This window comes from Pseudomonas sp. F-14 TE3482, from assembly GCF_053629455.1.
Map to the genome: position 1 here is coordinate 145172 of NZ_JBRJII010000001.1, position 57198 is coordinate 202369.

General features: G+C 58.9%; 52 protein-coding genes and 2 pseudogenes (2 of these 54 only partly in view). 29 read left to right on the forward strand and 25 right to left on the reverse strand.

Annotation, left to right across the window (positions count from 1 at the left end; genetic code table 11):
- Positions 1-409: the start of a DMT family transporter gene (locus tag AB7M26_RS00660; protein WP_429387538.1), read on the reverse strand. The gene continues 494 nt to the left of window position 1, outside the view; only the first 409 of its 903 coding nucleotides appear in the window; its start codon is at positions 407-409; the stop codon falls past the left edge of the window.
- A gap of 283 nt (positions 410-692) precedes the next feature.
- On the opposite strand from AB7M26_RS00660, the gene AB7M26_RS00665 reads away from it, so the two are divergent.
- The 4 genes and pseudogenes from AB7M26_RS00665 (at position 693) to fecA (ending at position 5770) form a co-directional block, all read left to right on the forward strand.
- Complete coding sequence (locus AB7M26_RS00665) at positions 693-1568, forward strand: helix-turn-helix transcriptional regulator (protein WP_123500996.1); 876 nt, start codon at positions 693-695, stop codon at positions 1566-1568.
- A gap of 173 nt (positions 1569-1741) precedes the next feature.
- Positions 1742-2230 (forward strand): sigma-70 family RNA polymerase sigma factor, encoded by a 489-nt coding sequence (locus AB7M26_RS00670; RefSeq protein ID WP_123496715.1) that lies wholly within the window; start codon positions 1742-1744, stop codon positions 2228-2230.
- A complete protein-coding gene (locus tag AB7M26_RS00675; protein ID WP_429387542.1) occupies positions 2227-3165 on the forward strand; it encodes a FecR domain-containing protein in 939 nt (312 codons plus the stop codon). Before AB7M26_RS00670 ends, AB7M26_RS00675 begins: the two co-directional genes overlap by 4 nt.
- Positions 3166-3436: 271 nt before the next feature.
- Positions 3437-5770 (forward strand): annotated as a pseudogene (gene fecA / locus AB7M26_RS00680) (TonB-dependent Fe(3+) dicitrate receptor FecA).
- A 275-nt stretch (positions 5771-6045) separates the two neighbouring features.
- Here fecA and AB7M26_RS00685 read toward each other — a convergent pair.
- Complete coding sequence (locus AB7M26_RS00685) at positions 6046-6453, reverse strand: HPF/RaiA family ribosome-associated protein (RefSeq protein WP_008070486.1); 408 nt, start codon at positions 6451-6453, stop codon at positions 6046-6048.
- 216 nt (positions 6454-6669) lie between these two features.
- Positions 6670-7617: a LysR substrate-binding domain-containing protein gene (locus AB7M26_RS00690; RefSeq protein WP_123496709.1), complete on the reverse strand. Its 948-nt coding sequence runs from the start codon at positions 7615-7617 to the stop codon at positions 6670-6672.
- 135 nt (positions 7618-7752) lie between these two features.
- On the opposite strand from AB7M26_RS00690, the gene AB7M26_RS00695 reads away from it, so the two are divergent.
- From AB7M26_RS00695 to AB7M26_RS00705, 3 genes are all read left to right on the forward strand, one after another.
- Positions 7753-9129, forward strand: coding sequence for an L-serine ammonia-lyase (locus AB7M26_RS00695; protein ID WP_429387546.1), 1377 nt, complete (start codon positions 7753-7755; stop codon positions 9127-9129).
- Between the two features lie 78 nt (positions 9130-9207).
- Complete coding sequence (locus AB7M26_RS00700) at positions 9208-10509, forward strand: serine/threonine transporter (protein WP_123496707.1); 1302 nt, start codon at positions 9208-9210, stop codon at positions 10507-10509.
- A gap of 210 nt (positions 10510-10719) precedes the next feature.
- Complete coding sequence (locus tag AB7M26_RS00705; protein ID WP_123496706.1) at positions 10720-11037, forward strand: DUF3509 domain-containing protein; 318 nt, start codon at positions 10720-10722, stop codon at positions 11035-11037.
- Here the strand turns inward: AB7M26_RS00705 and AB7M26_RS00710 are convergent.
- Positions 11034-11534 (reverse strand): phosphate-starvation-inducible protein PsiE, encoded by a 501-nt coding sequence (locus AB7M26_RS00710; RefSeq protein ID WP_007903272.1) that lies wholly within the window; start codon positions 11532-11534, stop codon positions 11034-11036. The genes AB7M26_RS00705 and AB7M26_RS00710 overlap by 4 nt on opposite strands.
- A 360-nt stretch (positions 11535-11894) precedes the next feature.
- Here AB7M26_RS00710 and AB7M26_RS00715 point away from each other — a divergent pair.
- A pseudogene (locus tag AB7M26_RS00715) lies at positions 11895-12149 on the forward strand (YebG family protein); the annotation flags it as partial.
- 177 nt (positions 12150-12326) lie between these two features.
- On the opposite strand, the gene AB7M26_RS00720 reads toward AB7M26_RS00715, so the two are convergent.
- The 4 genes from AB7M26_RS00720 to AB7M26_RS00735 form a co-directional block, all read right to left on the reverse strand.
- Positions 12327-13436 (reverse strand): dihydrolipoamide acetyltransferase family protein, encoded by a 1110-nt coding sequence (locus AB7M26_RS00720; RefSeq protein WP_429387550.1) that lies wholly within the window; start codon positions 13434-13436, stop codon positions 12327-12329.
- Between the two features lie 28 nt (positions 13437-13464).
- Positions 13465-14454 carry an alpha-ketoacid dehydrogenase subunit beta gene (locus AB7M26_RS00725; RefSeq protein ID WP_123496700.1) on the reverse strand — a complete coding sequence of 330 codons (990 nt, stop codon included), beginning with the start codon at positions 14452-14454 and terminating at the stop codon, positions 13465-13467.
- On the reverse strand, positions 14447-15541 hold the full coding sequence (gene pdhA, locus AB7M26_RS00730) for a pyruvate dehydrogenase (acetyl-transferring) E1 component subunit alpha (RefSeq protein WP_123496698.1): 1095 nt from the start codon (positions 15539-15541) through the stop codon (positions 14447-14449). Before pdhA ends, AB7M26_RS00725 begins: the two co-directional genes overlap by 8 nt.
- Before the next feature lie 109 nt (positions 15542-15650).
- Positions 15651-16670, reverse strand: coding sequence for a Glu/Leu/Phe/Val dehydrogenase family protein (locus AB7M26_RS00735; protein WP_123496697.1), 1020 nt, complete (start codon positions 16668-16670; stop codon positions 15651-15653).
- Positions 16671-16853: 183 nt separating this feature from the next.
- Between AB7M26_RS00735 and AB7M26_RS00740 the strand changes: the two genes are divergently transcribed.
- Positions 16854-17657, forward strand: coding sequence for a SirB1 family protein (locus AB7M26_RS00740; RefSeq protein ID WP_123496695.1), 804 nt, complete (start codon positions 16854-16856; stop codon positions 17655-17657).
- Between the two features lie 30 nt (positions 17658-17687).
- On the opposite strand, the gene maiA is transcribed toward AB7M26_RS00740, so the two are convergent.
- From maiA to hmgA, 3 genes are read right to left on the reverse strand one after another with little or no spacing between them, the layout of a single operon-like run.
- Entirely contained in the window at positions 17688-18323 is a 636-nt protein-coding gene (maiA, locus tag AB7M26_RS00745) for a maleylacetoacetate isomerase (protein WP_218398719.1), read from the reverse strand.
- Positions 18324-18335: 12 nt separating this feature from the next.
- On the reverse strand, positions 18336-19640 hold the full coding sequence (gene fahA / locus AB7M26_RS00750) for a fumarylacetoacetase (RefSeq protein WP_429378114.1): 1305 nt from the start codon (positions 19638-19640) through the stop codon (positions 18336-18338).
- 2 nt (positions 19641-19642) lie between these two features.
- Positions 19643-20947 carry a homogentisate 1,2-dioxygenase gene (gene hmgA, locus AB7M26_RS00755; protein WP_429378116.1) on the reverse strand — a complete coding sequence of 435 codons (1305 nt, stop codon included), beginning with the start codon at positions 20945-20947 and terminating at the stop codon, positions 19643-19645.
- Between the two features lie 163 nt (positions 20948-21110).
- Here hmgA and AB7M26_RS00760 point away from each other — a divergent pair, with 163 nt between their 5' ends.
- Positions 21111-21890, forward strand: coding sequence for an IclR family transcriptional regulator (locus AB7M26_RS00760; protein WP_192346167.1), 780 nt, complete (start codon positions 21111-21113; stop codon positions 21888-21890).
- A 17-nt stretch (positions 21891-21907) separates the two neighbouring features.
- Here AB7M26_RS00760 and AB7M26_RS00765 read toward each other — a convergent pair whose 3' ends face one another.
- From AB7M26_RS00765 to AB7M26_RS00780, 4 genes are all read right to left on the reverse strand, one after another.
- The gene (locus tag AB7M26_RS00765) at positions 21908-25348 is read right to left on the reverse strand and encodes a dermonecrotic toxin domain-containing protein (RefSeq protein WP_429387558.1); all 3441 of its coding nucleotides are present in this window, start codon (positions 25346-25348) and stop codon (positions 21908-21910) included.
- Positions 25349-25512: 164 nt separating this feature from the next.
- Entirely contained in the window at positions 25513-28068 is a 2556-nt protein-coding gene (locus AB7M26_RS00770; RefSeq protein WP_429387561.1) for a LuxR C-terminal-related transcriptional regulator, read from the reverse strand.
- A 140-nt stretch (positions 28069-28208) separates the two neighbouring features.
- Complete coding sequence (locus tag AB7M26_RS00775) at positions 28209-29576, reverse strand: DUF1329 domain-containing protein (protein WP_192346173.1); 1368 nt, start codon at positions 29574-29576, stop codon at positions 28209-28211.
- Between the two features lie 23 nt (positions 29577-29599).
- Complete coding sequence (locus tag AB7M26_RS00780) at positions 29600-31393, reverse strand: DUF1302 domain-containing protein (RefSeq protein WP_123496681.1); 1794 nt, start codon at positions 31391-31393, stop codon at positions 29600-29602.
- Between the two features lie 347 nt (positions 31394-31740).
- Here AB7M26_RS00780 and AB7M26_RS00785 point away from each other — a divergent pair, with 347 nt between their 5' ends.
- From AB7M26_RS00785 to AB7M26_RS00805, 5 genes are all read left to right on the forward strand, one after another.
- Positions 31741-31950 carry a hypothetical protein gene (locus AB7M26_RS00785; RefSeq protein ID WP_148050134.1) on the forward strand — a complete coding sequence of 70 codons (210 nt, stop codon included), beginning with the start codon at positions 31741-31743 and terminating at the stop codon, positions 31948-31950.
- Between the two features lie 253 nt (positions 31951-32203).
- Positions 32204-34225, forward strand: a complete 2022-nt coding sequence (locus tag AB7M26_RS00790) for an S-type pyocin domain-containing protein (RefSeq protein WP_429387566.1) — start codon at positions 32204-32206, stop codon at positions 34223-34225.
- Complete coding sequence (locus tag AB7M26_RS00795) at positions 34222-34479, forward strand: hypothetical protein (protein ID WP_038979005.1); 258 nt, start codon at positions 34222-34224, stop codon at positions 34477-34479. Before AB7M26_RS00790 ends, AB7M26_RS00795 begins: the two co-directional genes overlap by 4 nt.
- Positions 34480-34566: 87 nt before the next feature.
- Entirely contained in the window at positions 34567-35544 is a 978-nt protein-coding gene (locus AB7M26_RS00800) for an IS5 family transposase (RefSeq protein WP_123501377.1), read from the forward strand.
- A gap of 238 nt (positions 35545-35782) precedes the next feature.
- Positions 35783-36043, forward strand: a complete 261-nt coding sequence (locus AB7M26_RS00805) for a hypothetical protein (protein WP_123501378.1) — start codon at positions 35783-35785, stop codon at positions 36041-36043.
- Positions 36044-36093: 50 nt separating this feature from the next.
- Here AB7M26_RS00805 and AB7M26_RS00810 read toward each other — a convergent pair whose 3' ends face one another.
- From AB7M26_RS00810 to AB7M26_RS00825, 4 genes are all read right to left on the reverse strand, one after another.
- Positions 36094-37005: an SDR family oxidoreductase gene (locus AB7M26_RS00810; RefSeq protein ID WP_429387570.1), complete on the reverse strand. Its 912-nt coding sequence runs from the start codon at positions 37003-37005 to the stop codon at positions 36094-36096.
- 111 nt (positions 37006-37116) lie between these two features.
- Positions 37117-38019 (reverse strand): alpha/beta fold hydrolase, encoded by a 903-nt coding sequence (locus AB7M26_RS00815; RefSeq protein ID WP_123501380.1) that lies wholly within the window; start codon positions 38017-38019, stop codon positions 37117-37119.
- A complete protein-coding gene (locus AB7M26_RS00820) occupies positions 38020-38802 on the reverse strand; it encodes a class II aldolase/adducin family protein (RefSeq protein ID WP_123501381.1) in 783 nt (260 codons plus the stop codon).
- Positions 38803-38969: 167 nt separating this feature from the next.
- Entirely contained in the window at positions 38970-39425 is a 456-nt protein-coding gene (locus AB7M26_RS00825) for a flavodoxin (RefSeq protein ID WP_123501382.1), read from the reverse strand.
- Positions 39426-39528: 103 nt separating this feature from the next.
- Here AB7M26_RS00825 and AB7M26_RS00830 point away from each other — a divergent pair, with 103 nt between their 5' ends.
- Positions 39529-40005 carry a PAS domain-containing protein gene (locus AB7M26_RS00830; protein ID WP_123501384.1) on the forward strand — a complete coding sequence of 159 codons (477 nt, stop codon included), beginning with the start codon at positions 39529-39531 and terminating at the stop codon, positions 40003-40005.
- A 54-nt stretch (positions 40006-40059) separates the two neighbouring features.
- On the forward strand, positions 40060-40665 hold the full coding sequence (locus AB7M26_RS00835; RefSeq protein ID WP_007901651.1) for a hypothetical protein: 606 nt from the start codon (positions 40060-40062) through the stop codon (positions 40663-40665).
- A 19-nt stretch (positions 40666-40684) separates the two neighbouring features.
- Here AB7M26_RS00835 and AB7M26_RS00840 read toward each other — a convergent pair whose 3' ends face one another.
- Positions 40685-41662 carry a MerR family transcriptional regulator gene (locus tag AB7M26_RS00840; RefSeq protein WP_429387576.1) on the reverse strand — a complete coding sequence of 326 codons (978 nt, stop codon included), beginning with the start codon at positions 41660-41662 and terminating at the stop codon, positions 40685-40687.
- Positions 41663-41853: 191 nt separating this feature from the next.
- On the opposite strand from AB7M26_RS00840, the gene AB7M26_RS00845 reads away from it, so the two are divergent.
- The 7 genes from AB7M26_RS00845 (at position 41854) to AB7M26_RS00875 (ending at position 46477) form a co-directional block, all read left to right on the forward strand.
- Entirely contained in the window at positions 41854-42423 is a 570-nt protein-coding gene (locus AB7M26_RS00845) for an antibiotic biosynthesis monooxygenase (protein ID WP_123501386.1), read from the forward strand.
- A gap of 156 nt (positions 42424-42579) precedes the next feature.
- Positions 42580-43290, forward strand: coding sequence for a dihydromonapterin reductase (folM, locus tag AB7M26_RS00850; RefSeq protein ID WP_123501387.1), 711 nt, complete (start codon positions 42580-42582; stop codon positions 43288-43290).
- A gap of 22 nt (positions 43291-43312) precedes the next feature.
- Entirely contained in the window at positions 43313-43888 is a 576-nt protein-coding gene (gene folE / locus AB7M26_RS00855; protein WP_123501388.1) for a GTP cyclohydrolase I FolE, read from the forward strand.
- A 2-nt stretch (positions 43889-43890) separates the two neighbouring features.
- Entirely contained in the window at positions 43891-44262 is a 372-nt protein-coding gene (gene folX, locus AB7M26_RS00860) for a dihydroneopterin triphosphate 2'-epimerase (protein ID WP_007901645.1), read from the forward strand.
- Positions 44263-44330: 68 nt separating this feature from the next.
- On the forward strand, positions 44331-44627 hold the full coding sequence (locus AB7M26_RS00865; protein WP_018927179.1) for a DUF1244 domain-containing protein: 297 nt from the start codon (positions 44331-44333) through the stop codon (positions 44625-44627).
- Positions 44620-44958, forward strand: coding sequence for a HopJ type III effector protein (locus AB7M26_RS00870; RefSeq protein WP_123501389.1), 339 nt, complete (start codon positions 44620-44622; stop codon positions 44956-44958). Before AB7M26_RS00865 ends, AB7M26_RS00870 begins: the two co-directional genes overlap by 8 nt.
- 268 nt (positions 44959-45226) lie before the next feature.
- On the forward strand, positions 45227-46477 hold the full coding sequence (locus tag AB7M26_RS00875) for a 2-aminoadipate transaminase (RefSeq protein WP_123501390.1): 1251 nt from the start codon (positions 45227-45229) through the stop codon (positions 46475-46477).
- A gap of 180 nt (positions 46478-46657) precedes the next feature.
- On the opposite strand, the gene trxB is transcribed toward AB7M26_RS00875, so the two are convergent.
- On the reverse strand, positions 46658-47614 hold the full coding sequence (gene trxB, locus AB7M26_RS00880) for a thioredoxin-disulfide reductase (RefSeq protein ID WP_008070552.1): 957 nt from the start codon (positions 47612-47614) through the stop codon (positions 46658-46660).
- A 315-nt stretch (positions 47615-47929) separates the two neighbouring features.
- On the opposite strand from trxB, the gene cysZ reads away from it, so the two are divergent.
- Both cysZ and AB7M26_RS00890 read left to right on the forward strand, forming a co-directional pair.
- Positions 47930-48685, forward strand: a complete 756-nt coding sequence (gene cysZ / locus AB7M26_RS00885; RefSeq protein WP_008070554.1) for a sulfate transporter CysZ — start codon at positions 47930-47932, stop codon at positions 48683-48685.
- Between the two features lie 40 nt (positions 48686-48725).
- The gene (locus tag AB7M26_RS00890) at positions 48726-49925 is read left to right on the forward strand and encodes a glycosyltransferase family 4 protein (protein WP_429378141.1); all 1200 of its coding nucleotides are present in this window, start codon (positions 48726-48728) and stop codon (positions 49923-49925) included.
- Between the two features lie 117 nt (positions 49926-50042).
- On the opposite strand, the gene AB7M26_RS00895 is transcribed toward AB7M26_RS00890, so the two are convergent.
- From AB7M26_RS00895 to AB7M26_RS00905, 3 genes are all read right to left on the reverse strand, one after another.
- Positions 50043-51146, reverse strand: coding sequence for an NADH:flavin oxidoreductase (locus tag AB7M26_RS00895; RefSeq protein ID WP_123499027.1), 1104 nt, complete (start codon positions 51144-51146; stop codon positions 50043-50045).
- Positions 51147-51332: 186 nt separating this feature from the next.
- Positions 51333-51815 carry a glutathione peroxidase gene (locus AB7M26_RS00900; RefSeq protein ID WP_429387584.1) on the reverse strand — a complete coding sequence of 161 codons (483 nt, stop codon included), beginning with the start codon at positions 51813-51815 and terminating at the stop codon, positions 51333-51335.
- A gap of 123 nt (positions 51816-51938) precedes the next feature.
- The gene (locus tag AB7M26_RS00905; protein WP_007901600.1) at positions 51939-52424 is read right to left on the reverse strand and encodes an FKBP-type peptidyl-prolyl cis-trans isomerase; all 486 of its coding nucleotides are present in this window, start codon (positions 52422-52424) and stop codon (positions 51939-51941) included.
- Between AB7M26_RS00905 and AB7M26_RS00910 the strand changes: the two genes are divergently transcribed.
- The 3 genes from AB7M26_RS00910 to AB7M26_RS00920 are packed head-to-tail and all read left to right on the forward strand — an operon-like array spanning position 52393 to position 55800.
- Positions 52393-52731: a DUF3565 domain-containing protein gene (locus tag AB7M26_RS00910; RefSeq protein ID WP_123499035.1), complete on the forward strand. Its 339-nt coding sequence runs from the start codon at positions 52393-52395 to the stop codon at positions 52729-52731. The two genes, AB7M26_RS00905 and AB7M26_RS00910, sit on opposite strands and share 32 nt — an antisense overlap.
- 60 nt (positions 52732-52791) lie before the next feature.
- Positions 52792-54891 carry a phosphate acetyltransferase gene (gene pta, locus AB7M26_RS00915; protein WP_123499023.1) on the forward strand — a complete coding sequence of 700 codons (2100 nt, stop codon included), beginning with the start codon at positions 52792-52794 and terminating at the stop codon, positions 54889-54891.
- A complete protein-coding gene (locus AB7M26_RS00920; RefSeq protein ID WP_123499021.1) occupies positions 54892-55800 on the forward strand; it encodes an acyltransferase in 909 nt (302 codons plus the stop codon).
- A 168-nt stretch (positions 55801-55968) separates the two neighbouring features.
- Here the strand turns inward: AB7M26_RS00920 and cysN are convergent, their stop codons facing one another.
- Positions 55969-57198, reverse strand: partial view of a sulfate adenylyltransferase subunit CysN gene (cysN, locus tag AB7M26_RS00925; protein WP_123499019.1) — the 3' portion only. The gene runs 669 nt beyond the window's last position; 1230 of the gene's 1899 nt are visible here — the last part of the coding sequence; its start codon lies off the right edge, out of view; it ends in the stop codon at positions 55969-55971.

Sequence of the window (57198 nt, forward strand, 5' to 3'; positions counted from 1 at the left end):
CTGGCCAGAACAACAGGCCCAACCCGAGCAAACCCAGTGCACCACCCATCAGTACATTGCGAGCGATTTTCTGACCGAAAAACACCCGTGCGTTGAAGGCATTCCAGAGGGTCGCGGTGGAAAACACCACGGCGACCAGACCGCTGGGAATCCATTGGCTGGCGGTAAGAAAGCACATGAAATTGATGCAGAACAGGCACAAGCCCTGCGCCAGGCAGATCAGATGTCCGCGACGGTTCATCACTTGCAGACGGCGGCTGAGCAGCAACATCACGAACAACACCAATGCGGCAAGGCCGAAGCGATAAACGATCGACACTGGAATCGCCACCACGCCCAGTTGCCATTTCAAGGCAATCCAGGTGGTGCCCCAGATCAGCACGGTCAGTAGATACAACGAAATGTTCATGGCGACAGCTCCGGGATGGGCAATGCTGTTCACTTTGTGGCGAGCGAGCTTGCTCGCGCTGGGCTGCGTAGCGGCCCCAAGTCCTGGCAAATTTCGCCAGTTTTGTGAGCGCTGCGCACTCAAGCGGGAGCAAGCTCCCTCGCCACAGTGCATTGCCTGATTAGGGGTCCAGTGTGCTGCGCCAATCGTGGGCGCACTTGCATAAACTTGCGCTTTTGTCGGCCGGCGGGCTGGCAGGCCAACCTCTACGGAGTAGGATGCAAGGCGTTGGAGAGAACCGATCATGGCCGCACTGGAATCCTTGCAAGTCTTTCAAGCGCTTAACCGCTCGCCCAATGCTCGCCTGGAGCACAGCGCCGAGCTCGGTGACGGCATGGCCGCAGCTTTGTGGAACAACCACCACGATGCCCAGGATTACGAAGCGCCGAGCCATCACACCTTGTCTTGCTACATCGCTGGCGGTACCGGTACTTTTCGCCGCGACCAGCCCGGCACCAAGGGCGGCCCGGACAAGCTGTGCATTCTGCCGGCCGACCATCAGTCCGGCTGGGTGATCAACGGCGATATTCGCCTGGCCCACCTGTATTTCAGCCCCGAACAATTTGCCCTTGGTTGCGTCACGCTGCTGGATCGCGAACCTCGGGAATTGCAGTTGCGCGAGCGCACGTTCCTTGAAGACCCGCAGCAAGCCCGGCGCTTTCGGCAGTTGATCGCCCTCAACTGGGATGAGCCGGGCGAACGCCTGCTCACCAGCAGCCTGGCCCACGAAATGCTCAGCCATGCCCTGCTCAGCCAGGTCGGTGTGCGTGAGGGCTTGCGCCTCAAGGGTGGGTTGGCGGCGCATCAGCGGCGGCAGTTGGTGGAGTTCATCGACCATCAAATGGCCGAAGCCATCAGCCTTGGGCAATTGGCGGGGTTATGTGCGCTGTCCGAATATCACTTTGCGCGAATGTTTCGAGTGAGCTTCGGTTTGCCGCCGCATCAGTATGTGTTGGCTCGGCGACTGAGCCGCGCGCGGGAATTGTTGCGCACAACGTCGCAGCCGTTGGGGGATATTGCGTTGGCCTGTGGGTTTGCCAGTGCGAGCCATTTCACCAATCGTTTTCGCCAGGCACTGGGTGGTACGCCTGGGGAGTATCGGCAGGCGTTTTTGCGGTAAAGCAAGATCAAAAGATCGCAGCCTTCGGCAGCTCCTACACTGGATGCTGCAATCTTTTTAACGAGTCTGAAGAGATAGCAGCCTGGAGCCGATTGCCGGATGCAGGCCCCGCCCCCTACAATGCGAACAATTCTTGTTCTCTAACGTATCGAAATACGTCCGGAGCGGTTCCGTTGTCGTCAGCCACTACCGTCGAAGTCCTTTATCACGCCCATCACAACTGGCTCACCGGTTGGCTACGGCGCAAACTCGGCTGCCCTGACAGCGCCGCGGATCTGGCCCAGGACACGTTCATTCGAGTGCTGACGGCACGGGAAACGCCCCAAATCATCGAACCGCGGGCGTTCCTCACCACCATCGCCAAGCGTGTGCTGTTCAATCATTACCGCCGTCAGGATCTGGAACGCGCCTACCTCGACACGCTGGCGCAAATGCCGGAAATCGTCGCGCCGTCGGAGGAGGATCGGGCGATCATCCTGCAAACGCTGATGGAACTCGACCAGTTGCTCGACGGTTTGCCGCGTCTGGTCAAACGCGCCTTTCTGCTGGCTCAGCTCGATGGTTTGACTTATCCACAGATCGCCGCCGAACTGGGCATTTCCATTGCCACGGTCAAACGGCACCTGAACAAAGCAGCGATGCGCTGCTACTTCGCACTATGAATAGCCCTGCGGATTTTTCCTCTCAAGTGGCCGAGCAGGCCGTGCACTGGTGGATGGAAGTCCAGCAAGGGCCGTTGAACCCCCGTCAGCAAATTGCCTGGCAGCAATGGCTCGATGCGCACGGCGAACATCGACGGGCCTGGGAGCATATTCAGCGGGTCAATCAACGTTTGCGCGGTTTGTCTTCACCGCTGGCCCATGCCGCCCTCAACGCACCGAAATCCGCCGGGCGCCGTCAGGCATTGAAGCTATTGCTGATTCTCGGCGCGGGTTCGGCGGTCACTTGGGGCATGCGCGAGCATACTCCGCTGATGCCGTTGCTGGCCGACTACCGCAGCCCGATCGGCCAGCGACGTAAAGTTTCGCTCGGCGATGGCAGCCAAATGCAGCTCAATACCGCCAGTTCGGTCGATGTGCGAGTCGACGGCCAGCAACGGCTGATCCGCTTGCTCGAAGGCGAGATGCTGCTGACCGCCGCCCAAGCGTTTCAAGTACAGACCGCACAAGGCCTGTTGAAAACCCAAGGTGGGCGGCTGAATGTGCGGCAGTTTGCCGATCACACTCAGGTGGCGGTGTTCGAAGGCAGCGTCGAATTGACGCCCGATGGCGGCGCACCGCTGATACTGCAAACCGCCCGGCAGTTGAGCTTCGGCGCACGCGGCATCGGCGCTCCCCTGCCACTGGACGCCAACAGCGGCGCCTGGGCCGACGGCATGCTGGTGGCCGCACACATGCGCCTGGGGGATTTCCTCGATGAACTCGGTCGCTATCGCCGGGGGCAACTCAAGTGCGCGGCGAATGTTGCCGACCTGCTGATCTCCGGGACTTATCCACTGGACGACAGCGAGCGGATTCTTGATCTGCTGGAAATCAGTTTGCCGGTGAAGGTGAGACGTTTTACCCGGTATTGGGTGACCGTTGAGGCGCGCACCTGAATCTTGATCAACACATATAACCTGTGGCGAGGGAGCTTGCTCCCGCTCGGCTGCGAAGCAGTCGTAAAACTCGCTAACCTGATTTGCCTGACACACCGCACTGGATGGTTTCGGGGCCGCTTCGCACCCCAGCGGGAGCAAGCTCCCTCGCCACAAAAGCCAACCTGCGTCCCCCCCAGAAAAAATATTCATCCAGCGTGAGCCGTTTTTCAGATCTGGCGTGACAGAGAAGGAAAGCCCCCTTGATTCAACCTTCTCAGGATCGCCTTTCATGCAACCCATCCGCGTCACACCGCTAACCCGCACCTTGCGCCAACTCTTGCTGGGCGCCAGCCTGAGCTTCGGCGCACTGCCTCTGGTGCATGCCGCCGACACCAAGCCGTACCACATCGCGCCGTCTTCGCTGGAGAACGCCCTCAACCAGTTTGGCCGTGAAGCCGGCGTGCTGATCTCCTTTGGCTCACAAGTCACCAGCGGTGTGCAAAGTCGCGGCCTGGAGGGCAACTACACCCCTTCCCAGGGTTTGAATGCGTTGCTCGAAGGCACCGGCCTGCAAGCCCGCGCCGAGGGCAACAATGCCTTCAGCCTGCAACCGGCGGGTGATGCGGCGCTGGAGCTGGACACCTCGAAAGTGGTCGGCGACTGGCTCGGCGATGCGGCGCAAACCAACGTTTTCGAACATCCCGGCGCTCGCGATGTAATCCGTCGCGAAGAGTTCGAGCGCTAGGGCGCGACTCAGGCCAGGGACGTGCTCAACCGCATTCCGGGGGTCAACGCGCCGGACAACAACGGCACCGGCAGCCATGACATGGCACTGAACTTCGGCATTCGCGGGCTCAACCCTCGGCTGGCTTCGCGCTCCACGGTATTGATGGACGGCATTCCGGTGCCCTTCGCACCTTATGGTCAACCGCAGCTCTCGTTTGCGCCGATCAGCATGGGCAACATGGACGCGGTCGACGTGGTGCGCGGCGGCGGTGCAGTGCGCTACGGGCCGCAGAACGTCGGCGGTGTGGTCAACTTCGTAACTCGCGCCATTCCCGATGAGCCGACGGTCAAGGGCGGCTTCCAGACCGAAACCAGTCCATCATCCAGCCACGATGGCTTCAAAACCACCGGCAATTTGCTGGCCGGCGGCACGGCCGATAACGGTCTGGGCGGCGCGATTCTGTACTCGGGCACCCGCGGCGGTGACTGGCGCGAACACAGCGACACCGAAATCGACGACCTGATCCTCAAGGGCAAATACCAGCTCGACGAGGCCAACAGCTTCAACGCCATGGCCCAATACTACGAAGGCAAGGCGGACATGCCCGGCGGGCTGAACGTCGCCGATTACGACGCTGACCCGTACCAGTCGACCCGCCCGAAAGACCAGTTCTGGGGCCGTCGCACGATGTTCAATTTCGGCTATCGCTATCAGGAAGATCGCCGCGAGTTCACCGCCAATACCTTCTTTACCAAAACCCTGCGTAGCGGTTATCTGGACCAAGGCACGTTCCTCTCGCTGTCGCCACGCGAGTATTGGGTACGAGGCCTGGAAACCCGTTTCGCCCAAGGCTTCGACCTCGGCCAAACCAGCCATGAAGTCGGCGTCGGCTATCGCTACATCAACGAGGCCGGCCACGAACTGCGCTACCGCACGCCGATCGCCAGCAACGAACTCCCGACCACCAACAGCCGCAACGACCGCGATACCCGGGGTGGCACCGAGGCCAATGCGTTCTTCGTCGATGACCGGATCGACATCGGTAAGTGGACGATTACGCCGGGCATCCGCTACGAGATGATCGAGTCGCAGCAGACCAACAACCTGACCCATGTGAAATACAAAGGCGACTACAACACCGCCCTGCCGGCGTTGAACGTGCTCTATCACCTGACCGACAGCTGGAACCTCTACGCCAATACCGAAGGTTCATTTGGCAGCGTGCAGTACAGCCAGATGCCTAACCGGGTGACCAGCGGCGAAGTCAAACCGGAGAAGGCGCGCACCTGGGAGCTGGGTACCCGCTACGACAATGGCGCGTTGCGTGCCGAGATTGGCGCATTCCTGATCAATTTCGACAATCAGTATGAAAGCAATCAAACCAATGACTCGGTGATCGCCCGTGGCGAAACCCGCCATCAAGGCATCGAAACCAGCATCAACTACGCCCTCGACGATTTGAGCCCGGCGCTGGCCGGTTTCGATGTGTACGCGACTTACGCCTATGTCGACGCGACCATCCGCGAAGACGGGCCGAACAAGGGCAATCGCGTGCCGTTCTCTTCGAAACACAAAGGTACGGTCGGCGTCGGTTATACCGAAGGCGCGTGGAAACTGAACCTGGACAGCAGCTATCAGAGTGACCAGTTTGCTGACAACGCCAACACCTCGGCCGAAAGCGCCGATGGCAGCACCGGCAAGATTCCGGGGTACATGTTGTTCAGCAGCCGTGCGGCGTATGACTTTGGGCCGAAACTATCCGATCTTAATGTGGCGGTGGGGGTGAAGAACATCTTCAACCACCAGTACTTCACCCGCTCGTTCGATGACAACAACAAGGGCAAGTACGTGGGAGAACCGCGGACGGTGTATGTGCAGACGTCGGTGGCGTTTTGATTACTACCCCGGTCTGAGGTAAGACACTTTGTGGCGAGGGAGCTTGCTCCCGCTCGGCTGCGAAGCAGTCGTAAAACCTGCTAACGAGATTTGCCTGACACACTGCACTGGATGGTTTTGGGGCTGCTTCGCCCCCCAGCGGGAGCAAGCTCCCTCGCCACAGGTTTCCATGGAACCACAGGAGCCGGCGAATACCATAAACAAGAACGGGCCTGCATAAGCAGGCCCGTTTTTCAGGTGGAGAGAAAGTGGGAAGGTAAAAAGTAAATCAGGCCTCAGCCGTTTTGTGCAGCCTGTTCGTTCTCGAGAAACTCGTCTTCCAGCAGCGCATCGGCCGTAGGCCTTTCGAACGGCACCACAGCGGCACGTGGTTTGCCCCGCAGTTTGCCGAACAGATGTTCAAGCGCATGTTCGAGTTTTTCAGCCGCACCGTCGATCGCCAGTTCCAGGTTAGCGGCTTTATGGGTAACAGAAATCGGTTGATGGCCTTTTGGCCGCGCTTCCAGCTGACAGCGCATATCGTGGGGACCGGGCTTGTCGCCGTTCTCGTCCCGCAGGTGGACCTCGACGCGGGTCAGGTCCTCTTCATAACGTTCGAGCGTGCTCTCAATGGTAGTACGTACCCACTCCTCCAGTCGGATGCTGCTTTGAATATGGTTATCGCTATTGACTTGGATTTGCATAGTTCATCCCTTATTTCAGCTAGCTCGCGAGAGGCCCTTCGGCTGGCCCTTGGGCTTCATCACCGTGACCTCTTGGTTACACAATCGGTGTGTGCGCAGAACATTTCAACCCCTAAAAAAAGATAAATATTCATTCGCAAAAAAAGCCGGACAACGGGTAAAAGCGCTGTTAATGTCGGGAGTTGGGTCGCCCCTGGCTGATGTTCCAGGCTGCTGTCACATCTGCTGCTCCGCCAGCGGATGCAGGCTACGAAATATCCCCGCTTCTTCCACCAGCCAGTCATGCACCGCGCGCACGCCCGGATGGCTCAGCGCGCCCGGCGCATAAAGCAGCACGTAACGCTTGTGATTGGGCACCGCCAGGCCAAACGGCACGATCAACGTCCCGCGCTCGAGTTCATCGTTGAGCAGCGTTCGCCGCGCAATCGCCACACCCATCCCGGCAATCGCCGCTTCGATGGTCAGGTGATTGCGATTGAAGGTATGCCCGCGCCGCACATCCGCGCCCTCGAAGCCGATGGCGTTGAGGTAGAACTCCCATTCCGCGTATTCGTAACTGCCGCGCCAGGCGGTGATGTCATGCAGCAACGGAAAATGCACCAGGTCTGCCGGGCCGTGCAGTGGCGGCCTTGCGCGCAAAAGGCTCGGGGCGCACACCGGAAAGATCTGCTCATCCAACAAGGTTGTGGATAACAATCCCGGATAACTGCCGTCATTGAGGTCGATGGCCAAATCGAAGTCGCCCTCATGCAATGGCACGCTGCTGTCTTCTGCTACCAGCCGCAATTGAATGTCCGGAAAACGCTGCTGCAAACGCGGCAACCTGGGGGTCAACCACTTGCTCAGGAACGATGGAATCGAGCGCAATCGCAAAATCCCGCTGATCATTCCCGCGTCCAGTCGTCGCAATTCCGCATCGATGCTGCCGTAGGCTTCGTTGACGGTGATAGCCAATCGCTGGCCTTCAGCGCTCAACTCCACACCCCGGGCGCGACGATGAAACAGGCGAAAACCTAGCCGCTCTTCCAGTTGGCGAATTTGCTGACTGACCGCACCCGGCGTGATGTGCAGTTCTTCGGCGCAACGGGTGAAGGACAAGTGCCGCGCGGCACACGAAAACACGTGCAGCCAGACGTAGGTCTGGGCGTGCAATTGGCGACTCATTGTTTAGTCCTGCTAAAGGCTGTCTTAGGAAGTTTCGTTGGTCACGTAGGACCGAGGTTGGCAGTATCGCCCACCTTGCGCTTGGCCTACAAAAATGGCGGCGATTTCTCTTCCATTGCTTGTATAGGCTTTAGCATGGCTATCAGTGTTTTCGATCTCTTCAAAGTCGGCATCGGTCCGTCCAGCTCCCACACCGTCGGCCCGATGCGCGCCGCCGCGACCTTCGCCCAGGCACTGATTGACCAGCATTTACTGGTCGACGTACGGCGGGTAGAAATCCGCCTCTATGGCTCCCTTTCGGCCACTGGCGTCGGTCACGCCACCGACCGTGCCTGCGTCATGGGCCTGATGGGCGAATGGCCAGACAGCATTGATCCGAACTCAATCGACAGCCGAATCCAAACCTTGCGTGAAACCGGCGAACTGAGTCTTGCCGGCAAGTCGACTATTGCCTTCAACTGGCAGCGCGATCTCCTGCTGCTGGACGAGAGCTTGCCCTACCACCCCAACGCGATGTCTCTGACAGCCTTCGGCGAAACCGGTGAGCTGTTCGAGCAGACGTACTACTCGGTGGGTGGTGGTTTCATCATCGAAGCAGCAGAAGCCGAGTCCGGCATTGCGCCGGCCAGCGATGTGGTGCTGCCCTACGATTTTTCCAGTGCCGCCGAGTTGCTCAAGCTCTGCAACCAGCACGGTCTGCGGGTTTCCGAGCTGATGATGGCCAACGAACGGGCCTGGCGCAGCGACGCCGAGATCCGTCAGGGCTTGCTGCATATCTGGTCGGTGATGCGCGAGTGCGTCGAGCAAGGTTTGCGTCACGAAGGCATCCTGCCCGGCGGTCTGAATGTTCCGCGCCGCGCCGCGAAATTGCACCGCAGCCTGTTGGAAATCGGCAAACCGAATGTCATCAGTTCCACCCTGTCAGCCATGGAGTGGGTCAACCTGTTCGCCCTCGCCGTGAACGAAGAGAACGCGGCTGGCGGACGCATGGTGACCGCGCCTACAAATGGGGCGGCGGGGATCATTCCCGCCGTGCTGCACTACTACATGAAATTCAACCCGGACGCGTCGGACGATGACGTCGTGGCGTTCTTTTTGGGCGCTGCCGCCGTAGGCATTCTCTGCAAGAAAAACGCCTCGATCTCTGGCGCCGAAGTCGGCTGCCAGGGTGAAGTCGGCTCCGCCTGCGCCATGGCCGCCGCCGGCCTGGCCGACATACTCGGAGCGACTCCCGAGCAACTGGAAAACGCCGCCGAAATCGGCCTGGAACACAACCTCGGCCTGACCTGCGACCCCGTCGGCGGTCTGGTGCAGGTGCCGTGCATCGAGCGCAACGCAATTGCTGCCGTGAAGGCGATCAACGCCACGCAAATGGCCCTGCGCGGTGACGGCAAACACTTCATTTCCCTGGACCGGGTGATCCGCACCATGCGCGATACCGGCGCCGACATGCACGACAAATACAAAGAAACTTCACGGGGCGGCCTGGCGGTGAGCTGGGTGGAGTGCTGAGGAGCACTCCGAAGCAGGTGCCTGCCTGACCGTCCGCAACACGTGAGCCCGAGCAAGAATAATAACGAGGCGAAAACGATGACCGAAATACGTACACCTGCTGCCGATAATCCTGCTGTAGATCTGACACGCAGTAGCGAAACAACCCACAAAGGCTGGAGCAAACACGACACCACCTGGATGCTTGGCCTCTATGGCACGGCGATTGGTGCCGGCACATTGTTCCTGCCGATCAACGCGGGTGTCGGTGGTTTCTGGCCGCTGCTGCTCCTGGCGGTACTGGCCTTTCCGATGACCTTCTTCGCCCACCGCGGCCTGACGCGCTTCGTGTTGTCCGGGCGTTCCGGGGACATTACCGAAGTGGTGGAAGAACACTTCGGCATCGGCGCCGGCAAGCTGATCACGCTGCTGTATTTCTTCGCGATCTTCCCGATTCTGCTGGTGTACAGCGTGGCGCTGACCAACACCCTGAGCAGCCTCATGGAGCATCAGTTGCACATGACGCCGCCCCCTCGGGCGATTCTGTCGCTGGGGCTGATTCTCGGCTTGATGGCGATCGTGCGTTGCGGTCAGGGCGTCATCGTCAAATGCATGAGCGTGCTGGTTTACCCGTTCGTCGCGGCATTGCTGCTGCTCGGCGTCAGCCTGATTCCAAACTGGAACGGCGCGTTCTTCGCCACCGCCAGTGAAGGCATGCCGCTGCCGTTGTTCTTCAAGACTTTGTGGCTGGCGATTCCGGTGATGGTGTTCTCGTTCAACCATTCGCCGATCATCTCGGCCTTCGCCGTCGATCAGAAACAGCGTTACGGCGAACAAGCCGAACGCAAAAGCAGCGGCATTCTCGCGATCGCTCACGCCATGATGGTCGTCACGGTGATGTTCTTTTGCTTCAGCTGCGTGCTGGCGTTGTCCCCGGCTGATTTGGCCGCTGCGAAGGCGCAGAACATTTCGATCCTGTCGTACCTGGCCAACCACTTCCAGACACCGGTCATCGCTTATGCCGCGCCGTTGATTGCGTTGGTGGCGATCACCAAATCCTTCCTCGGCCATTACATCGGCGCCAGCGAAGGCTTTCAGGGCCTGATCGTGAAAAGCCTGCGTGGCCGTGGTCGCGTCATGTCCGCCAGTTGGCTGAACCGCATTACTGCGCTGTTCATGATCCTCAGCTGCTGGGCCGTGGCAACCTTCAATCCGAGCATCCTGGGCATGATCGAAACCCTCGGCGGACCGATCATCGCGTGCCTGTTGTTCCTGATGCCGATGTACGCCATCCGCCGCGTGCCGGCCTTGCGCCAGTACTCGAATCAGGCCTCGAACGTGTTTGTGGTGTTGATCGGTTTGATTGCACTGTCTGCGATCATCTATTCGTTCATGCCCTGAAACGGGCAGGCAAAAAGAAGGCGGGCCAGAGTGCCCGCCACTTTTTTGCCGTGTTCATTGTCCGACAGTTTTTCCGGCATGCACCTTGCTATATCCCTTACGCGGCACGGATGAAAGCACATGAACATGGAAGGCCGGTGGTCTGGTGTTGCGAACTAATCCCGATCACGGCCGTCAACAACTGCACGTTCAATCAGGCGGTGACGCATTATGGACAATCCTTTTCAGCTCATTACCGATGCCTTTGCACCGGATTATCAAGTCAACCTGAGCATTCAGGGGCTGGACGGCAGCATCATGCTGACCCTCTCCAAAAGTGGTCGCGTGGTGGCCAAACGGATGATCAGCGCCGAACAACGCAATGATCCCAAGCGCCTCAAACGCCTGGTGCAAAGCATTCAATTCGGCATCGCCATCGAACAAGGCCACAGCGCCGTGGCCATCCTCGAAGCCATGACCGACGGCGACAATCGTAACCCGCCGCCGCCCTTGGTCAAATCCCGGCCCCGACCTTCAATGGGGCTTTAAATCTCGCCCTTCTCCACTTCGGGATGCTCACCGGAACCCGCACCGATCTTGCGCTGCGGGTGTTCGATCTTCACCGAAGGGAACTGCGACGAGGCGTAACGCACCACCAGAATCGCAAACGCCAGCAGCAGAATCCCGCCGCACAGGTAGATGATCCCCAGGTCCGGCGGATTGTGGTGCGAGACGTTGGAGATCAGCAGCCGGGTCAGCGCGGTGATCGCCACATAGATCAGGAAACGCACCGGCATGTGGTTGGTCTTGAAGTAAATCCCGACCATCGCCCCCAGTTCCAGGTAGATGAACAGCAGCAAGATGTCATCGATCTTGATGTGCCCCTGTTCGAGCATTCCGAGGAATTCCATCACCGCCGCCCACGCGGTCACCGCACCGATGGCGAACAGCGCCAGGTAGTGGAAGGTCTCGACGAACAGGTTGCCCAGGGACTCGGCCAGTTGGTGCACGTTCTGCCGCAGGTTCTCGGCCCAGTTGATTTTCACTTTGATTGTTCCTTAGCTCGGTTCGAGCGGATGATGCGGGATGGACGTGACGGTTGTTCTGCATGCAGAAAAAAGGCCATATTCTGTTGGGTGAGATGATGGCTGCGTGATATGAGACACGTTGGCGGTGATAGCACGGACGCCATCGCGGGCAAGCCCGCTCCCACAGGGTTCAGCGGTGATCCTTGTGGGAGCCGGGCTTGCCCGCGAATGGAGCGACACGGTTCACCTGACAAACGCCGATTACGGTCTACATTAAAAAGCCACTACCCAAAGCGCAGGGATTCGCTTATCCTTTTAGCTGTATATAAATACAGTAGTCGAAACAGACAACTAATGTGAAGGCATGTGAGGTGGTGAATGGCCGTCGAAGTGGTATACCGCAGCAGCCGAGATCTGGAGCGCTTGTTCATGGATAAAGCCGAAGCTGACCGTCATGACAAAATGCTCGAACTGGCCGAATTGCTGGCTGAAGTGTTGCAAAAAGCCGTTCCGTCCCTGACCGAACAGCAAGTGGAAGAAGCCGGGATCTACATGGCGAAGAACCGTGATGTATTCGCCAAGGCATTCAAGAGCCAGCCGGACGCACTGTCCGAACTGTTGAATGCACCCGCCGAAGCCATTGAACCTGTTAAAGCCACTGAACCTGTTGAAACAGCTGCACCTGTTGAAGTAGCGGGCGCTGAGCCGACCAAGCCAGCCAAAGCTGCCAAGACACCCAAGTAAGCAATGCCCGAATTGAATAGGCCCTGAGTCAAATGGCTCAGGGCCTTTTTCATGCCTGCGGGAAATCTAGACCTCGGGTTGTTCCAGCGCCTCGACCAACGCTTTGAAGAACCGCGCCGCCTCGCCGCCGGTGACCACACGGTGATCGAAAGTCAGGGACAGCGGCAGGATCGGATGCACCACCACCGCGCCCTCGACCGCCACCGGTTCATCGCGGATCGCCCCGGCGGCGAGGATCGCCACTTGCGGCGGCACCACCACCGGGTTGGCGTAGCGGCCGAACAAGGTGCCGAAGTTCGACAGGGTCAGGGTCGCACCCATCATTTCCTGGGGCGGGATCGAGCGCGCCTGCACGTCGGCCCGCAGACGCATCACACCTTCTTTCAAATCCGCCGCCGTGCGCTGACCGACATCGCGCAGCACCGGCACGAACAAGCCGTCCGGCGTATCCACGGCAATGCCCAGATCGAGCCGTTCGTGTTGCTTGAGCGCCTGGGTTTTGCCATCGAAGGCGCTGTTGAGCACGGGTTCTACGGCGCAGGCGGCCGCCATCGCTTTGGCTAGACGAATCAGCGGTTCTCGCGCCTGCCCCCAGCGATGCAGATCGGCATCACCGAAAATCGTCACCGGCACCACTTCGGCATGGGACCTGGCCATGTTCAGCGCCATGCTGCGTCGTACACCGCGCAGCTTCTCGCCGCCGAAGCGTTCGCGTTCCGTCTGGGCCGCGTTTTCTACGTCGCTGCGGGTGATCTGGCCGTCCTGACCGGAGCCGGCCAAGGCGCTCAGTTCAACACCGAGTTGCCGAGCCAGTTGACGCACCGCCGGCGTGGCACGGTTCGCCAGGTGCTCACGAGTCGAAGGCGCAGCGCCGATGAAAAATGCATCCTCCTGATTCGTGCCGCCGCCCTCAAGCCGTCCCACCACGGTTCCTGCATCCGCGTCGCCTTCGTAACCGAGCAGAGGTTCGCCAACGTGAAGGATGTCGCCCTCGCCACCAAAGGTTTTTGCCACCACACCGTCGTAGGGCGCGGGAATGTCCACCAGCGCCTTGGCGGTTTCCACCGACACCAGCAGTTGGTCGGCTTTGACGGTATCGCCGACCTTGACGTGCCAACGGACGATTTCCGCTTCCTGCAAGCCTTCGCCCAGATCCGGCAGTTTGAAATATTTCATCGCAACCTCCTCGGCCTCAGGCGTCTGTTCAGGGGTAGTGCTGCATGACGGTGTCGCAGGCATGAAGAATGTCTTCGATGCCGGGCATGTACAGCGATTCCAGTCGATACAGCGGCGGCGGAATGTCTGGCGCGGTGACTCGCTGGATCGGTGCCTGCAACTCCAGAAACACCCGTTCGTAGAGACTGGCGGCGATTTCCGCGCCGACTCCGCAGGAGCGCGGCGCTTCATGCACGATCACGCAACGACCGGTCTTGCGCACCGAGGCTTCCATCGTGTCGAGGTCCAGCGGTTTGATACTGGCGACATCGATCACTTCCGCCGAGACGCCCTGCTCGGCCAGTTGCGTGGCGGCTTGCAGGGTTTCCATCACGCTGGCGCCCCAACTGATCAAGGTAATGTCACTGCCTTCACGCAGGGTGAAACAGCTGTCCAGCGGCAGGCGCTTGCCGTCATCCAGCAGCGGTTGCGGGTTCATTCGATAGAGTCGGGTCGGTTCGAGAAATATCACTGGATCCGGGTCGTCGATGGCTGCGAGCAACAAGCCATAGGCCCGGGCCGGCGAGGACGGGATCACCACCCGCAGCCCCGGAATGTGCGCGAACAGCGCTTCAGTGCTTTCGCTGTGATGTTCCGGCGCGCGAATCCCTGCGCCCATGGGCGAGCGCATCACCATCGGGCAGGTGATCCGCCCGCGCGTGCGATTGCGCATGCGGCTGGCGTGGGACACCAGGTGCTCCATGGTGGCGTAAATAAACCCCATGAACTGGATTTCCACCACCGGTTTCAGGCCTTGGGCCGCCATGCCCACCACCAGCCCGCCGAGCATGGTTTCGGCCAGCGGCGAGTCGATCACCCGCTTGAAACCGAAGGTGTCGCGCAGGCCCAGCGTGGCGCGGAACACGCCTCCGTTTACCCCGACGTCTTCACCGAGGACGATGACGTTCTCGTCCTCGCTCATGGCCCGATGCAACGCAAGATTCACCGCTTCCAGCAGCGTCACTTTGCCGTTACTCATGGCCCGAACCTCTCGTCCGTCGCGCCACCCGCTCCAGAAATTCTTCGCGCTGTTCGGCCAGGGCTTGCGGCCATTGGGCGTAGACATGATCCATCACCGATTCCGGCGCCTGCAGGCCCGCCGCTTCGAAGTTATCCACAGCACGCTGCACCAAACCCTGGCATTCGCTGATTAGCGCCTGTTCGCGGCCTTCGTCCCACACACCCTGCCCGGCCATAAACCGTTGCAGGCGTTTGATCGGTTCTTCGAGCCAGGCCTGCTTGACCTCGTCCGCCGACCGGTAGCGCGTAGCATCGTCGGCGGTGGTGTGATCGCCGAGCCGATAGCTCAGGCATTCGAGCAGCACCGGACCTTTACCGTGACGCGCCCGTTCGAGGGCGGCTTGCACGCGGTCGTAAACGGCGAGCATGTCATTGCCGTCGACTTGCTCCCCGTGGAACCCGGCGCCAATGGCTTTCTGCGCCAGCGTCGGAGCGCCGCACTGGATTCGTCGCGGCACCGAGATCGCCCATTGGTTGTTGTTGACCATGAACACCACCGGCAACTGCCAGGCGCCAGCAACGTTGAGGGCTTCGAGGAAATCACCTTTGCTGGTTCCGCCGTCGCCGCAAGTGGTGACCGCGACCCGATGCTCGCCGCGGATCTTGAAGGCGCTGGCGACGCCACAGGCATGCAGGGCCTGGGTGGCGATCGGCACGCAGATCGGGAAATCCTGGGCCACCGCCGGGTCGGCAAAGTCGCTGCCACGCTCGTCGCCGCCCCAATACAGCAGGATTTCTTCCATGCGTACACCGCGCATCAATTGCACAGCGGTGTCGCGGTAATACGGGATCAGCACATCTTCGGCGTGCATCAGGCTACCGACCGCGACACCAATGGCTTCCTGGCCCAAGGTCGGCGCGTAGGTGCCGATGCGCCCGGTGCGTTGCAAGGCGACAGCTTTCTGATCGAAAAGGCGGGTCAGGACCATCTGCCGATACAGGCGCGTCAACAGATTGAAATCGTCGGCCCAGGCGGGAAGATCGCCGAGTGGCAGGCCATCAGGGGATAAAAATCGGGTGTAAGGCAGCTCAACCTTGTGAAGCATCACAGGGCTCCTGGCACGCGGGAGTCGGCGTGCATTTGTCAGGCCCGGCGCTTGTGACGCAGGGCTTGGGGAGCAACGGCCGGATAGGCTCTCACTCCTTTCAAACTTTTCACCGGTACAACACTTTCTCCGCCAACTCATCTGCCACCCGGGCCGGAGAGCGCTTTTCCGCCTGGGCATGGGCGAAGACTTCGGTCAGCCGTGAACTGATTTTCGACAGGTGCGCGGTGATGGTCGTCAGCTCTTCCCCGCGGTGTTTGAGCGACACGTAGATCAGCCCACCGGCATTGATCACGTAATCGGGCGCATACAAAATGCCCCGGCGTTCCAGTTGATCGGCGATCTCGAGATGGATCAGTTGATTGTTTGCCGAACCGGCGACCGCCGAGCAGCGCAGTTGCGACACACTGTTGGTGTTTAGCACACCGCCCAGGCCGCAAGGCGCGAGTATGTCGCACGGTGTGCTGAGCAGTGCATCGTTGGCGATTGGATGAGCACCCAATTGCTCCATGGCCAGCTGCACCTTGCCATGATCGATGTCGCTGACCAGCAGCTCGGCACCGGCGGCGTGTAGCTGTTCGGCCAAGGCATAACCGACATTGCCCAGGCCTTGAATGGCTATGCGCAAGCCTTCGAGATTATCGCTGCCCAAGCGGGCCATGGCGGTGCTGCGAATACCAGCGAATACGCCCATGGCGGCATGCGGTGCAGGGTCGCCCGCGGCGGTGGTGCTGGTAACGAACTGCGTCTGTTGGGCGATGCAATCCATGTCCGCCACCGAAGTGCCGGCGTCGATGGCGGTGATGTAGCGACCGTCGAACTGATTGATCCAGCGCCCGAACGCTTCGAATACTGCGGCGCGGTTTTCCACATGGGCCGGGCGAACAATCACCGCTACGCCACCGCCCTGAGCCAGGCCGGCCAGGGCCGCCTTGTAACTCATGCCTTGGGCAAGGCGCACAGCATCCTCGATCGCGGATTCATCGCTGGGGTAAGCAAGGTAACGACACCCGCCCAGGGCAGGTCCCAGACGGCTGTTGTGGATGGCAATCACCGCCTTCAACCCGGTGACCGGATCGACGCTCAGGTGCAGCGATTCAAGGCGAGTGCTTTGCATGAGAGCGAACATCGTAGGGCTCCCGAATCACTTCTTGTAGTCGCCAGTATAAGCTTGTGCACAAAAATTGCAGAAACGCCCCGGAATAAGCGGCGTCGCTTTAGAGGCTTTCGGACATAACCTGCTAGCGCCTGTGCCCGACACTGGACGAAAGCCTGAGACGGGGCTAAAACGAGGCATTCCCCGGAGATTTTGATGACCCCGCGCCAACGTTTTTTCGACTGTCTGCAACGATCACCGCCCGCGCTGTTCGAGGCGGCACTGTGGATGGCCGTCGAACACGATAAGGAACTGAATCCCGAGACGGTGCTGGCGGATTTCAAGGACCTGCAACAGCGGGTCAGCTACGGGTTGCCGATGCTGCCGGTGAGTGAATTGGCCCAACCGTTGTTGCGCCGAATGAATGACCTGGGGTTCGCTCAGGACGACTCCACGCCCTTGCGTCCGCAAGTGGCGTTACTCAATAAGGTGCTGGAACGTCGACGGGGCCAACCGCTGGTGCTGGGCCTGATTGCGCTGGAACTGGCCAGAAGGCTGGAGATTCCCCTGGTCGGGGTCAACTTCCCCGGGCATTTCCTGCTGCGGGTGCAAGGCGCCGATCATCTGCTTGACCCTTGCGGCGGGCGACGGCTATACCCCAACGACTGCCGGGAGTTACTGCAACGCCAGTACGGCCCGAACATGCAGCTCGGCGCCGAGCATTTACTGACAGCCGAACCGGTGCAGATGCTGCAGCGGCTGTCGCGCAACCTGCGCCAGTTGTACCTCACGAATGATGACTACATCGACGCCCTGATCGACGCCGAGCGCGTGCTTGAATTGGGCAACGCCAGCGCCTCCGACTATCTGGCCCGGGCCAGTCTCTACCAACGGCTGGACTGCCCGAATGCCGAGCGTTTTGACCTGGAGCACGCGCTGCTGCTCTGTGACGACCCGATCCAGCGGATTCGCCTCACCGAACGGCTCGGGCATTTGCCGCCCAACTCGGTCGTGCATTAAAAGCAAAAGATCTTGTTTCTGAAAACCTTGTTACGGGGTGTCGGGCTGATTTGCCGGATGGGCCAGGAAGAAGGCGGGGTGTGTCGCCGCCAGCGCCGCCACTCGACGAATTCGCGGGTAGGCCTCAAGGGAAATATTGAAGCGCTCGGCCGCATACAGCTGCGGGATCAAATAGACGTCCGCCAGCCCCGGCTGATCGCCAAAGCAGTAACCAGTGTCACCGATCAACTGCTCCACCGTCGCCAACCCTTGCCTGATCCAGTGACCGATCCACTCAACCACCTGCGGCTCATCGTGCCCCAACTGCCGAAGCTGATTGAGCACGCTGACGTTGTGCAGGGGGTGAACATCGCAGCCGATCACCGCCGCCACGCCACGCTCATGGGCACGGGCGACGAGATCCTTGGACAGCAATGGCACCTGTGGATAACGTTCCTCCAGGTACTCGATGATCGCTGGTGACTGGATCAGCAACTCGCCCTCATCAGTGCGCAAGGCCGGCACCCGACCTTGGGGGTTGATGCCCAGATAGGTCGGCTGCCGATGTTCGCCACCTTGCGGCGCGATCAGGTTGACCGGTAGCGCCTGGTAATCCAGCCCCTTGAGCGCCAACGCAATGCGCACCCGGTAGGACGAAGTCGAACGATAGTAGGTATAGAGTTCCATGACCCGATCCTCTTAGCGTGCTGGCAGCACTTTGCCGCGGCATTCGCCGAAACCGATGGAAGCAAAACCCTCGCGGTTGCAACGGGCGCGCAGAATGATTTCGTCGCCGTCCTCAAGGAATTTACGCACCTCGCCCGACGCCAGCTCGATCGGCTTCTTACCGCCCTCGGTGATTTCCAGCAGGCTACCGAACTGACCGCTTTCAGGACCGGACAGCGTGCCCGAACCGAACAGATCACCGGCCTGCAACTGGCAGCCGTTGACGCTGTGGTGCGCAACCAGTTGTGCGACGGTCCAGTACATGTGTTGGGTGTTGCTGAGGGTCAGGCGATGGGCTGGGATATTTTGCTCGCGCATCGATTCGGTCAGCAGCAGCACTTCGAGTTCGATGTCGAAGGCACCGGCGGCCTGATCACGTTTGTCGAACAGGTACGGCAACGGCTGCGGATCGCCTTCCGGGCGTGCAGGCTGCGCACGACGGAACGGCTCCAGCGCTTCGGCCGTCACCACCCACGGCGAAATACTGGTGATGAAACTCTTGGACAGGAACGGACCCAACGGCTGGTATTCCCAGGCCTGGATGTCTCGCGCCGACCAGTCGTTGAGCAGGCAAAAACCGGCGATGTGGTCGGCGGCGTCACCGATGGCGATGGAGTCGCCGATCTCGTTGCCCTGACCGATCCAGATACCCAGCTCCAATTCATAGTCCAGACGTGCGCACGGACCAAACGTCGGCTCGGTCTGGCCGGCCGGCAGGGTCTGGCCTTTCGGCCGACGCACGTCAGTGCCGGACGGGCGAATGGTCGAGGCACGGCCGTGGTAACCAATCGGCACGTACTTGTAGTTCGGCAGCAACGGGTTGTCCGGGCGGAACAGTTTGCCGACATTCTGCGCGTGCTCGATGCCGACGTAGAAGTCGGTGTAATCGTTGATCTTCGCCGGCAAGTGCATTTCGCAATCCGCCGCCAGCGGCAGCAGTTTGGCGCCTTGGGCCTCGATCTTGCCGTGAAGGGTGCTGCCTTCCTTGAACAACTCGATCAAGCGTTCACGCAAGGCCACGCGTGCCTCGCGACCCAGTTCGAAAAACGCATTCAGCTGACCACCACGGGTGGCTTCGGCTGCTTTCTTCGCAATGCCATCGAACAGCCCGGCATCCAGTGCCGCTTCCAGATCAAAGATGTGGTCGCCGATCGCCACGCCACTGCGCGGCGCGGAGCCCTTCACGCTGAACACGCCCAACGGCAGGTTCTGCAGCGGAAAATCCGCGTGGCCGTTGGCGGAGGCAACCCAGCTACGAGTGATGGAAGTCTGAGTCATGGTTATCTCCGGGTCGGGTCGAAAGTCGCGGGCAGCGTGGCCCAGCAGGCGTCGTAATTGTTTTGCAATTGTGGGCAATCCAGGGCAAATCGGCTCGGGCGCAACACTTGGCTGGTCTCGAACATGAAGGCCATGGTGTTATCGATTTTAGTCGGCGCCAGTTCCGCGTTGATCGCTTTGGTGCACGTCTCGCCGTCGGGGCCGTGGGCGCTCATGCAACTGTGCAACGACGCGCCGCCAGGCACAAAGCCTTCGGCCTTGGCATCGTATTCGCCCTGGATCAGGCCCATGAATTCGTTCATCAGGTTGCGGTGGAACCACGGCGGACGGAATGTCTTCTCGGCGACCATCCAGCGTGGCGGGAAGATCACGAAATCCAGGTTAGCCAGACCGTGCACGCTGGTCGGCGAAGTCAGAACGGTGAAAATCGATGGGTCCGGATGATCGAAACTGACCGTGCCAATGGTATTGAAACGGCGCAGGTCATATTTATAAGGCACGTTATTGCCGTGCCAGGCGACCACGTTCAGCGGCGAATGATCGAGTTCACAACCCCACAACTGGCCGAGGAATTTCTGCACCAGGGTGGTCGGTTGCTTGAGGTTTTCGTAATGGGCCACCGGCGTCAGGAAGTCTCGCGGGTTAGCCAGGCCGTTACTGCCGATCGGCCCCAGGTCCGGCAGGCGCAGAGGGGCGCCATGGTTTTCGGCGATGTAGCCGCGGGCTTGCGGATCGAGCAGTTCAACGCGGAATTTCAGCCCGCGAGGCAGGACGGCGATTTCCAGCGGTTCCAGCTCCAGCACGCCCAGTTCGGTGGCGATGCGCAGGCGACCCAGTTGCGGCACCAGCAGCAGTTCGCCGTCGGCGTTGAAGAACACGCGTTCCATGGAACGGTTGGCGCGGTAGTTATAAATACTGATCCCGGACGGTTTTTCTGCGCCCGAGTTGGCGACCATGTTCACCAGCCCGTCGATGAAATCGGTGGGCTCGGTCGGCATGTCCAACGGGTTCCAACGCAGGCGATTGGGGGTTACTTCACCCAACGGACCACCGGCCAGTTGCCGATCCAGTTTGACGAATGCCGGGTGATTGGCCGACGGCTGGATGCGGTACATCCAGGTCCGCCGCGCTTCGCTGCGAGCCATGGTGAATGCAGTGCCGGAGAACAGTTCGGTGTACAGACCGTAAGGGGCTTTTTGCGGGGAGTTCTGGCCGACGGGCAATGCGCCCGGCAACGCTTCGCTACTGAATTCGTTGCCAAAGCCTGACTGATAAGCCAGCGCTGGCGCCGTTGAATCGAGGTTCATGGAGCCTCCTGAACGGGAGTTGGCAATGGCCTGTCACTCTGCTGAAGAGAGCTTGGCACGCCAGGGTTATTTTTATCGTAATTTGATTACGCATAACGTAATTTGATTGGTATTGACCGTCAAGCTATAAAGACGCCCATTCGTCCCGGGATCACACCGCCTCATGACCAGCGAAAGCAACGGTAAACAGAAAGTCCGCTCGGCCGAAGTCGGTACCGACATCCTCAAGGCACTTGCCGAGCTGTCGCCATCGACCTCGTTGTCGCGCCTGGCTGAACACGTGCAGATGCCGGCGAGCAAGGTTCATCGCTATCTACAGGCGCTGATCGCCAGTGGTTTTGCCGAGCAAAACCCCGCCACCAACCATTACGGCCTGGGCCGTGAGGCGCTTCGGGTCGGTCTGGCTGCTCTGAACAGTATGGACGTACTGAAAGTCGCCGCCCTGCCCTTGGCTGAACTGCGCGACGACCTGAACGAAACCTGTTTTTTGGCGGTGTGGGGCAATCAGGGCGCGACGGTGGTGCATATCGAACCGGCCGTGCGCGCGGTGACAGTGGTCACGCAATTGGGCTCGGTTTTACCGTTGCTCAGCTCCTCGACCGGGCTGGTGTTCAGTGCCTATTTGCCCCACCGTGAAAGCGATGAGTTGCGCGATCTCGAAGTTCGCGCCGTCGACGTTCATCCGTTGGCCGATGAGCAGGCTTACACCACATTGTGCGAGCAGATCCGCGAACGCGGCTTGCACCATGTTCACGGCTTGCTGATGCCCGGCGTGGATGCATTGTCGGCACCGGTGTTCAATGCGGTTGGGCAGGTGGCCGCGGTGATGACCATTGTCGGCCCGGCCTCGTTGTTCCATGCCGATGAAAACGGCCCGGCGGCGCAGCGGTTGTTGGCGGCGACGCGGGCCGTGAGTTGGCGGATGGGGTATCAGCCTGAGTAACGGCTGACCCGGCAGGATCAGTCTGTGATTCGGGTTTTACTGTCCTGAAGCAGGTACGTGGACGTCACCGCAGTGACATAGCCAACGCCCACCGGAACGCCGGTCGCGGTCGACACAATTTCGGAGATGTCCTTGATCCGCGACAACAGGCCCACCGCCGAAGTCGACGTGCCAACCCCCGCCACGATACCCACATACACGAGGATGGTGCTTCTCCAGGCCGAGGCGAGGTAGGCTTTGCCGGCATCTTCATCGCCCAGGCTATAGGCAATCACACCCTGAACGATCGAACGCGTGATACGCAGGACGCTGGCCACCAGAGCCACTGGAGGGATAAACAGCGAGATGACATCCACCACCAGTTCTGCGCCGATCATCACGTTACGCCAGAAAATTTCCGCACGCGTGCTCGTCTGATAGTCGACGTCATAGATAAGCCGCAACACCATACTGTGGTATTCGAACTTGAAGTGGCTCACAGGGTAACTGTCTCGCAACCTTGGCGTCGGCAAGGCACCTGAAGCGTTGCGGCAGTTGTCGACATAACGTTGCACTACGCCTCTGTCTTCCAGCCTGACAAGTCCGACAACATGATTGCCCAGTGCGCCTTCCTTTAAGCCCTGAGTCAACGACTCAATGGGACGAAATGCCAGGCCATCCGGTGCTTTCGGAATGTAGATCAGGTATTCCAACCTGCCAGCCACGTTGCGCCCGAACGTATAGGCCCCCTCCAACCGTCGCCCCTCCAGCGCCAGCGTATAAACGCCTTCGCCTGGCGCGACAAGCGTCTGAAACGGAAGCGTATTGTGAGTGCGATCATGATCCAGATCCTCGATCAGCCCCTTGAGCCAATTGAAATGTTCACCGGAAAGAGAGCCCTGCATTTTTTGTGTCAATGCCGCCCTGAGCATTTCATTCTGCACGGTCTTGCAGTAAAGCTTTGCCTTCAGATCATAAGAAGGCGTTGCCAGGAAATCCTGCCGTAGATACTGCTCATATTTGACGCCCGGCAATAAGTTGATCAACGCAGTGACAGTGGCCTCATTCAAGCGCCCCAGCGACGAGTTATCCATGGAACCGAACCACACCGTTCCATCAGCACGCCAAATCTGCCACTGAATGAACACATCGGTAAGTGTCATATAGTCGTGTCCACGCAACTTGACGCTCACCCGATCCGGGTCGATTTCCGGATGTGGGCCGGATCGACGCAGATAATCGTTCAACGCCTTCATGACCAGTTTGCGTGAGAAGGCGGCAAGCGTTTCGATATGCAGTGGTTCGTTTGATACCTGGTAGATGGCTTTGAAATCTGTGTTCAACCTTGTGAAAAGCTCGCGATCCTGTACCGCGGCCTTCCTGTACCAGCCGGGTGTGACCACTTGTTCTTCGGCAATTTCCCAGCCGACGATGTTATGGATGGCGCCCATCAACGGTCCGTCTTCCGTCGCCCATTTCACCAAAGTGACACCGCCCCACCACCACGGTTGGAACACCAGCGCCGAATCGACATAGGAAAGATAATCCTTCACGAACCGCTCACGATCCGTGCTGAAAGCCTGCCCGATCAGGAAATCACGATCGCGCTGCTCGAAACCCCATGCAATGAACTGTCGCTTGAACGCCGTCAGATCGGAGAACTCATACCATTGCTGCCCCGTCGGTGCGCCAGGCGCATAGAGCACATGCATCGAAAAATCAGCCATTGCACCTCTGGCACGGTAAACGATCATGTCTTTAAACGGCCGGTAGTGGCTGCGAAAAGCAACGCTGTATGCCTCCACGTCCGGATCGCCAAACAGATAGCGCTGCGCGATGTCCTGTGCTTGGGGGCTGATATGTTTTTGAAGCAACGCGGCGAAGTTACTCAGTGCAATCTGTTGACTCAATACTTCTCGCAGGGCGTCTTTAACTTGCGGATCGCTAAGGCGATAACTTCGTTCACTGGCGTATCTCAAACGAAGATCAAATTCCCGGATGGCCTTTTCGATATTGGACGCTGACAGTCGTGGGTTGTAGTGATGTTCTTCAAACTGAATCGTGTATCGCCCTGTAACATCATGCACACCGTACATGAATAGCTGTGTCAGGGTTTTACGCTGGACATGCTCGATGTTCCTGGCGCCCATACGCACCCAATGCTTTACCGACACCCAAACGGTATCGGGATCAACGCGATTGGCATCGCCCTGGGAGATATGTTCTTCGACGACACGCCGCACATAGTCCTGAAAGGAGGACAGCCCCCCCATCGCCTCATGCAATGCGACCTGGCTTCTAAGCAACGCTCGTTCCAAAGCGGCAAATGTTTCCTGGTGGGTGGCGGGCGTGTCCTTCAGCCATTGTGGCCTGGCGTTCATCGTCATCAAAGTGAGCAGACGTGCGGTGCGGCTCTTGGCATCACCATTCAATTCATCCAGACGTTGAGTCTGCTCAATGGATTGGACGATGCCTGGCAGATCCGCATCTGGCTCCAGCAAACGGCGAATGCCATAAGCAACGTCACGCCGTTGTTTATCCAGCAGGTTGTCGATGACAACCTGGAAAATTTCGCCATGGGTTTTTAAATAACGGATATCAGGAACACTTCTGACCTGTTCAGCGTCCTCCAGTGAAATATCTTTGAGCAATTGCGCCCGGCTGTTCGGGTCGCTCAGGCGCTGCTCCAGCGAGCGGTGCATTATTGCCGACGTCTGGAACGTTTCCAGCCCGTTTGCAGGGGTGTAAAGGATGACCCAGTCATCATTGGCAGGTACAAGTTCAGCGATGGACCGGCCAGTTAAATACATGACGAAACAACAAGCCAGCGTTGCAAATCGTCCGCTTTCCAGTTCCAGAGAAAGACTGTAAGCCGGCGTCTGGGGATTGCCCCTGATGTAAAATTCGTAGCTCTTTTCTACTTCCGGCTTCACCCCTTGCATTTGTACCGTTGCTTTCAACTCTTGCCAGAAAAGCGCCGCATACAAGTCCCGCAGATCACTGCTGCGAGAGACCGATTCACGACCTTGGGCATCCTTGCCCAGAGGTGCCGCCCAGTGTCGATCCAGAACTTGTGTGTATTTTTGCGCCAGCGTACCCAGCACATCGCCGATCAGCGCCCCCAGAGCAACCACGTCCAGACCGTCGACCCGGTCCGACTCATCCATGGAGCCGGGCCAGTCATAGACGCCGTACTGACTCGCGTCATAAACAGGAGCACGCCCACGACGCAGACATTCCATGAACACGTCCATGAACAGACCGGTCGGCTCCTGATTCGCAATGCCTGAACGTCGGGCATTGATGTAAGTCTTGCTGATGTAGACCTCCGGCAACAGTTGCTGAAGTTCCTTTAACAAAACGTCTTGCACGATTGATTTAAACGATGGGGTTTTCTTCAGCACCTCTTCCAGCACGTTAGAACTTTCAACCACCTCTCCCAGGCTCGCCTGTATCAACGGTATTTCCTGAACACTCATATACACATCCATTAATGCACTTTAAAAAATCAGACAACGAAACGCCGCCTGAACCAGTGCAATTAACTTAACGCGATTAAAACCAACAATAACACCCACCACTCTTTGCAAAACATTAAATACCCAAGACATCAAAACAGCTTCATAACATAATTAAAAAACAATTAACCGCATAAACCCAGCATTCTTGCCCTTGCCACTGCATGCGTCCTGCGTTCAACCCCTAACTTTCCATGAATCCGCCGGACATGTGTTTTAACGGTATGCAATGAGATGAACAACTTATCGGCTATTTGTCGGTTCGAATTTCCTGACGCAATCAACTCAAGCACTTCCAATTCCCTCAGGCTCAGTGGGCTTTCATTAATATCCTTGTCAGAAAAAGGCTCGTTATTATCGATCATGTGCAGTTCCGACAAGAAACCGGGACAACGCCTGTTCAACTGCGCCAACAACGGCTGCAAGTTACAACGGTTCGCCTTCGCTACGCCTTTTTCGAAAAACTGACGGGCACTCCCCTGTTCGCCCACCATGAAGGCCGCCTCGGCCATCGCCAGCAGAAGCTCGGCTTCCAGGCTGATCATCCCGTTCGCTTGTGTGTTCTCAAGCAGGGTGGCGAGTCGAGCCAAGGGATCCTCCACTCGTTGCAGTTTGACCTCGGCCAGAATCAACAAATACTCAATCCGCGGAATCAACTCCAGTGTCGCCGGCGGGGCCTGCCGGGCCTGTGGCCCCCGATAATGGTTGAGCACCCGGCTCAACGCCTCACGGGCCAGTTCGGGACGCCCCTGTTGCAACCAGCACTGACTGCTGACCTGCAACAGAGCACCACGGTAGACCGTGTCCGGAATCTGCCGCTGCTGCATCAATCGCTCGGCGTCGCGCAGGCGGACGAAGGCTTGGGCGTAGTCACCCTGATTGGCCGCCAGTTGTGCCTGCCCGAGAAAACCGTACAGCGCACGTTTGTCATGATTGCGAACGCAGTCCTCCAACCCGCTCTGAAAAAAATCCGCTGCCTGTTCATCCAGCCCCTGACACAAGGCCAGGCGCCCTCGACGCAAGGCAATTCGCCCCAGTAGAGGCACTGCGCGGTCAGATTGCAGGCAAAGCAGTTCATGCATATTGGCGAGCAGACTTTCAGCGCGCCCGGGGGCTCCACGTTGCTCCAGCAATTGCGCATGATCGAGTTCCATCAAGCCCTCGAACACCAGCGAACCTTGCGCCCGCGCCAGGCACAGCGCCTCGCGGTTATGGGCTTGCGCGACGTCGAGTCCGCCCCTTAGCAGGGCTTGTTGCGCCAGACCGGACAAACACATCAGGCGCGCCGTCCAGCATTCGGGATCGAGGGCGCTCAATGCATCAAGAAAGTGCGCATGCGAAGACTCCATTCGTCCCTGCAAATGCAGTAACCAACCTTGTAGGGCCTGCCAGCGTGCAATCAGTTGACGCTGAAGCACCGCCGAGGGTTGAGGCGTGAAATACGCCAAATGAGCGATGCACAGAGTCGCTTGTTCAAAGCGTCCGGCGAACAACAGCGCAGCGGTAACCAAGCCCACCAACTGCGGGCTCCCCAGCATCAGTTCCTCGCCTTGCTGCTCATGCAAACGCAGCAACAGCACGACCATTTGCTCTTCGAACAAGTGCTCGAAACTGAAGTGCTGCAACAGGCTGACCGCCACTTCGTATTCCTCGGCGAGCAAGGCCTGTTCGAAGGCCGATTTCCAGTCCTGTTCAGCACAGAACCACTGGCATGCACGCCGATGCCAAGAGCGTCCCGCCGGCCATTGCTCATCGCGCAACAACTGGGTGAACGGGGTGAAAATCTGCAGCCAGTCGCTGGAGTCCCCCCAAGGTTCGATAAAACAGCCCAGCGCTTGCAAGGTCCGCAAGTATTGAGCGCCCTCCCCGGCCCCGAACAGGTGATCGCACAATCGGGCATTGAAGCGGGGCAAGTGGGCCAGCACGCGCCAGGCCTCGCTCAACTCAGGTGTCAGCGAGCTGAACAACTCGTGCTCCAGGTAATCGAGCAAGGTGGCCGCCCGTCCCAGGGAGTTGTCCTGACGTGACCAGTCGCACTTCTGCAGCAATGCAATCCGTACACCGGCACACCAGCCGCCGGTGCGCTGGATAATCCGACTCGCCACCTTACCGGCTTGCTCGGGCACCCAGGGCTGCAATATCTGCTCGACTTCACCTTGGGTGAACGCCAGCGAAGTGCTCTCGCACTCGTACAACTCAGCGTCGAGCAGCAACCTTGGCCAGTTGCATTGCGGCCGGCGGCGGGCACCCAGCCACCAAGTCAGCATCGGGCTGCTGATCGCCAACATGCGATCCAGTAACTGATCCAGTTCCGGGTTCGGCAGACGGCAATAGTCATCGAGAAACAGCCAAGTCGGCGTCTGCAGTCGCGCCAGATCGCCCAGCAACCCGGTTTCATCCGATGAGGCCAGCCCCAGTGTCTCTGCCAGACGCTGACGAAAATCCACCGCGCTCCACGCCACGCCAGACAATGGCAACCAATGCACCCGGTACTGGGTTGGCGCCTGCAACAGGCATTCGGCGAGCAACGCGCTCTTGCCACTGCCGGCGGGTGCGCAGAGTAATTTCACCCGGGCCGTCGAAGCCAATAACGGCTCGCTTAAACGAGCCCGCGACAGGTGATGAGAGGACAGGCGGGGCAGGAATCCAGAACGGTCCAGACACGGAGTCATGGCGGTCATTGCGGCGTGCCTTTTTATAATTGTCCGGCCACCCTAGCCCTCTATAACCCGCTTGTTGAGAAGTATTCAGGACGCTGATTGGCGCCCATAAAAAAGGCGACCCGCAGGTCGCCTCTGGTGATGCCAATGTATCAAAACCCTTACCGAACGCCCTCGGCGCGCAGGGCCGACGGAGTGTAGTCCGCAGACTTGGCGTCGAAGCCGAATTCGAAGCTGTGCTTCTCTTCGTTCTTCATTCCCAAGGCAATGTATCGGCCGGCAATGATGTCGTAGAGCGCCTCCAAGGTGTAGGCCGGCGTCTGGTGATCGTAGTAATACTGGGCGTGACCTTCGGCCACTCGCCACAGTTGACCCCGACCGTCGTAGTGATCCGCCAGCGCCACTTGCCAGCTGTCTTCGTCGAGGTACATGTGGCGCTTGGCGTAGATGTGCCGCTCGCTCGGCTTGACCGTGCCGACCACTTCCCAGACCCGGTGCAACTCGTAACGGGTCAGGTCCTGATTGATGTGCCCGGCCTTGACCACGTCATCGTACTTGAGGCTCGGCGAGTCGAGTTTGTAGCTGTTGTAGGGAATGTACATTTCCTTTTTGCCGATCAGTTTCCAGTCGTAGCGATCAGGCGCGCCGGAAAACATGTCGAAGTTATCCGACGTGCGCAGACCATCGGCAGCGGTGCCCGGCCCGTCGTAGGCCACTTGCGGCGCGCGTCGTACCCGACGTTGACCGGCGTTGTAGATCCACGCCAGACGCGGCTCTTTCACTTGGTCGAGGGTTTCATGCACCAGCAACACGTTACCCGCCAACCGCGCCGGCGCGGTCACCGACTGTTTGAAGAAGGTCAGTACGTTGGCGCCTTTTTCCGGGTCCAGGTCCTTCATCAGTTGCGGTACGGCGATCTCTTCCTCGAAGCGAATTGGCGTGTAGCTGCCGTTGGTCTGTGGGGTCACCTGAGTGATGATGCGTCGCAGGTTGCCGCCGTGATAACGGGTGATGTGGTTCCACAGCACCTCGACGCCGTTCTTCGGAATCGGGAATGCGTAATAGCGATTGCCGGTGAAATTGGCCAGGCCGTTACCGTCGTTGATGCTGTTCACATTCAGCGCGCTGCGCTTGGCCGACTCGTAGATTTCCGCCGGCAGGCCCACGGTGCGATGGGTCGCGTAGACCGGGATCTTGTAGGTTTCCGGGTAGCGCTTGAACATCGCCACCTGCCCATCCGAAAGCTTGTCCTTGTACTTATCAACAGTCGCGGCGGTGATGGTGAACAGCGGTTTTTCACTGGCGAACGGGTCAGCCAGGAAGCCTTTGCTGTCGACAGCGCCGGCGTTTTTCGGGATGCCACCGGTCCAGGCCGGGATCGAGCCGTCGGCGTTGCCGGCCTTCTCGGCGCCCAGCGGCGTGAGTGTGTTGCCGAGCTTGTTGGCTTCTTCCGGCGAGACCGCCGCCATCACGTTGGCGGCCAGCAGGCTCAGGGCCAGGGCGCCGCATTGCAGAATCATCTTGCGCATTAACATCATCCTTCTCAGCCAGATCAGAAGTTCACACCGAAGCTCAGCGCCAGGAAGTCACGGTCTTCCAGGACGTTGTAGTCACCGCCGAAGAAGTCGGTGTAACTGAGGCTCGCGGTATAGGTGTTGCGGTAATCGGCATCGACACCGACGCTGACCGCCTTGGCGCCTTCGTTGAACAGCCCGTTGGGGCCATAACCGGCGACGTCATGGGACCAGGACAGGTTGGGTTTGAGGTTGATCCCGCCAATCACGTTGGCGTAATCAAGGATCGCCCGGGCGCGGTAGCCCCAGGAAGTTGAGGTGACGAAGCCGTCGGTATCGCCGCCGAAACCGTACTGGCCGTAAACCGAATCGCGGCCATAACGCAGCTTGCTCCGCGACTCCAGACCACCAACCCGCACCACCGCGGCCTCACCCACCAGGGTCAGCCGTTGGGCGCCCAATACCTGGTCGAAAAAGTGCGTCAGGGTGCTTTGGACCTGGGTCACTTCCTTGCGGCGATAACCCGTGTTGTCGGCACCTGGCCGGGTCGTGACAGGCGATGCGGCGCCGCCGGCGATCGGGTTAAGCAATGCCAGTGTCAAGTCGTTGGTATTGACCTGCACCGGAGCGTTGGGCCGATAGCTGATTTCGCCGGTCCAGGCAGTCCCGGTGGGCAAAGTGGTGGAGAAGCTTGCGCCGTACAGACGAATGTCTTCCGGGTATTCAAGGTAATACTGGCCGCGCCCGAGCATCACGCTTTGCGCCAGGCCCGAACCGCTGCCCGGGGCCAGACGGTTGGCAATGCTGACCATGCCCGGCAGGCTGGCCAGTGTGGACAGCCCGGCGGTGGTGGTGCCAACGGTCGGTGTGCGACTGTGATAGTTCATGAAGTAGAGGCCGTATTCGGTGTCGTCACCGAGCCAGCGCAAGGCGGTGCCCCACTGCCCTGAATCCCGGGCATCGCGGTCGCCGCCACGGGGCACGATGACGCCCTCACGGGTGACCTGGATAGGCTGGCCAAAGGCTGACGCCAGCGGCGCCAACGGGGCAATCGCCGGGCTGCCGACGGTATAACCGTTGTTGCAGCCATCCGCCGCCACGTCAACGCCGAAGAAAGTGCCGCAGTTGTCGAGAACGGTCTGATCCCACTCCAGTTGGTAGAAACCTTCCACCGTGAGCTGATCGGTCAGGCCCTGGGAAGCGAACAGCATGTTCACCGGAATCAGGCCTTCCTTGATCTCCGCCCCCGGACGACGGAATGCGGAAACGTCGACCGGGTTGATGCTGTTGATCGAGTTGCCGATGAAGGTACTTTCACCCCAGCTGACCACCTGCTTGCCGGCGCGCACGGTGCCCGGCAGATCGGCGATGGAATAGTTGTGATAGACGAATGCATCGAGGATCTGTGCGCCTGAAGACTTGGCGCCTTCTTTGCGACCGCTGTCGCTGATCTGTTTGAACTCGCGGTCTTCGTCCTTCAGCTCGAAGTCGTACCAGTACTTGCCACGGACGAACACGCCTGTGTCGCCGTACTTCAATTCGAGGTCGTGGATACCTTTGAAGATCTTGGAGAAGGTCTCGCCTTTCTTGAAGTTCAGGCGCCCGTCATCACCGGTCGAAGACTGGCCGGTACCGCCGTTGACGGTGCCCACCAGTGACTTGTCGGCATCGCGCATGCCCCAGCTCGCGCCGACGGACAACGAGGAATCGAACTGCCCCTCGATTTCGCCGATGTTGAATGAAACAGCCTGCGCCTGGGCACAGCAGCCCAAGGCCACCGCAGCGGCCAGCGCTTGCGGTTTGAAGATGGCGCGCATTGTTGTTTTTGTCATGCGTCTTCCCCGGTGAGTGACAGAAGGCCCCACCCTACTGCCGCACGCCGGGAGCGATAAGCGCACCAAGGAGGTATTCGCGTTGTACCTCCAAAGGATGAATGCCCGCGTGGGACGGGGGTTTGCGCGAGGTATGGATGGGCTGGATGGAGGACTATCAGTGCAGCGCATGGACGTGGGTTGAATCGGGCATGTAGCAGCTGCCGAAGGCTGCTACAGGGGTCGCCAGAGACTGTTGCTCAGCCTGCAACAGTGCATGTCTGGAATCGCTATTTTTCCTTTGCGCTCAAGCCCTTATTCTTGCCGGGCTTTCACGGCAAACGGCCTGAAAGCACGAAGCGACGGGGATGATTGACCCACCCCGTTGGCGACAGATTCCAGATGATTTGAAGCGTATTTTTTCGACTCATCGCCCCCTGTTCACTGACGTTGATTTATTGCTCCTTGATCCACGTCTTGCTTTGGCCGCTGCGTTTGCAGCGGCCTTTTTTATGGGCGATGGTTTTGTCTGGCAATCAGGCTTCATACAAGTATTCCTACAAGATGTTTCGCTGTAGCAGGTAAGAAACATCCTCTTCAAGATAAAGACATTTCTAATTATTTATTCAGTCAAGGAAACTTCTCTCGACTACACGAGTGGTTCCCTACGCACTTCTCAGACCCATGACCTCCAATTCCACTGTAACGTAAAGCAATAACTTATCAATCAATGGAAGAGCACTCTCTACTGCGACAAACCAGAACATCTTCTGAAACCTATATCCATTGATCACATAGAAACCCTGAACAGCAAATTCAAAGGAATTGAATATGCAGAAACCGCCATTGATTCTTGATGCAACACATATTACTGCAGAGGCCCCAGATAACTGGGACCCCTTTAAGGACACCACGCAGGGCTATTCATTTAGCGGTATGTTCGGGCCGGCAGGGGCCAACCATAAAACCCGCGAAATAATGTACGGCACTCAGATAGCCCTTGAACAAGAGTTCGGTGCAAAGTCCACATTATTACCACAATCAATTGAGGCCGAGTTGGCCACGACACGACTGGAAGGCCCAACGCATCCTCTACCGCCGGCGGCGGCATTGATTCGTGAGCTGGGTGTCAGAAACACGCTCATTCAACGCAAGACTGCAGAACTTCACAGACAGACCGCCATCGCCAACCGTTTTTATGGAAGTGATCCGGTTGGCAAAAATTTCAATGATTTTCTGAATCGGGCATCAGCTATCCGGCGAGTGGACCGGTCAGCCGTAGCACGGGAGTTGTGGAGCCAATCCTACCGGGCAGCTCATGAAGCGAGGCTTCTGAGCCAAGCCATCCAGCTTCTCAATCAGCAACAGGTCAACGTGCTCAACTGGCTGGCTGCTGTGCAAGCCGAAGATCAGGCGCGAATGGCAGCGGAGCAGGAAGCCCGACGGATCGCCGCCGAGTTGGCACGGATCAACGAGCAAGCTGAGGCCCTTGCTCGAGAGCAGGCACGCCTTGCGGCGCTGGCTGAGGATCAACGACTGGCTACCGAACAAGCGCTCGTTGCCGCCGAAGCCGCCGCACGACAAGTGGCTGCCGAACAGGCACAGCTTGCAACACTGGCCGAGGCTCAACGTCAGGCAGAACAGCTTCGCGTTGAAGCTGAACGGCAGGAGCATGAGAAACAGCAAGCGGCTTTAGCAGCCCTGCGTGTATATCCCGCTATGGGAGCGACGGCCTCTTCCAGCCCGGTATTTTCCTTCGCCTCGACCGCCGTCATTCTCGCTCCCGAAACATCGGCCGCGATAATCACCGCCCTGCGGTCGGCAATGCAGGTGGCAACTGCGGCAGGTGCCGCGACACTGGGCTCGGTACTGATCGGTTTCGCCGCTCTGCTGACGCCTTCGCGCCTGGGAAACAGCGAACGCTTTACGATGAGCATACCGCTCGCGGAACTGACGTCAGAAAGCGCACAGTCACTGCGAGCCATAGCGGACCGGCAAGGAACACTGGATCTGCCGGTCGGGATTGGCTACAGACCCATTGGCTCAGGCGCAGAGGTCTTTGTTATCACGGCCGACGGGTTCGATATTCGCCCCAGCGTTCCGGTGAGGCACGCCACATTCGATGCGCAGAACAACGTTTATCGGCTAAGCCTGCCTGACTCGCCGACCAATACCCTGACCTGGACGCCCGCCGTCACGCCGAGTAACAGCTCGACCGAACGGCCGATTGTTCAGGCTGATACTGCCGTGTATTCCGGAGCCCCGATCGTGCCGCTCGAAGGGCGTCTGGATTTGCATCCCATACTGGTGGAGGAATGGGACAGGTTCATCATCGTCTTTCCGGATGATTCGGGTATTGCGCCGCTGTATGTCGTGCTCAGTAGTCCTTACGCGGGGGCGAATGTTAAAGGTAAATACAGCGGGCGTTTGTTTAACCCAGAGCAGGCCGGAGGTCCAATACTTGATCTGGATTGGCGCACAGCGGTCATCACTCAAGCTGGAATTGATGCGGTGAAATTACATATCACACGTCTCGACCAATCGGACGCCAACGACATAATGGTTCGACGCCTAGAAAAAATTCTGAGCCAGCACGGGAAAATAACTGACACAGATTTACGCTACTACACTCATGAGATACGAGAACTAGAGCGTTACAGGGCGTTCGGCTATAGCGACACCGCATCTCCTTCCGACGAGTCTCAAATATGGAACAATGCACATACGGCTACTCTTGAGGACTACAAGCTAGGAAGCGAATTGACACTTTTGTATAGCGAAGAAGCAATCAGCGCAATGAATGCACAAGACCAAAGAGAGTACGAAAAAGACATGAGGAGCTTCGAACAATGAGCCCTATCGAACAAATCATCAAAAACGAATCGGTAGAAGATGTCGTTTCGTATTTCGCGCTTTTCAGGTCTGCCCAAGCGGTCGACAGAATGTATGGGCGACACCGCCAGGAGATAATTTTAAATGGTGAACTGGTAAAAACTTACAACTCGCTCTTCAGCGATGGCGTACTGGCAAGCGATGAAAATGGAAAAACCGTAAAGGGACCGAACTGGAAAACCCCTCAGTTTATTACCGAAAATAAATATTCTTAAGGAGACGCTGCAAAAATAGCCAACCGTCCTCACCCTTGGCACACTGAGCCCCCCACCAGCCCCCTCTCCGTGAGCCTTGTTACGCACGTGCAGAAGACCTTCTCCGAATTCGAATACGCCGGCAAGAAAAAGCAGACTCGTCGCGATCGCTTCTTAGCTGACCTTGAACAGCTGGTGCCCTGGGCACAACTGGAGGCGCAAGTGGTTCCGTTCTATGGCGACACCACAGGCAAGCGCGGGCGCCCTGCAATTGGGTTGTCGCGCATGCTGCGCATGTATGTCGTGCAGCAGTGTTTCGGTTTCTCCGATGAAGGTACCGAAGATGCCGTCTACGACAGCCAGGCCATTCGTGGTTTTATCGGCATCGACTTGGGCCGTGAGTCGGCACCGGATGCCACCACCTTGCTGCGATTTCGCCGCTTGCTGGAAAACCATCATCTGACGCGGGTGCTGTTTGAAACGATTAACCAGCATCTGGCCAGCCAGGGTTTGCTGCTCAAGGAAGGCACCCTTGTCGATGCCACCCTGATCGCCGCGCCGCCCTCGGTCAAGAACCGAGAAGGCAAGCGCGACCCTGAGATGCATCAGGCTAAAAAAGGCAATCAGTGGCACTTCGGGATGAAGGCCCACATTGGTGTCGATGCCACGTCGGGGCTGGTACACAGCTTGGTCGGGACGGCCGCCAACGTGGCGGATATCACCCAGGTCGACCAGTTGCTGCACGGTGCCGAAACCTATGTTTCGGGTGATGCTGGATACACCGGTGCGGCCAAGCGACCGGAGCATGCTGAACGGGACGTTATTTGGTCGATTGCAGCACGGCCAAGCAGTTACCAGCACCACGGCAAAGGCAGCTTGCTGTTCCGGGTCAAGCGCAAGATCGAATACGCCAAGGCGCAACTGCGTGCCAAGGTCGAGCACCCGTTCCAGGTGATCAAGGTGCGTTTCAATTACCGAAAGGTTCGCTACCGTGGACTGGAAAAGAATACGGCGCAGTTGTTCAGTCTGTTTGGGTTGGCCAATCTGATGCTGGCCAAGCGGTATTTGCAACGGGCGGCGGGATAAATCCGTCTGAAAGGCGAGACTGGCCCGCAAATCAGCAAAATGAGGGCAGATATCGGCCCCAGAAACGAAGAATAAGGCCGATGGGTTGAAAAAACGGTTTGAAAATGGAGGGACGGCGCGAACGGGTTAATTGTTCAGCGTCTCCTTAACAAGCAATTCGGCCACCAAGGCTCAGCTTGGTGGCCTGCTCCAGTTAAGTCGAGCACTGCTACCAAAGACTTCTGAAGGAGTTGTGGCAATGAACACCATTGAGCAAATTGTAGAAAATGAATCCCTCGACGATATCGTCACGGTTTTTGCACTGTTCAAACCAAACCCTCATTTGGACATGATGATCAGACGCTATAACCGCGAAGTTCTCGAGAAGTATGGAGAGCTTGAAAGCGCGTACACGCGACTCTTCGCAGCGGGTGTACTGGCTAAAGGCGAGAGGGGGTTGGCAATCAAAGGCCCGAACTGGAAAGCGCCCCAGTTCGTTATAGAAAATAGATACGTTTGAAATCCGGGAGCCACCAAGCCAAATCCTTACGGTTTGGTGGCCCCCTCCACTTAAATCGAATACTTCTGCAAGTTCTCCATCATTTCCTTCAGCGCCTCAATAGTGTCCTTCGGATGCGCGGCCCCCTCAAAATCACAAATCTGCTGCCAATGCGCCGCCACATCTTCCGGAGAGAAACCAACCCGCGGATCAAACCCGGCGCCCAGGCTGCGCTCCCAGCGCACTTTGCCCATCCAGCCGCCACCCACTTCGAATAGCCCCGAAGTTTCCTGGCAATGTTCACTGGCGAGGTACACCACCAGCGGGCTGACCAGCTCCGGTTTGAGTTGCTCAAACACTTGCGGCGGGATCAGGCCTTCGGTCATGCGGGTGCCGCCGGTCGGGGCGATGGCATTGACCAGGATGTTGTTCTTGCGGCCTTCGATGGCGAGTGTGCGGGTCAGGCCATAGAGGCCGAGTTTGGCCATGCCGTAGTTGGACTGACCGAAGTTGCCGTAGATGCCCGAAGTCGATGCGGTGAAGATCACGCGGCCATAGTTTTGCTCGCGCATGTATGGCCAGGCGGCGCGGGTGACCTTGTAGGCGCCTTCAACGTGGACGCGGTAAACCAGGTCCCAGTCGCTGTCGTCCATTTTGTGAAAGGTCTTGTCTCGCAGGGTGCCGGCGTTGTTCACCACAACATCGACACGGCCGAATGTGTCGAGGGCGTGTTGCACGATTTTGTCACCGTCGGTGACGGAATCGTGGTTGGCTTCGGCGGTGCCGCCCGCATCGCGAATTTCTGCGACCACACGATCGGCAGCCGATGCATTGGCGCCTTCGCCTTGCGCCGAACCGCCGAGATCATTGACCAGCACTTTGGCGCCCTGCTTTGCGAACAACAGCGCGTGCGCCCGCCCCAAACCACCGCCCGCACCGGTGACGATCACCACTTTATCTTCGAAGCGCACAGACTCATTCATGGGGAAACTCCAGCAGGCCAGGGGACAATGAGTGCGAGTGTCAGCGACGAGGCTGCCGGTCACAATGAACACGGCGGCGGCTGAATGGTGCGCAATAAGGCAGCGGGATAGTCAGGAACAGGCCACCTTGCGTGGCGGTGAAACCAGCCGGTCGCGAAACTCCAGATAGTGCTTGAGCACCTGCGCCGGCGCTTCGATCTGCGGGTAATGGCCGATTTCAGGTAGCAGAATGGTGTCCGGGTCGGGAATCAACTGCCGATAGCGCGCCACCATGTGTCCGCCGGAAACCGGATCGACCTCGCCATCGATGACCCGCAACGGCACCTCGCCACGCTGCATGGCACTGACCCAACGCTCACGCTGGACACGGCGCTGCGGGATATAACTGATCAATTTGTGCATGATCCGTTGCCCGCGATTGCTGTCGACCAGGCTCCAGAAGTCATCCAGTTCACTTTCCGTGGGCCGGGTCTGCGGACCGAAGACCTGCTGGAAACTCTTCACCAACGCGTCTCGGGTAAAGGCTCGCCCGATCATCCAGCCCAAAGGGCTGAGCAGGAGTTTTTGCATCAACACCGGGTGATGGGTTTCGGGAAACAGACCGCCATTGAGGAACACGCAACTGGCGATATCAGCGCGCGTTTCATAGTGCCGGGCCAACAGCTCCTGGGCCACGCTGTCGCCATAATCGTGTGCCAAAATATGAACGGGTTGGTCAACGTTCAGATGCGCCAGCAAGGCCTGTTGCAAATCGGCCTGTGCCAGCAGGCTATAGTCGTGGTTCACCGGTTTAGCCGAATCGCCGAAACCGAGCATGTCGCAGGCAATCACCCGATAGCGCTGCGCCAGTGGCTGCCACAGGTAATGCCAGTCCCAGCTGGCGGTCGGGAAGCCATGGATCAACAACAGCGGTTCACCTTGCCCCGCGGCCCAATAGCGCAGGGTCTGACCGCGGAATACGAAGGTCTGGCCGCGCTTGCGCCAGACACACAGCGGAATCTCGGCGAGGGCCATTTAGAGTTTATAACCCGGGTCTTGTTTATCGAGTTTGCGCAGCAGCGCCGGCCAGGCCAGCGCGCCGCCCATCCCTTGAGCACTTTTGGTGACACCGGCGATCATCGCCTTGGCACCCGCCAGAATCTGCGGTTCGATGGCGATCAGCTCCGCACCACCGTTCTGCGCCAGCACCTGAATTTCGCAGGCGCGCTGAAAGGTAAACATCATCAGGAATGTGTCGGCGATGGTGCCGCCACAAGTCAGCAGACCGTGGTTGTGCAGCATCAGGAAATTGTTTTCGCCAAGATCGGCTTGCAGCCGCGCCTTCTCTTCATGGTTCAGCGCAACGCCTTCGTAGGCGTGACAGGCCAGGCTGGAAAGGACGAATAAGGACTGCTGACTGATCGGCAAGATGCCCTGCTTCTGCGCCGATACCGCCACCCCCGCCGCGGTGTGGGTGTGCAGTACACACACGACGTCATGACGGACTTCATGCACGGCGCTGTGGATGGTGTAACCCGCCGGGTTGATCTCGTAAGGGCTGTCCATCAGCTTGTTGCCGGCCTGATCGACCTTGACCAGGCTCGACGCAGTCATTTCATGGAACATCAGCCCGAAGGGGTTGATCAGAAAGTCTTCAGTGCCCGGCACCTTGGCGGAAATATGCGTGAAAATCAGATCGTCCCAGCCGTGCAAGGCGACCAGACGATAACAGGCGGCCAGATCGACGCGGGTCTGCCATTCGGCGGCACTGACTTTGTCTTTGATGCTGTGTGGCGATTGGACGGGGGCTACGCTCACGGCAAGGATTCTCTTTTTTATTTTTCTGGGTTTTTATTGTTTTTTGCTGCGTTACAGCAGTCTAGTCAGCCCCCGGACTTCGTGTAGTTGCATTGGCAGCCAGCTTGATGGCCGAGCGAGTCAGTGCGCGGGTGAGTCTGGATCCATTGTCAGAGCACCCGCACACGTCAGCCGCGCAGTGCGCTAACCAGTTCCGCCAGCCAAGGCTCGGCGTCGGTTTCCGGCGTCACGGTTTCGCTGGCGTCCAGGCGCAGCATCGGCAGGACTTCACGCACGCCCATCTCACCGAACAATTCACGCATTTGTTCGCCGCCGCCGCAGAACGTATCGCCATAACTGGAATCGCCCAAACCGATCACCGCGCCCGGCAAACCACGCCAGGCCGCCGGCAACTGATCGCGGATGGCGAAATACAGCGGTTGCAGATTGTCCGGCAACTCGCCCATGCCGGTGGTCGAGGTCACCGCCAAAAACGCTTCGGGGCCAAAAGCTTGAACATCGGCGAGGGTCGCACGCGGGTTGTGCAATGTTTCAAAACCAGCGGCGTTCAAAATGCGTGCAGCGTGACGGGCGACTTCTTCAGCCGTGCCGTACACCGAGCCGGAAAGGATGGCGACTTTCATCAATCTGATCCTGAATCTAAATAAAAGTAGGAGATATTAACAGCACCTCCCTCATTGATCTTTTAGAATGCAGCGTATCAATCAATACGCAAAGGACTCTGCGATGATCAATGCCCCATTGCTGCAAATGGTGATCGACGCCTCCAACGACGGCATCGTGATTGCCGAAAAGGAAGGCGAACAGGACAACATCCTGATTTACGTAAACCCGGCATTCGAGCGCCTGACCGGTTATTCCAGCGAAGAAATCCTCTATCAGGATTGCCGTTTTTTGCAGGCAGGAGACCGGGATCAACCAGCCCTCGCCTTAATTCGGCAGGCATTGGGCAGTGGCGGCTCCTGCCGGGAAATCCTCAGGAATTACCGCAAGGACGGCACCCCGTTCTGGAACGAACTGTCGCTTTCCACGGTAAAAAACCCGCACGACGGACAGACCTATTTTGTCGGGGTGCAGAAAGACGTCACGGTTCAGGTCAAGGCGCAGCAGCGAGTCGCGCAGCTGGAAGCGCAATTGGCCGAGGCACAGGCAGAAATTGCCGCACTCAAAACGACGAACGGCTCAAACCAATCTGCGAATTAGTGGTCATTTACTACAATCACCGATGACTTTGTAATTATTTCTTTCGAGCAAATCATGCAGCGCGACGCACTCCTGACGCAGGATGAGCTGGATTTTATCCAGAACATGCAACACAACCCGCAACTCAATGTGCGGGATGCGACGTCGAGTCTGCTCGTCAACGGAGGCTCGCAGATCCGTGACTTGCTCACACGCCTGGCCGCTCATGAACAAGTCACCATCCAGGCCAATTTCGAAAATCAGCAAATGACCTTCCCGCTGCACTTGGTGGAAGATGAGTTTCACGCCATGCATCTACGCCTCGGCGTCCCCAGCATCTATGAAGACGGGCCGATGATTCGGCCATGGCGCCTGGTGCTCGAAGAGCCCGTGGCACTGGAAAATGCCAAGGGCCAACCCGGCACGATGTGGGTGCATGAAATATCGTTCAAAGGGGTTTTGCTGGAGGTTCGCAACAAGACCAAGGCGCCGAAACATTTCGCGTTGTGGTTCAGCCCGTCAGGTTATGAGCGGATTGCGTTGCGCGGCACCTTCGAGCGTGAAACCGAGCAGGGTTTCTACGCCTACGAATTGAGCCAGAGTGACAAGGACGAAACCGAACGTCTGCGTCAGTACATTCTTCAGCAACATCGCCTGACCCATCCTGCCCTGCATATCTGATCTTTCAGTCTATCTACGCTCAGGTATCCAGGTTTCCCGCCAGGAACTGCTTCAGACGCTGGCGCATTAACACTCCCTCATTTCCCAGACAACCGACCGACGATCCAGCCAGGCTCTCCTGTGCCAGGTCCGATGCCTCTCCGGCCAGCAACACCTGACAATCCAGGCTCATGGCCAAGCGTTTCAAACGTCTAGGCAGTTCCCCCGCCGGCGCGTGGTTGGAAATCATTATCAGTGCCTTGGGCCTGATCTTCTCGCAGACCAGAACCAACTCTTCGAAGGGCTGACCGATCGCCAACAACTGAATAGCCGAATCGACGCTGCTCAGATACAGCGCCGTGACCAACACGTCGAGTTCACGGCATTGATCGGCCAAGGCGCAGACAATGACTCGTCGCGGTTGCATGACTCGCACTAGCAACAGGCGTTGCAACACTCGAGATCGTAGAAAACCATCCAGAAAAAGCCACTCGCTAATCTGACCGAACGCTTCATGGCGTTGTAGCAATAGCTTCCAGACCGGAATCAGAATGTCCTGAAATACCACCGTCAGCGGGTAACTGGAAAAAATCTGACCGTAGACGTGCTCCAGTTGAACTTCGTCGAAAGCACTCACCGCAGCCTTGACCTGCTGCTGCCATTGGTCATAGTTGGCTTGAACGAGTTCGTTGGGCATCACCTGCGCCAGTACTTTGAGCGGTTCGGTCTTGGCCAGTATCTTGCCGACCTTGCTGACGGCAACACCGCGTTCGATCCAGCCGAGGATGCTACGAACCCGCTCGATATCGGTCACCGAATACAAACGGTGCCCGCTTTCGGTGCGTGTGGGTTGTATCAAACCGTACCGCCGCTCCCATGCACGTAGCGTGACAGGGTTGACCCCTGTCAGACGCGCGACCTCACGGATCGGAAACAGTTCTTCTCGAATCAGCGAGGTGCTGAAGGGCAAGCCAGGTGCAAGGTCGGTCAGCACAGGCATTTTGTAATCTACGTCCATGTATAAAGTTGGATCCATTCTAACGCCACTGCCCCATTAGGAATCAACACGCCGTTGAACTAATTGGCACAGACGTCCAAGAAATAATCAGGAATAATCCTTGCTTGTCTTGAGACGCGGCCCACCACCCCGGCGCTGTGTCTGGCGAAGCTCTTATCCGGAGCGACGCGTTTTCCCTACGGAGATACAAAATGTCTACCTCACCCGTCACCCTGATGGTTGCGCGCCGCGTCGCCGATGGGCGTTACCAGGACCTGATGGCCTGGTTGCGCGAAGGCGAACAACTGGCCACCGATTTCCCCGGTTACCTGGGCTCTGGCGTACTGGCTCCGCCGCCCAATGATGACGAATTCCAGATTATCTTCCGCTTCGCCGACGAGCAGACCATGCACGCCTGGGAGCATTCCGCATCGCGCACTGCCTGGCTGGGGCGCGGCAGTGATCTATTTGCCAATCCTTCGGAACATCGGGTCAGTGGCATCGATGGCTGGTTCGGTGCGGTCGGCCAGCGTCCGCCACGCTGGAAACAGGCCGTGGCCATCTGGCTGGCGTTCTTTCCGGTGTCCCTGTTGTTCAACTTTGTATTGGGGCCGCTGCTGGCTGAAACGGGTTTGCTGACCCGCGTGTTTGTCAGCACCCTGTGCCTGACGCCATTGATGGTGTATTTCTTCATTCCGCTGTCGACGCGTCTGCTGGCCGGGTGGCTGCAAACCCCATCGGCACGTCCGTTGCCCACCGAACCCTCAACCCAGCACCGCTGATCCTCCTTGTGGGAGCGGGCTTGCTCGCGAAAGCGGTGTAACAGTCGACATTATTGCTGACTGTCAGTCCGCCTTCGCGAGCAAGCCCGCTCCCACAATAGGTGTACGCCTCCCGTCGCTGGTATAGTTTTGCTCTTACCGCGACGCGAGCCGTTCATGACCTCTACCGCAGCCCCAATCCTCATCACCGGTGCCGGCCAGCGTGTCGGCCTGCACTGTGCGCAGCGTTTGCTCGAAGACGGCCATCCGGTCATTTTCAGCTATCGCAGCGAACGCCCTGGTGTGCAAACCCTGCGTGATCTGGGGGCGACCGCGGTGTTTGCGGACTTTTCCAGCGAGGCCGGCATCCTTGCGTTCATCGGCGAACTGAAAAACCACACCGACAGTTTGCGGGCGGTTGTCCATAACGCTTCCGAATGGCTGACCGAAACCCCGGGCACCGAAGCCGCGGCTTTCACCCGCATGTTCAGCGTGCACATGCTGGCGCCCTACCTGATCAACCTGCACTGTGCCGACCTGCTACGGCGTTCAAGTCCCGCCGACATCGTGCACATCAGCGATGATGTGACCCGCAGGGGCAGCAGCAAGCATATCGGCTACTGCGCCAGCAAAGCCGGGCTCGACAGCCTGACCCTGTCCTTTGCCGCGAAATACGCGCCGGGAATCAAGGTCAACGGTATCGCGCCAGCCCTGCTACTGTTCAATCCCGACGACGACGCGGCGTACCGCGCCAGGGTTCTGGCCAAATCGGCACTGGGCATCGAGCCCGGCAGCGAAGTGATCTACCAGAGCCTGCGTTATTTGCTCGACAACCCTTATGTCACCGGCACGACCCTGACCGTCAACGGCGGACGGCACGTCAAATAAGCCGCTCCCGCGAGGATGTCCCATGACGTTATTCCCGCCACACAACTCCTTGTCCCAGAGCTATCGCGAGATCCTGATCGGCCTCGGTGAAAACCCCGACCGCGAAGGGCTGCAAGACACCCCGGTGCGCGCCGCCAAGGCGATGCAATACCTGTGTCATGGTTACGAGCAAAGTGTCGACGAGATCGTCAACGGCGCGCTGTTTGCCTCAGACAACGATGAAATGATCATCGTCGACAACATCGAGCTGTACTCCCTCTGCGAACATCACATGCTGCCCTTCATCGGCAAGGCCCATGTGGCTTATATTCCAACGGGCAAGGTGCTGGGCCTGTCGAAGATTGCGCGGCTTGTGGATATGTTCGCCCGCCGACTGCAAATCCAGGAAAACCTCACCCGGCAAATCGCCGACGCCGTGCAGCAAGTGACCGACGCCGCCGGTGTCGCGGTGGTCATCGAAGCCCAGCACATGTGCATGATGATGCGCGGCGTCGAAAAACAGAATTCGACCATGAACACCTCGGTGATGCTCGGCGCCTTCCGCGAGTCGAGTAATACCCGCCAGGAGTTCCTGCAATTGATTGGACGGAGCAAGTAGCAATGCCACAACTTCAACCAGGAATGGCACGCATCCGGGTCAAGGACCTGTGTTTGCGAACTTTCATCGGGATCAACGAGGACGAAATCCTCAACAAGCAGGATGTGCTGATCAACCTGACCATCCTGTACGCCGCTCAGGATGCAGTGCGTGACAACGATATCGATCACGCGTTGAATTACCGCACCATCACCAAGGCGATCATCGCCCACGTGGAGGGCAATCGCTTTGCCCTGCTCGAACGCCTGACCCAGGAATTGCTGGACCTGATCATGGTCAACGAGTCAGTGCTGTACGCCGAAGTCGAAGTCGACAAGCCCCATGCCCTGCGCTTTGCCGAGTCGGTATCGATTACCCTGGCCGCGAGCCGCTGACCGCGTCTGGCGCATCGGTCGCCAGGCTTTTATCATCCGCGCCACGATTTGATTGCACAGAGCCCATCATGAACGATCAACAACGCCTGGAACTTGAAGCCGCCGCCTTTCGCCGGCTGGTTGCCCACCTGGACAGCCGCAAGGACGTGCAGAACATCGACCTGATGAACCTCTCGGGTTTCTGCCGCAACTGCCTGTCCAAGTGGTACAAGGCCGCTGCCGACGAACGCCAGATCGACGTCAGCCTCGACGAAGCCCGCGAAGTGGTTTACGGCATGCCGTACGCCGAGTGGAAAGCCCAATACCAGAAAGAAGCCAGCGCCGACCAGCAAGCGGCGTTCGCCAAAGGAAAACCCAATGAGTGATCTGAACACCCTGCGCGCCAGCCTCAAGAGCGGCGAACACGCTTTCGCCGATACCTTGGCGTTCATCGCCGCCGGTTACGACTATCAGCCCCAGGCGTTCAATAACGGCGGTGTGGAAAACGCCGCCGGGCAGAACGAAGGTTCGTGCAAGACCCTGGGTCTGGCATTGCTGGAAGGTTTGAGTGATGAAGAAGCGCTGTTGGCATTTGGCGAGCATTACCGCTCGGTAGTGGCCACGCCTGAAGGCAGCGACCATGGCAATATCCGCGCGCTGATCGGCCATGGTCTGGCCGGTGTGAAGTTCACTCGGCAGCCGCTGACCCGTCGCTGACTGAAGCTCATGAGTGACACTGAACTGTGGCGAGGGAGCTTGCTCCCGTTGGGTCGCGAAGCGACCCTGTTTATCTTGATAAAGAAGGGGACCGCTGCGCAGTCCAGCGGGAGCAAGCTCCCTCGCCACAGATTATGCGTCGCCAGCGATCGGTATCAGGGCACATCCCGACTTTTAATATTGACCCGGCGACTTTATTTCGTTTGCCGGGCACCGCTGCTCGCGGCTTAGATAAAAAGAAGCATCCCTTCTTCTGAGTCCGGCATCCATGAGCAGCGAAAACATCAGTCAGTCAATCAACATCGTTCATCCCGTCACGCTCAGCCACGGCAAAAACGCCGAGGTCTGGGACACCGATGGCAAACGCTACATCGATTTCGTCGGTGGTATCGGCGTGCTGAACCTCGGCCATTGCCATCCACGCATCGTCGAGGCCATTCGCGAACAAGCCACCCGGCTGACCCACTACGCGTTCAACGCCGCGCCGCATGTGCCTTACCTCGAACTGATGGATCGCCTGACGGCGTTTATCCCGGTGGATTACCCGGTCAGCGGCATGCTTACCAACAGCGGTGCGGAAGCGGCGGAAAACGCCCTGAAGATCGTCCGTGGCGCCACCGGCCGCACGGCAGTCATCGCCTTCGACGGCGCCTTCCACGGTCGCACACTCGCCACCCTCAACCTCAATGGCAAAGTCGCGCCGTACAAGCAGAAAGTCGGTGTACTACCGGGGGCGGTGTTCCACCTGCCCTTCCCCAGCCAAGACAATGGCGTGACCTGTGCCGAGGCCCTGAAGGCCATGGAGCGGCTGTTCAGCGTCGAGATCGACGTTGATGACGTGGCCTGTTTTATCGTCGAACCGGTACAGGGCGAAGCGGGCTTCCTGGCGATGGACGTGGAATTCGCCCAGGCGCTGCGACGTTTCTGTGATGACAAAGGCATCCTCCTGATCGCCGATGAAATCCAGTCCGGCTTCGGCCGTACAGGCCAGCGGTTTGCATTCTCGCGGTTGGGCATTGAGCCGGACCTGATCCTGCTGGGCAAAAGCATTGCCGGCGGCGTGCCGCTGGGAGCGGTTGTCGGGCGTAAGTCGCTACTCGATAACTTGCCCAAGGGCGGATTGGGCGGCACCTATTCGGGTAATCCCATCGCCTGTGCCGCCGCGTTGGCGACCCTGGAAGAAATGAGCGATGCGCATCTGCACGCCTGGGGTGCGCAACAGGAAGAAGCGATTGTCAGTCGCTATCAATCCTGGCGAACCCGCGAACTGTCACCGTATCTGGGCCGTTTGACCGGCGTCGGTGCCATGCGCGGCATCGAGCTGATCAATGCCGATGGCACACCGGCCTCGGCGCAGTTGACGCAGCTGCTGGCCCTCGCGCGCGACTCGGGCTTGCTGCTGATGCCCAGCGGCAAGTCGCGGCACATCATTCGGCTGCTCGCGCCGTTGACCACCGAAGCCGTCGTGCTGGAGGAAGGGCTGGATATCCTTGAGGCGTGCTTCGCGAAGCTGACCTGAAGTAAAAATCCCCACGATCCCTGTGGGAGCGGCTTGCCCGCGATAGCGATTTATCATTCAACCTTAGTGTCGACTGATCTACCGCCATCGCGGGCAGCCCGCTCCCACAGGTTTACTGCGTTACCGAAGGCACAAAAAAACCGGCCAAGGCCGGTTTTTTTGCTTTCTACAGAATCAGCATCAAGCGTTCTGCAGATCGTCGAGGTAACGCTCGGCATCCAGTGCCGCCATGCAACCGGCGCCGGCCGAGGTGATGGCCTGACGGTAAACGTGGTCAGCCACGTCACCGGCGGCGAAGATGCCTTCGAGGTTGGTCGCAGTGGCGTTGCCGTCACGGCCACCCTGCACAACCAGATAGCCGTCTTTCAACGTCAGCTGACCTTCGAACAATGAAGTGTTCGGGGTGTGGCCGATGGCGATGAACACGCCGTCGACTTTCAGCTCGTCGAAGCTGCCGTCGTTGTTCTTCAGGCGAGCACCGGTCACGCCCATGTTGTCGCCCAGCACTTCGTCCAGGGTCGAGTTCAGCTTCAGGACAATCTTGCCTTCGGCAACCCGGGCATTGAGCTTGTCGATCAGGATCTTCTCGGCGCGGAACGTTTCGCGACGGTGGATCAAGGTGACGGTGCTGGCGATGTTGGCCAGGTACAGGGCTTCTTCCACAGCCGTATTACCGCCACCGACCACAGCCACGGGCTTGTTGCGATAGAAGAAACCGTCGCAGGTCGCACAGGCCGAAACGCCTTTGCCCATGAACGTTTCTTCCGACGGCAGGCCCAGGTAGCGGGCGCTGGCGCCGGTGGCGATGATGAGTGCGTCGCAGGTGTAGGTCGCGCTGTCGCCAATCAGGGTGTACGGCTTGGCGGCGAAGTCCACGGCATTGATGTGATCGAACACGATCTCGGTTTCAAAGCGCTCGGCGTGCTCTTTCATCCGCTCCATCAGCGCCGGGCCGGTCAGGCCGTGGACGTCGCCCGGCCAGTTGTCGACTTCGGTGGTGGTGGTCAGTTGACCGCCAGCCTGCATGCCAGTGATCAGCAGTGGCTTGAGGTTGGCACGGGCTGCGTAGACCGCAGCGCTGTAACCGGCAGGGCCGGAACCGAGAATAATCACTCGCGAATGACGAACTTCAGACATGACCTGCTCCTGTTGACCGGGCCCGAAACACTGGGCGCGGAACGCCGGATTGCCGGCGGGAATAAAAAAGGACCGTTGAAAGCACTTGGGGAAGGCTTGGGCTCGACAGTCCTGTAAAAGAATGGGTGCAGCGTATCGAGGGGGCGAAGATTAAGGAAATACGGTTTAACAATCCAGCTCATAGGCGGTCTCTATCCCATCGAGGTGAATTTATAGACGCCTTTGTTACAGTTAATGTCGATGCCGCTACCGCGCTTTCGCCTGTCAGGCAAAGCCGGTAAGGTCGGCGCGTTTACCCTTTGCTCGGAGCACGTTATGCCCGCCCCCGTTCTGTCTGGCCCGCAATACCTGCGCGAGGGCCTCAAGCTGGTCCTGAGCCCAAGCCTGCGCTTGTTCGTGTTGTTGCCGCTGGCAATCAACCTGGTGCTGTTCGTCGGATTGATCTATCTGGCTGGCCATCAGTTCAGTATGTGGGTCGATACGCTGATGCCGTCCCTGCCCGATTGGCTGAGCTTTCTGAGCTACATCCTCTGGCCGATTTTTGTCGTGTTGGTGGTGTTGATGGTGTTTTTCACCTTCACCATGCTCGCCAACATCATCGCCGCGCCGTTCAATGGCTTCCTCGCGGAGAAAGTCGAAGTGGTGGTGCGCGGCACCGACGACTTCCCGGCCTTCAGCTGGGGCGAACTGATCGCCATGATCCCGCGCACCCTGTCCCGGGAAATGCGCAAACTCGGCTACTTCCTGCCCAGGGCCATCGGGCTGTTCATCCTGTCGTTGATCCCGGTGGTCAACATCATCGCCGCGCCGCTGTGGCTGCTGTTCGGGGTGTGGATGATGGCGATCCAGTACATCGATTACCCGGCGGATAACCACAAACTGGGCTGGAACGAAATGCTCGCCTGGCTGCGGCAGAAACGCTGGCAGAGCCTCGGTTTCGGCGGGAGCGTGTATCTGGTGTTGCTGATTCCGGTGGTCAACATTTTGATGATGCCGGCGGCAGTAGCCGGCGCAACGCTGTTCTGGGTACGTGAGCGTGGCGCGGAAAATCTGGTGGCAGAACGCCGCTGATCGCGTCACAAATCCATCACTCAACCGTCACAATGACGACATGGCCTCAGCCGACACTGAGGTCATGACGACAACTCTGCATATCACCCTGATCACCGAAACCTTCCCTCCGGAAATCAACGGCGTGGCCAATACCCTTGGCCGCTTGTTCGACGGTTTGCGCGCACGCGGGCATCAGGTCGAGTTGGTTCGGCCACGCCAGGGTGGTGACCCGCTCATGGGCAGCAACGATGAGTTGCTGTTGTGTCGAGGCTGGCCGTTGCCGGGTTATCCCGGCCTGCAATGGGGTCAGTCGTCGATGCACAAGTTGCTGCGGCGCTGGAAACGCCATCGTCCGGACGTGTTGTACATCGCCACTGAAGGACCGCTGGGGTTATCCGCATTGCGCGCGGCACGGCGCTTGGGGATTTCGGTGGTCAGCGGCTTTCATACCAATTTTCAGCAGTACTCCAGCCAGTACGGCCTCGGGCTGCTGACGCGCTTGCTGACTCACTACCTGCGCTGGTTTCACAATCGCTCGACCCTGACCCTGGTGCCCAGCGCCAGCCAGCGACTTGAGCTGGAACGCCGCCGTTTCGAGCGCCTGGCGCTGCTCTCTCGAGGCGTCGACAGCCAGTTGTTCCATCCGGCCAAACGGCTGAAATCGCTGCGCGAGCAATGGGGATTGGCCGAGGAAGATATTGCCTTGATCCACGTAGGACGCCTGGCGCCAGAGAAAAATCTTGGCTTGCTCAAGCGGTGTTTCGACACGCTGAAAATGACTTATCCACAGCGAAAAATGAAATTGATTGTGGTTGGTGATGGGCCGCAACGATCGGTGCTGGAGAAGGAACTGCCCGAAGCGATTTTCTGCGGCTCACAACGCGGCGAAGCCTTGGCCAGTCACTATGCGTCGGGGGATGTGTTTCTGTTTCCAAGCCTGACCGAAACCTTCGGCAATGTGGTGCTTGAGGCATTGGCCTCGGGGCTGGGGGTGGTGGCGTACGATCAGGCTGCGGCGGCCCAGCATATTCGCCATGGCTACAACGGCGTACTGGCCATGCCCGGGGATGAAGAGGCGTTCTGCGATGCAGCACGCTGGCTGCTGGAGGAGCGCGAAACCTTGCGCTGCGTGCGTCTTAATGCGCGCCAGCATGCGAGTCGTCAGGGTTGGGCGGCGATTATCGAGCAGTTTGAAGGACAGTTGCGGGGGGCTTGTGTTGGGGAGCAGGTGGTTCCTATTGCTCAGACATTACCCTGAATCTTTGCTGACCTTGAGGCCATCATCGCGGGCAAGCCCGCTCCCACAGTGTTCTGCGCCACACACAAATCCTGTGGGAGCGGGCTTGCCCGCGATGATGGCCCTTCCAGACGCTACTTAAACCAGCGTCATCAAAGCCTCACGGCTGAACGGCAGAATGTCCTGCTCACGACCGTCGCGCACTTTCTGCGCCCAGTCCGGATCCACCAGCAACGCACGACCCACTGCCACCAGATCGAACTCATCGTTATTCAGCCGCTCCAGTAATTTTTCCAGGCTGGCCGGTTGGGCGATCTTGTCGGTGTTGACCATGAATTGCAGGAACTCGCCATCCAGGCCGACGCTGCCGACGGTGATGGTTGGCTTGCCGGTGAGTTTGCGGGTCCAGCCGGCCAGGTTCAGCTCGGAACCGTCGAACTCCGGCTCCCAGAAACGCCGCGTCGAGCAGTGGAAAATGTCCACGCCAGCGTCGGACAATGGCTGGAGGAATTCGCCTAGGGCTTGCGGGGTTTGCACCAAACGTGCGGTGTAGTCCTGCTGCTTCCACTGGGAGAAACGGAAGATGATCGGGAAACCCTCACCGACCGCTGCACGCACCGCCTGAATCAGTTCGATGGCGAAGCGCGAACGATTGGCCAGACTGCCACCGTATTCATCAGTGCGCTGATTGCTGCCTTCCCAGAAGAACTGGTCCACCAGATAACCGTGGGCACCGTGGATTTCCACGCCGTCCATACCGATGCTCTGAGCATCCTTGGCGGCTTGGGCGAACGCGGCTATCACGTCCTGGATATCTTCCTTGGTCATGCCGTGAACCACGACCTGACCGTCCTTCAATTTTTCTGACGGGCCATAACCTGGCACGCTGGCGTCCGGCTCGGTGCCGATGCGGCGCACGCTGCCCACATGCCACAGTTGCGGAACGATTTTCCCGCCCTCGGCATGCACCGCATCGACGACTTTCTTCCAGCCGGCCAATGCCGCTTCACCATAGAAGTGCGGCACGTTCGGATAGCCGTTGGAGGCCTTGTGACCGACGGTGGTGCCTTCGGTGATGATCAGCCCAACACCGGCAGCGGCGCGACGACGGTAGTACTCGATCACTTTGGAATTGGGCACGCCGCCCGGCGAAAACGAGCGGGTCATCGGCGCCATGACGACGCGGGTCGGCAACTCGAGAGCGCCTAGGTAAAAAGGCTTGAACAGGGCTTTGACGGGCATGGGACGCTCCACGGGATATAGACTTTATGACGGCGATAATATGGAGACTGCCAAGCCTTGAACAGCACTATTGATTTAAGTGATTAAGGATTAGAAACGAAAAGATCGCAGCCTTCGGCAGCTCCTACAGGGGAATGCGTACACCCGTAGGAGCTGCCGAAGGCTGCGATCTTTTGATTTTGATTTTCAGCCCAGCGCTTTTTCGATCGCCTGGATGACAGCATGATCATCCGGCGCCGTACGCGGCGAGAACCGCGCCAGCACACGACCATCCTTGCCCAGCAGGAATTTCTCGAAGTTCCAGGTGATGTCGCCCGGGAATTCCGCGCCTTCGCCCGCCAGCAGACGATACAACTGATGACGCTCATGACCGTTGACTTCCAGCTTGCTGGACAACGGAAAGGTCACGCCATAGTTGAGGCTGCAGAATGCCTGGATCTCCTGCTCGGTACCCGGCTCCTGCCCGGCAAACTGGTTGCACGGCAGGCCCAGCACACTGAAGCCCTTTTCCTTGTATTGCTGGTAGAGGTTTTCCAGCGCCGCGTACTGTGGGGTCAAACCACATTTGGAGGCAACGTTGACCACCAGCACGACACGCCCCTTGAAGGGCGCCAAAGGTAGCTCCTGACCATCCAGGGCTGTCAGTTTAAGGTCGTGAAAAGCACTCATGACGAACTCCAAATTCCAGTGTTTTTCTCAAAACAGCCACTTGGCGGTGCCATCAAGGACAGCCGCGGACTAAAAAGGCGCCCTCGGGCGCCTCTCCAGCTCTCGAAAGCTTAGCGCAGAAAATCAGTGGTGATGGCCACCTTCGCCATGGACGTGACCATGAGCGATTTCTTCCTGGCTGGCGTCACGGATGTCGATGATCTTGACCTGGAAATTCAGGCGCTGACCGGCCAACGGGTGGTTGCCGTCGACGGTGACATCGTCGCCGTCCAGATCGCGAATGGTGACGATCTGCATCTGGCCGTCCGGAGCGGATGCGTGGAACTGCATGCCCACTTCCAGCTCGTCGACGCCTTCGAACATGCTGCGGCTCAGGGTGCTGACCAGTTCGGCAGCGTATTCGCCGTAGGCATCTTCAGGTTCTACAGCGACAGTCAGTTCGTCACCGACTGCTTTGCCTTCCAGTGCCTTTTCCAGGCCCGGGATGATATTACCTGCGCCTTGCAGGTAGACCAGCGGCGCGCCGCCGGCGGAGCTGTCGATGACCTCACCAGCGTCGTTGGTCAGGGTATAGTCGATGGAGACAGCCTTATTGGCGGCGATCAGCATGGGGCGAGACCTTTTGCATAAGAATATAGAAAGACCAAGTTTAGCGAAGCAATCGTCTGAAAGCGAACACAACCCGGACAGACGGGGTGCGGCAAAGGGCTCGACGGTCACAGGCTTCCATCAGGATGAAGACGGACACTGGGTAGCCGAGCTTTCCTGCGGCCATACCCAACACCTGCGGCACCAGCCGCCGTGGCAATCCCGGGCCTGGGTGCTGGACCCTTCGCTGCGTAATGAAAAAATAGGCCAACCCTTTGATTGCGGATGGTGCGCACAAGGCTCGGTTAGCGATAACCTTGACGACTGAATTTCGGTAGAACGCCAGCCATAGGCGCTCACCATTGCCATGCACCCTTAGAGAATCCGCATGCAAACTTTTTTTATCGCGCCCACCGATTTTGGTGTGGGTCTGACCTCCATCAGCCTCGGGCTGGTGCGTACGCTTGAGCGGGCCGGTCTCAAAGTCGGCTTTTTCAAACCGATTGCCCAGCCGCACCCGGGTGACACGGGCCCTGAACGCTCCACCGAACTGGTGGCTCGCACCCACGGTTTGAAACCGCCTCAGCCACTGGGCCTGGCCCACGTTGAGCGGATGCTCGGCGACGGTCAGCTGGACGAACTGCTCGAAGAAATCATCACCCTTTATCAGCAAGCCGCTGTCGGCAAGGACGTGCTGATCGTCGAAGGCATGGTCCCGACCCGCAGCGCCAGTTACGCGGCGCGGGTCAACCTGCATTTGGCCAAGAGCCTGGACGCCGATGTGATTCTGGTCTCGGCACCGGAAAACGAAGTGCTGACTGAATTGTCCGGCCGGGTGGAGTTGCAGGCGCAATTGTTCGGCGGGCCGAAAGACCCGAAAGTCTTGGGCGTGATCCTCAACAAGGTCAAGACCGACGAAAGCATGGAGGCCTTCGCCTCGCGCCTGAAGGAGCACTCGCCATTGCTGCGCAGTGGCGACTTCCGCCTGCTCGGCTGCATCCCGTATCAACCGGAACTGAATGCACCGCGCACCCGTGACGTGGCCGACCTGATGGGCGCTCAGGTGCTCAACGCCGGCGACTATGAAACCCGGCGCATGACCAACATCATCATCTGCGCCCGCACCGTGCGCAACACTGTGGAGCTGCTCAAACCCGGTGTGCTGGTGGTAACCCCCGGCGATCGCGACGACATCATCCTCGCCGTCAGCCTCGCGGCGATGAACGGCGTGCCTCTGGCCGGCCTGTTGCTGACCAGCGACACCCTGCCCGACCCGCGCATCATGGATCTGTGCCGTGGCGCCTTGCAGGCCGGCTTGCCGGTGTTGTCGGTCAGCACCGGTTCCTACGACACCGCCAACCAGTTAAACAGTTTGAACAAGGAAATCCCGATCGACGACCGCGAACGTGCGGAGATCATCACCGATTTCGTCGCCAGCCACCTTGACGCCAACTGGCTGCACCAGCGCTGCGGCACACCACGGGAAATGCGCCTGTCGCCAGCGGTGTTCCGCTACCAGCTGATCCAGCGCGCCCAGGCCGCCAACAAGCGCATCGTGTTGCCCGAAGGCAGCGAGCCGTTGACCGTGCAGGCCGCCGCGATCTGCCAGGCCCGCGGCATTGCCCGTTGCGTGTTGCTGGCCAAACCGGCGGACGTCGAAGCCGTGGCCCGCGCCCAAGGCATCGAGTTGCCGCCGGGGCTGGAAATCCTCGATCCGGACCTGATTCGCGAACGCTACGTCGAGCCGATGGTCGCCCTGCGCAAAACCAAAAGCCTCAACGCGCCGATGGCCGAGCAACAACTGGAAGACACCGTGGTGATCGGCACCATGATGCTGGCGCTGGATGAAGTCGACGGGCTGGTGTCAGGGGTCATTCACTCCACCGCCAACACCATCCGCCCGGCCCTGCAACTGATCAAGACCGCGCCGGGCTGCACGCTGGTGTCGTCAGTGTTCTTCATGCTTTTCCCCGAGGAAGTGCTGGTCTACGGCGACTGCGTGATGAACCCGCACCCGAGCGCCAGCGAACTGGCCGAGATCGCGCTGCAAAGCGCCGACTCGGCAGCCGCCTTCGGCATCACCCCGCGCGTGGCGATGATCAGCTACTCCAGCGGTGAATCGGCTAGCGGCGAAGAAGTCGAGAAGGTGCGCGAAGCGACGTTGCTCGCCCATGAACAACAGAACTCGCTACTGATCGACGGCCCATTGCAATACGACGCCGCCGCCAACGAAACCGTTGCCCGGCAACTGGCGCCGAACAGCCAGGTCGCCGGTCGTGCCACGGTGTTCGTGTTCCCCGACTTGAACACCGGCAACACCACCCACAAAGCCGTGCAGCGCAGCGCCGACTGCGTCAGCCTCGGGCCGATGCTGCAAGGCCTGCGCAAACCGGTGAACGACCTGCCGCGCGGCGCGCAGGTCGACGACATCGTCTACACCATCGCATTGACCGCGATTCAAGCTGCCAACCGACCTTTGGATGTTTAAATGCTGGATTTTCTACCTGCACCCGTGCGCGGCGTGATCGCCTCGCTGCTGTTGGCGCTGAACACGATTGTCTGCTGCACGCCGCTGTTCATCGTGGCGATCTTCAAACTGCTGCTGCCCTTCCCCGCCGCCCAACGTTTTACCGATTGGCTGATGAGCCATATCCACGAAGCCTGGATCAGCAACAACAAGGCCTGGATGGATCTGCTCGGGCACACGCGCTGGCAGCTCAGCGGGCTGGAAGGTCTGGACTATCAGCACTCGTATTTGATCACCAGCAACCACCAGAGCTGGGTCGACATCATGGTGTTGCAATATGTGCTGAACCGGAAGATTCGCCCGCTGAAGTTTTTCCTCAAACAGCAACTGATCTGGGTACCGGTAATTGGTCTGGCGTGGTGGGCGCTCGGTTTTCCGTTCATGAAGCGTTATTCCAAGGCCTATCTGGAGAAGCACCCGGAGAAGAAAGGCAAAGACCTGGAAACCACCCGCAAGACCTGCGACAAGTTCCGCCATAACCCGGTGGGGATTTTCAACTTCGTCGAAGGCACGCGCTTCACCGAGGGCAAGCACGTACAGCAGAGTTCACCGTTCCGCTACCTGCTCAAGCCGAAAGCAGGTGGTATTGCCTTCGTACTGGATGCCATGGGCGACCAGCTGGAAGCCATCGTCAACGTGACCATTCACTATCCGGCCGGGCGGCCGGGTTATTGGGATTTGCTCTGTGGGAACGTGAAGGATGTGGTGGTGCATTTTCAGGAGCTGAAGATTCCACCGCAGTTCGTCGGCAAGAACTACGACCAGGACGGAGTGTATCGGCTCGAGTTTCAGGGTTGGATCAATCAGCTGTGGAATGACAAGGATGCGCTGCTGGGGCAGATGCACCGGGAGTATCCCGCCAAGGTTTGAGGTGTTTGTACCGGCGCCATCGCGGGCAAGCCCGCTCCCACAGTGGTTCTGTGTGGAATGCAGATTTTGTGTTCACTAGGGAGCGGGCTTGCCCGCGATGGCGATCTCAAGAACACAAAAAAACCCGCAGACGATCACTCATCTGCGGGCTTTTTTTGCAGCTAACGCTTAGATCGCGCCACGTTTACGCAGCAGATCCAGCACTTGCTTGACGCTTTCTTCCAGCGACAGCGACTGGGTGTCGATCACCAGATCGGCATTCAGCGGCACGTCGTACGGGAAGGATTCACCCGGGATGTTGTCGCCACCCGCCGCATACAGACCTTGCGGATCACGCTCGGCACAGACCGTCGGAGAGGCCTGGACGTAGACCGTCAGCAGACGCTCCTTGCCGATCAGTTCCCTGGCCTGCTCACGACCTTCAGCACTCGGCGCAACGAAGGCTGCCAAGGTCAACAGACCCGCTTCGTTGAACTGACGCGCAACGTGCGCTGCACGACGCCAGTTTTCGGTACGCCCGGCACGATCATGTGGCAGGCCTTTATTCAGGTCATGACGCAGGTTCTGGCCATCGAGCACAAACACTGCGCGGCCCATGTCGAACAGCTTGCGTTCAACCGCGTAAGCCAGGGTGCTTTTGCCAGCGCCCGACAAGCCGCTGAACAACACGGTGGCCGGTTGCTGACCAAAGCGCTGGGCACGTTCTTCGGTAGCCACATGCGCCAGTTTGCCGTGATGGGTGCTGCTGCCATGGCTCAACGGCTGGGCGATGATCATGCCGGCCGCGACCGTACCGTTGGTCAGTCGATCGATGACGATAAACGAACCGGTGGTGCGGTTGCTGTCGTAACCGTCCAGCGCGATGGCCGCGTCGAGGCTGATCTTGACTCGACCGATCTCGTTCAACTGCAGCGAGCTGGCGGGACCTTCGGCCAGGGTGTTCACGTCCACGCGATTGACGATGCTGGTGATCGAACCCGGCACGTAAGTCGTGGCGCGCTTGATGTCGTATTTCTTGCCCGGCAGCATCGGCTCTTCGGCCATCCACACCAGCATGGCGTCGAAGGCGTCAGTCACTTGCGGCTGGTTGTCGGCATGCACCAGCAAGTCGCCGCGGGAGATGTCGATTTCGTCTTCCATGGTCAGCGTCACGGCTTGACCGGGACCTGCATGCTCCAGTTCACCTTCGAAGGTGACAATGGATTTCACGCGGCTGCTCTTGCCCGACGGCAACACAACGACTTCATCGCCCTTGTGCACGATGCCGCTGGCCAGGGTGCCGGCGAAACCACGGAAGTTCAGGTTCGGGCGGTTGACGTACTGCACCGGGAAACGCAGGTCGGTGTAGTTGCGGTCGCTGGCGATTTCGACGGTTTCGAGGATTTCCATCAGCGACTG

What these genes read in the sequence shown, in the direction of transcription:
- AB7M26_RS00665 (WP_123500996.1), top strand. Translation starts at nt 693, where the DNA reads ATGGCCGCACTGGAATCCTTGCAAGTCTTTCAAGCGCTTAACCGCTCG.
- AB7M26_RS00675 (WP_429387542.1), top strand. Translation starts at nt 2,227, where the DNA reads ATGAATAGCCCTGCGGATTTTTCCTCTCAAGTGGCCGAGCAGGCCGTG.
- AB7M26_RS00685 (WP_008070486.1), bottom strand. Translation starts at nt 6,453, where the DNA reads ATGCAAATCCAAGTCAATAGCGATAACCATATTCAAAGCAGCATCCGA.
- AB7M26_RS00690 (WP_123496709.1), bottom strand. Translation starts at nt 7,617, where the DNA reads ATGAGTCGCCAATTGCACGCCCAGACCTACGTCTGGCTGCACGTGTTT.
- AB7M26_RS00695 (WP_429387546.1), top strand. Translation starts at nt 7,753, where the DNA reads ATGGCTATCAGTGTTTTCGATCTCTTCAAAGTCGGCATCGGTCCGTCC.
- AB7M26_RS00700 (WP_123496707.1), top strand. Translation starts at nt 9,208, where the DNA reads ATGACCGAAATACGTACACCTGCTGCCGATAATCCTGCTGTAGATCTG.
- AB7M26_RS00705 (WP_123496706.1), top strand. Translation starts at nt 10,720, where the DNA reads ATGGACAATCCTTTTCAGCTCATTACCGATGCCTTTGCACCGGATTAT.
- AB7M26_RS00720 (WP_429387550.1), bottom strand. Translation starts at nt 13,436, where the DNA reads ATGAAATATTTCAAACTGCCGGATCTGGGCGAAGGCTTGCAGGAAGCG.
- AB7M26_RS00725 (WP_123496700.1), bottom strand. Translation starts at nt 14,454, where the DNA reads ATGAGTAACGGCAAAGTGACGCTGCTGGAAGCGGTGAATCTTGCGTTG.
- pdhA (WP_123496698.1), bottom strand. Translation starts at nt 15,541, where the DNA reads ATGCTTCACAAGGTTGAGCTGCCTTACACCCGATTTTTATCCCCTGAT.
- AB7M26_RS00735 (WP_123496697.1), bottom strand. Translation starts at nt 16,670, where the DNA reads ATGTTCGCTCTCATGCAAAGCACTCGCCTTGAATCGCTGCACCTGAGC.
- AB7M26_RS00740 (WP_123496695.1), top strand. Translation starts at nt 16,854, where the DNA reads ATGACCCCGCGCCAACGTTTTTTCGACTGTCTGCAACGATCACCGCCC.
- maiA (WP_218398719.1), bottom strand. Translation starts at nt 18,323, where the DNA reads ATGGAACTCTATACCTACTATCGTTCGACTTCGTCCTACCGGGTGCGC.
- fahA (WP_429378114.1), bottom strand. Translation starts at nt 19,640, where the DNA reads ATGACTCAGACTTCCATCACTCGTAGCTGGGTTGCCTCCGCCAACGGC.
- hmgA (WP_429378116.1), bottom strand. Translation starts at nt 20,947, where the DNA reads ATGAACCTCGATTCAACGGCGCCAGCGCTGGCTTATCAGTCAGGCTTT.
- AB7M26_RS00760 (WP_192346167.1), top strand. Translation starts at nt 21,111, where the DNA reads ATGACCAGCGAAAGCAACGGTAAACAGAAAGTCCGCTCGGCCGAAGTC.
- AB7M26_RS00765 (WP_429387558.1), bottom strand. Translation starts at nt 25,348, where the DNA reads ATGAGTGTTCAGGAAATACCGTTGATACAGGCGAGCCTGGGAGAGGTG.
- AB7M26_RS00770 (WP_429387561.1), bottom strand. Translation starts at nt 28,068, where the DNA reads ATGACCGCCATGACTCCGTGTCTGGACCGTTCTGGATTCCTGCCCCGC.
- AB7M26_RS00775 (WP_192346173.1), bottom strand. Translation starts at nt 29,576, where the DNA reads ATGCGCAAGATGATTCTGCAATGCGGCGCCCTGGCCCTGAGCCTGCTG.
- AB7M26_RS00780 (WP_123496681.1), bottom strand. Translation starts at nt 31,393, where the DNA reads ATGACAAAAACAACAATGCGCGCCATCTTCAAACCGCAAGCGCTGGCC.
- AB7M26_RS00785 (WP_148050134.1), top strand. Translation starts at nt 31,741, where the DNA reads ATGATTGACCCACCCCGTTGGCGACAGATTCCAGATGATTTGAAGCGT.
- AB7M26_RS00790 (WP_429387566.1), top strand. Translation starts at nt 32,204, where the DNA reads ATGCAGAAACCGCCATTGATTCTTGATGCAACACATATTACTGCAGAG.
- AB7M26_RS00795 (WP_038979005.1), top strand. Translation starts at nt 34,222, where the DNA reads ATGAGCCCTATCGAACAAATCATCAAAAACGAATCGGTAGAAGATGTC.
- AB7M26_RS00805 (WP_123501378.1), top strand. Translation starts at nt 35,783, where the DNA reads ATGAACACCATTGAGCAAATTGTAGAAAATGAATCCCTCGACGATATC.
- AB7M26_RS00810 (WP_429387570.1), bottom strand. Translation starts at nt 37,005, where the DNA reads ATGAATGAGTCTGTGCGCTTCGAAGATAAAGTGGTGATCGTCACCGGT.
- AB7M26_RS00815 (WP_123501380.1), bottom strand. Translation starts at nt 38,019, where the DNA reads ATGGCCCTCGCCGAGATTCCGCTGTGTGTCTGGCGCAAGCGCGGCCAG.
- AB7M26_RS00825 (WP_123501382.1), bottom strand. Translation starts at nt 39,425, where the DNA reads ATGAAAGTCGCCATCCTTTCCGGCTCGGTGTACGGCACGGCTGAAGAA.
- AB7M26_RS00830 (WP_123501384.1), top strand. Translation starts at nt 39,529, where the DNA reads ATGATCAATGCCCCATTGCTGCAAATGGTGATCGACGCCTCCAACGAC.
- AB7M26_RS00835 (WP_007901651.1), top strand. Translation starts at nt 40,060, where the DNA reads ATGCAGCGCGACGCACTCCTGACGCAGGATGAGCTGGATTTTATCCAG.
- AB7M26_RS00840 (WP_429387576.1), bottom strand. Translation starts at nt 41,662, where the DNA reads ATGGACGTAGATTACAAAATGCCTGTGCTGACCGACCTTGCACCTGGC.
- AB7M26_RS00845 (WP_123501386.1), top strand. Translation starts at nt 41,854, where the DNA reads ATGTCTACCTCACCCGTCACCCTGATGGTTGCGCGCCGCGTCGCCGAT.
- folM (WP_123501387.1), top strand. Translation starts at nt 42,580, where the DNA reads ATGACCTCTACCGCAGCCCCAATCCTCATCACCGGTGCCGGCCAGCGT.
- folE (WP_123501388.1), top strand. Translation starts at nt 43,313, where the DNA reads ATGACGTTATTCCCGCCACACAACTCCTTGTCCCAGAGCTATCGCGAG.
- folX (WP_007901645.1), top strand. Translation starts at nt 43,891, where the DNA reads ATGCCACAACTTCAACCAGGAATGGCACGCATCCGGGTCAAGGACCTG.
- AB7M26_RS00865 (WP_018927179.1), top strand. Translation starts at nt 44,331, where the DNA reads ATGAACGATCAACAACGCCTGGAACTTGAAGCCGCCGCCTTTCGCCGG.
- AB7M26_RS00870 (WP_123501389.1), top strand. Translation starts at nt 44,620, where the DNA reads ATGAGTGATCTGAACACCCTGCGCGCCAGCCTCAAGAGCGGCGAACAC.
- AB7M26_RS00875 (WP_123501390.1), top strand. Translation starts at nt 45,227, where the DNA reads ATGAGCAGCGAAAACATCAGTCAGTCAATCAACATCGTTCATCCCGTC.
- trxB (WP_008070552.1), bottom strand. Translation starts at nt 47,614, where the DNA reads ATGTCTGAAGTTCGTCATTCGCGAGTGATTATTCTCGGTTCCGGCCCT.
- cysZ (WP_008070554.1), top strand. Translation starts at nt 47,930, where the DNA reads ATGCCCGCCCCCGTTCTGTCTGGCCCGCAATACCTGCGCGAGGGCCTC.
- AB7M26_RS00890 (WP_429378141.1), top strand. Translation starts at nt 48,726, where the DNA reads ATGGCCTCAGCCGACACTGAGGTCATGACGACAACTCTGCATATCACC.
- AB7M26_RS00895 (WP_123499027.1), bottom strand. Translation starts at nt 51,146, where the DNA reads ATGCCCGTCAAAGCCCTGTTCAAGCCTTTTTACCTAGGCGCTCTCGAG.
- AB7M26_RS00900 (WP_429387584.1), bottom strand. Translation starts at nt 51,815, where the DNA reads ATGAGTGCTTTTCACGACCTTAAACTGACAGCCCTGGATGGTCAGGAG.
- AB7M26_RS00910 (WP_123499035.1), top strand. Translation starts at nt 52,393, where the DNA reads ATGGAGACAGCCTTATTGGCGGCGATCAGCATGGGGCGAGACCTTTTG.
- AB7M26_RS00905 (WP_007901600.1), bottom strand. Translation starts at nt 52,424, where the DNA reads ATGCTGATCGCCGCCAATAAGGCTGTCTCCATCGACTATACCCTGACC.
- pta (WP_123499023.1), top strand. Translation starts at nt 52,792, where the DNA reads ATGCAAACTTTTTTTATCGCGCCCACCGATTTTGGTGTGGGTCTGACC.
- AB7M26_RS00920 (WP_123499021.1), top strand. Translation starts at nt 54,892, where the DNA reads ATGCTGGATTTTCTACCTGCACCCGTGCGCGGCGTGATCGCCTCGCTG.